Origin of the sequence: Palleronia sp., assembly GCF_042089775.1 — a bacterium.
Lineage (GTDB): Bacteria > Pseudomonadota > Alphaproteobacteria > Rhodobacterales > Rhodobacteraceae > Palleronia.
On sequence record NZ_JBELKF010000028.1, the window covers coordinates 1 to 42,787 of the forward strand.

Annotated in this window: 54 protein-coding genes, 1 pseudogene and 1 riboswitch; of the genes and pseudogenes, 41 read left to right on the forward strand and 14 right to left on the reverse strand. The window is 65.1% G+C overall.

What is annotated here, in order from left to right:
• Positions 1 to 171: 171 nt before the first annotated feature.
• From rpsJ to rpmD, 21 genes are all read left to right on the forward strand, one after another.
• Positions 172 to 492, forward strand: coding sequence for a 30S ribosomal protein S10 (gene rpsJ, locus ACFDS3_RS08970; RefSeq protein ID WP_085853270.1), 321 nt, complete (start codon positions 172 to 174; stop codon positions 490 to 492).
• Between the two features lie 2 nt (positions 493 to 494).
• Positions 495 to 1,367 (forward strand): 50S ribosomal protein L3, encoded by an 873-nt coding sequence (gene rplC, locus ACFDS3_RS08975; protein WP_375262015.1) that lies wholly within the window; start codon positions 495 to 497, stop codon positions 1,365 to 1,367.
• Entirely contained in the window at positions 1,364 to 1,984 is a 621-nt protein-coding gene (rplD, locus tag ACFDS3_RS08980; RefSeq protein ID WP_375262016.1) for a 50S ribosomal protein L4, read from the forward strand. The genes rplC and rplD overlap by 4 nt, the downstream gene beginning before the upstream one ends.
• Positions 1,981 to 2,277, forward strand: coding sequence for a 50S ribosomal protein L23 (locus ACFDS3_RS08985; protein WP_085853267.1), 297 nt, complete (start codon positions 1,981 to 1,983; stop codon positions 2,275 to 2,277). The genes rplD and ACFDS3_RS08985 overlap by 4 nt, the downstream gene beginning before the upstream one ends.
• 120 nt (positions 2,278 to 2,397) lie before the next feature.
• A complete protein-coding gene (gene rplB / locus ACFDS3_RS08990; protein WP_375262017.1) occupies positions 2,398 to 3,240 on the forward strand; it encodes a 50S ribosomal protein L2 in 843 nt (280 codons plus the stop codon).
• Positions 3,241 to 3,243: 3 nt separating this feature from the next.
• Positions 3,244 to 3,522, forward strand: a complete 279-nt coding sequence (rpsS, locus tag ACFDS3_RS08995; protein ID WP_375262018.1) for a 30S ribosomal protein S19 — start codon at positions 3,244 to 3,246, stop codon at positions 3,520 to 3,522.
• Positions 3,523 to 3,526: 4 nt separating this feature from the next.
• Positions 3,527 to 3,907, forward strand: coding sequence for a 50S ribosomal protein L22 (gene rplV / locus ACFDS3_RS09000; protein WP_375262019.1), 381 nt, complete (start codon positions 3,527 to 3,529; stop codon positions 3,905 to 3,907).
• Positions 3,907 to 4,614, forward strand: coding sequence for a 30S ribosomal protein S3 (gene rpsC / locus ACFDS3_RS09005; protein ID WP_375262020.1), 708 nt, complete (start codon positions 3,907 to 3,909; stop codon positions 4,612 to 4,614). Before rplV ends, rpsC begins: the two co-directional genes overlap by 1 nt.
• A gap of 13 nt (positions 4,615 to 4,627) precedes the next feature.
• Positions 4,628 to 5,041 carry a 50S ribosomal protein L16 gene (gene rplP / locus ACFDS3_RS09010; RefSeq protein ID WP_375262021.1) on the forward strand — a complete coding sequence of 138 codons (414 nt, stop codon included), beginning with the start codon at positions 4,628 to 4,630 and terminating at the stop codon, positions 5,039 to 5,041.
• 277 nt (positions 5,042 to 5,318) lie between these two features.
• Positions 5,319 to 5,939 (forward strand): 2OG-Fe(II) oxygenase family protein, encoded by a 621-nt coding sequence (locus ACFDS3_RS09015; protein ID WP_375262022.1) that lies wholly within the window; start codon positions 5,319 to 5,321, stop codon positions 5,937 to 5,939.
• Between the two features lie 250 nt (positions 5,940 to 6,189).
• The gene (gene rpmC / locus ACFDS3_RS09020) at positions 6,190 to 6,405 is read left to right on the forward strand and encodes a 50S ribosomal protein L29 (RefSeq protein ID WP_375262023.1); all 216 of its coding nucleotides are present in this window, start codon (positions 6,190 to 6,192) and stop codon (positions 6,403 to 6,405) included.
• Between the two features lie 4 nt (positions 6,406 to 6,409).
• Positions 6,410 to 6,739 carry a 30S ribosomal protein S17 gene (rpsQ, locus tag ACFDS3_RS09025; protein WP_375262024.1) on the forward strand — a complete coding sequence of 110 codons (330 nt, stop codon included), beginning with the start codon at positions 6,410 to 6,412 and terminating at the stop codon, positions 6,737 to 6,739.
• A gap of 87 nt (positions 6,740 to 6,826) precedes the next feature.
• Entirely contained in the window at positions 6,827 to 7,195 is a 369-nt protein-coding gene (gene rplN / locus ACFDS3_RS09030; protein ID WP_085853257.1) for a 50S ribosomal protein L14, read from the forward strand.
• Positions 7,195 to 7,500 (forward strand): 50S ribosomal protein L24, encoded by a 306-nt coding sequence (gene rplX, locus ACFDS3_RS09035; protein WP_375262025.1) that lies wholly within the window; start codon positions 7,195 to 7,197, stop codon positions 7,498 to 7,500. Before rplN ends, rplX begins: the two co-directional genes overlap by 1 nt.
• Positions 7,500 to 8,060 carry a 50S ribosomal protein L5 gene (gene rplE, locus ACFDS3_RS09040; RefSeq protein ID WP_375262026.1) on the forward strand — a complete coding sequence of 187 codons (561 nt, stop codon included), beginning with the start codon at positions 7,500 to 7,502 and terminating at the stop codon, positions 8,058 to 8,060. Before rplX ends, rplE begins: the two co-directional genes overlap by 1 nt.
• A 17-nt stretch (positions 8,061 to 8,077) precedes the next feature.
• Positions 8,078 to 8,383: a 30S ribosomal protein S14 gene (rpsN, locus tag ACFDS3_RS09045; protein ID WP_375262027.1), complete on the forward strand. Its 306-nt coding sequence runs from the start codon at positions 8,078 to 8,080 to the stop codon at positions 8,381 to 8,383.
• Positions 8,384 to 8,398: 15 nt separating this feature from the next.
• Positions 8,399 to 8,791, forward strand: coding sequence for a 30S ribosomal protein S8 (gene rpsH / locus ACFDS3_RS09050; RefSeq protein WP_375262061.1), 393 nt, complete (start codon positions 8,399 to 8,401; stop codon positions 8,789 to 8,791).
• Positions 8,792 to 8,801: 10 nt separating this feature from the next.
• On the forward strand, positions 8,802 to 9,335 hold the full coding sequence (gene rplF, locus ACFDS3_RS09055; RefSeq protein WP_375262028.1) for a 50S ribosomal protein L6: 534 nt from the start codon (positions 8,802 to 8,804) through the stop codon (positions 9,333 to 9,335).
• Between the two features lie 12 nt (positions 9,336 to 9,347).
• Positions 9,348 to 9,707, forward strand: a complete 360-nt coding sequence (gene rplR, locus ACFDS3_RS09060) for a 50S ribosomal protein L18 (RefSeq protein ID WP_375262029.1) — start codon at positions 9,348 to 9,350, stop codon at positions 9,705 to 9,707.
• Positions 9,708 to 9,808: 101 nt separating this feature from the next.
• Positions 9,809 to 10,384: a 30S ribosomal protein S5 gene (gene rpsE / locus ACFDS3_RS09065; RefSeq protein ID WP_375262030.1), complete on the forward strand. Its 576-nt coding sequence runs from the start codon at positions 9,809 to 9,811 to the stop codon at positions 10,382 to 10,384.
• Between the two features lie 3 nt (positions 10,385 to 10,387).
• Complete coding sequence (rpmD, locus tag ACFDS3_RS09070; RefSeq protein WP_085853250.1) at positions 10,388 to 10,576, forward strand: 50S ribosomal protein L30; 189 nt, start codon at positions 10,388 to 10,390, stop codon at positions 10,574 to 10,576.
• An 862-nt stretch (positions 10,577 to 11,438) separates the two neighbouring features.
• On the opposite strand, the pseudogene ACFDS3_RS09075 reads toward rpmD, so the two are convergent.
• The 3 genes and pseudogenes from ACFDS3_RS09075 to ACFDS3_RS09085 form a co-directional block, all read right to left on the reverse strand.
• A pseudogene (locus tag ACFDS3_RS09075) lies at positions 11,439 to 11,992 on the reverse strand (integrase core domain-containing protein); the annotation flags it as partial.
• 673 nt (positions 11,993 to 12,665) lie between these two features.
• Entirely contained in the window at positions 12,666 to 13,820 is a 1,155-nt protein-coding gene (gene argE / locus ACFDS3_RS09080) for an acetylornithine deacetylase (protein WP_375262031.1), read from the reverse strand.
• Positions 13,817 to 14,992 (reverse strand): M24 family metallopeptidase, encoded by a 1,176-nt coding sequence (locus ACFDS3_RS09085; RefSeq protein WP_375262032.1) that lies wholly within the window; start codon positions 14,990 to 14,992, stop codon positions 13,817 to 13,819. Before ACFDS3_RS09085 ends, argE begins: the two co-directional genes overlap by 4 nt.
• Before the next feature lie 115 nt (positions 14,993 to 15,107).
• Here ACFDS3_RS09085 and ACFDS3_RS09090 point away from each other — a divergent pair, with 115 nt between their 5' ends.
• A complete protein-coding gene (locus ACFDS3_RS09090) occupies positions 15,108 to 16,487 on the forward strand; it encodes an aspartate aminotransferase family protein (protein WP_375262033.1) in 1,380 nt (459 codons plus the stop codon).
• Positions 16,488 to 16,491: 4 nt separating this feature from the next.
• On the opposite strand, the gene ACFDS3_RS09095 is transcribed toward ACFDS3_RS09090, so the two are convergent.
• The 4 genes from ACFDS3_RS09095 to ACFDS3_RS09110 form a co-directional block, all read right to left on the reverse strand.
• Entirely contained in the window at positions 16,492 to 17,697 is a 1,206-nt protein-coding gene (locus tag ACFDS3_RS09095) for a TCR/Tet family MFS transporter (RefSeq protein ID WP_375262034.1), read from the reverse strand.
• Between the two features lie 101 nt (positions 17,698 to 17,798).
• Positions 17,799 to 18,542, reverse strand: a complete 744-nt coding sequence (locus tag ACFDS3_RS09100; RefSeq protein WP_375262035.1) for an alpha/beta fold hydrolase — start codon at positions 18,540 to 18,542, stop codon at positions 17,799 to 17,801.
• Positions 18,539 to 19,507 carry a threonine/serine dehydratase gene (locus ACFDS3_RS09105; RefSeq protein ID WP_375262036.1) on the reverse strand — a complete coding sequence of 323 codons (969 nt, stop codon included), beginning with the start codon at positions 19,505 to 19,507 and terminating at the stop codon, positions 18,539 to 18,541. Before ACFDS3_RS09105 ends, ACFDS3_RS09100 begins: the two co-directional genes overlap by 4 nt.
• Entirely contained in the window at positions 19,489 to 20,301 is an 813-nt protein-coding gene (locus tag ACFDS3_RS09110) for an alpha/beta fold hydrolase (RefSeq protein WP_375262037.1), read from the reverse strand. Before ACFDS3_RS09110 ends, ACFDS3_RS09105 begins: the two co-directional genes overlap by 19 nt.
• A gap of 252 nt (positions 20,302 to 20,553) precedes the next feature.
• On the opposite strand from ACFDS3_RS09110, the gene ACFDS3_RS09115 reads away from it, so the two are divergent.
• Positions 20,554 to 20,991 (forward strand): peptidylprolyl isomerase, encoded by a 438-nt coding sequence (locus tag ACFDS3_RS09115; protein WP_375262038.1) that lies wholly within the window; start codon positions 20,554 to 20,556, stop codon positions 20,989 to 20,991.
• 93 nt (positions 20,992 to 21,084) lie between these two features.
• A complete protein-coding gene (locus ACFDS3_RS09120; protein ID WP_375262039.1) occupies positions 21,085 to 21,225 on the forward strand; it encodes a hypothetical protein in 141 nt (46 codons plus the stop codon).
• On the opposite strand, the gene ACFDS3_RS09125 is transcribed toward ACFDS3_RS09120, so the two are convergent.
• From ACFDS3_RS09125 to fabA, 4 genes are read right to left on the reverse strand one after another with little or no spacing between them, the layout of a single operon-like run.
• Positions 21,203 to 21,679 carry a YdcF family protein gene (locus tag ACFDS3_RS09125; RefSeq protein ID WP_375262040.1) on the reverse strand — a complete coding sequence of 159 codons (477 nt, stop codon included), beginning with the start codon at positions 21,677 to 21,679 and terminating at the stop codon, positions 21,203 to 21,205. The genes ACFDS3_RS09120 and ACFDS3_RS09125 overlap by 23 nt on opposite strands.
• Before the next feature lie 10 nt (positions 21,680 to 21,689).
• Positions 21,690 to 22,481, reverse strand: coding sequence for an enoyl-ACP reductase (locus ACFDS3_RS09130; RefSeq protein ID WP_375262041.1), 792 nt, complete (start codon positions 22,479 to 22,481; stop codon positions 21,690 to 21,692).
• Between the two features lie 2 nt (positions 22,482 to 22,483).
• Complete coding sequence (gene fabB, locus ACFDS3_RS09135; RefSeq protein ID WP_375262042.1) at positions 22,484 to 23,710, reverse strand: beta-ketoacyl-ACP synthase I; 1,227 nt, start codon at positions 23,708 to 23,710, stop codon at positions 22,484 to 22,486.
• Positions 23,711 to 23,735: 25 nt separating this feature from the next.
• Positions 23,736 to 24,245: a bifunctional 3-hydroxydecanoyl-ACP dehydratase/trans-2-decenoyl-ACP isomerase gene (fabA, locus tag ACFDS3_RS09140; protein WP_375262043.1), complete on the reverse strand. Its 510-nt coding sequence runs from the start codon at positions 24,243 to 24,245 to the stop codon at positions 23,736 to 23,738.
• 119 nt (positions 24,246 to 24,364) lie between these two features.
• Between fabA and irrA the strand changes: the two genes are divergently transcribed.
• Entirely contained in the window at positions 24,365 to 24,802 is a 438-nt protein-coding gene (gene irrA, locus ACFDS3_RS09145) for an iron response transcriptional regulator IrrA (RefSeq protein WP_375262044.1), read from the forward strand.
• A 3-nt stretch (positions 24,803 to 24,805) separates the two neighbouring features.
• On the opposite strand, the gene ACFDS3_RS09150 is transcribed toward irrA, so the two are convergent.
• Positions 24,806 to 25,678, reverse strand: coding sequence for a hypothetical protein (locus ACFDS3_RS09150; protein ID WP_375262045.1), 873 nt, complete (start codon positions 25,676 to 25,678; stop codon positions 24,806 to 24,808).
• 108 nt (positions 25,679 to 25,786) lie between these two features.
• Here ACFDS3_RS09150 and miaB point away from each other — a divergent pair, with 108 nt between their 5' ends.
• A complete protein-coding gene (gene miaB, locus ACFDS3_RS09155) occupies positions 25,787 to 27,106 on the forward strand; it encodes a tRNA (N6-isopentenyl adenosine(37)-C2)-methylthiotransferase MiaB (protein WP_375262046.1) in 1,320 nt (439 codons plus the stop codon).
• A 12-nt stretch (positions 27,107 to 27,118) separates the two neighbouring features.
• Here miaB and ACFDS3_RS09160 read toward each other — a convergent pair whose 3' ends face one another.
• A complete protein-coding gene (locus ACFDS3_RS09160) occupies positions 27,119 to 27,436 on the reverse strand; it encodes a hypothetical protein (protein WP_375262047.1) in 318 nt (105 codons plus the stop codon).
• A 264-nt stretch (positions 27,437 to 27,700) separates the two neighbouring features.
• On the opposite strand from ACFDS3_RS09160, the gene ACFDS3_RS09165 reads away from it, so the two are divergent.
• From ACFDS3_RS09165 to ACFDS3_RS09235, 15 genes are all read left to right on the forward strand, one after another.
• The gene (locus tag ACFDS3_RS09165; protein WP_375262062.1) at positions 27,701 to 28,222 is read left to right on the forward strand and encodes an OmpA family protein; all 522 of its coding nucleotides are present in this window, start codon (positions 27,701 to 27,703) and stop codon (positions 28,220 to 28,222) included.
• Positions 28,223 to 28,227: 5 nt separating this feature from the next.
• Positions 28,228 to 28,524: a hypothetical protein gene (locus ACFDS3_RS09170; RefSeq protein WP_375262048.1), complete on the forward strand. Its 297-nt coding sequence runs from the start codon at positions 28,228 to 28,230 to the stop codon at positions 28,522 to 28,524.
• Between the two features lie 158 nt (positions 28,525 to 28,682).
• Positions 28,683 to 29,681, forward strand: coding sequence for a PhoH family protein (locus ACFDS3_RS09175; RefSeq protein WP_375262063.1), 999 nt, complete (start codon positions 28,683 to 28,685; stop codon positions 29,679 to 29,681).
• A 34-nt stretch (positions 29,682 to 29,715) separates the two neighbouring features.
• A complete protein-coding gene (ybeY, locus tag ACFDS3_RS09180) occupies positions 29,716 to 30,195 on the forward strand; it encodes an rRNA maturation RNase YbeY (protein ID WP_375262064.1) in 480 nt (159 codons plus the stop codon).
• Positions 30,196 to 30,227: 32 nt separating this feature from the next.
• Positions 30,228 to 31,082: a CBS domain-containing protein gene (locus tag ACFDS3_RS09185; RefSeq protein ID WP_375262049.1), complete on the forward strand. Its 855-nt coding sequence runs from the start codon at positions 30,228 to 30,230 to the stop codon at positions 31,080 to 31,082.
• Positions 31,083 to 31,151: 69 nt separating this feature from the next.
• Positions 31,152 to 32,663: an apolipoprotein N-acyltransferase gene (gene lnt / locus ACFDS3_RS09190; protein ID WP_375262050.1), complete on the forward strand. Its 1,512-nt coding sequence runs from the start codon at positions 31,152 to 31,154 to the stop codon at positions 32,661 to 32,663.
• A 31-nt stretch (positions 32,664 to 32,694) separates the two neighbouring features.
• A riboswitch (SAM-SAH riboswitch) is annotated at positions 32,695 to 32,743 on the forward strand.
• 7 nt (positions 32,744 to 32,750) lie between these two features.
• The gene (gene metK, locus ACFDS3_RS09195) at positions 32,751 to 33,932 is read left to right on the forward strand and encodes a methionine adenosyltransferase (RefSeq protein ID WP_375262065.1); all 1,182 of its coding nucleotides are present in this window, start codon (positions 32,751 to 32,753) and stop codon (positions 33,930 to 33,932) included.
• A gap of 89 nt (positions 33,933 to 34,021) precedes the next feature.
• Positions 34,022 to 34,729 (forward strand): tRNA (guanine(46)-N(7))-methyltransferase TrmB, encoded by a 708-nt coding sequence (locus ACFDS3_RS09200; protein ID WP_375262051.1) that lies wholly within the window; start codon positions 34,022 to 34,024, stop codon positions 34,727 to 34,729.
• Between the two features lie 101 nt (positions 34,730 to 34,830).
• On the forward strand, positions 34,831 to 36,183 hold the full coding sequence (gene aroA, locus ACFDS3_RS09205) for a 3-phosphoshikimate 1-carboxyvinyltransferase (protein ID WP_375262052.1): 1,353 nt from the start codon (positions 34,831 to 34,833) through the stop codon (positions 36,181 to 36,183).
• 42 nt (positions 36,184 to 36,225) lie between these two features.
• A complete protein-coding gene (locus ACFDS3_RS09210; RefSeq protein ID WP_375262053.1) occupies positions 36,226 to 36,663 on the forward strand; it encodes a GFA family protein in 438 nt (145 codons plus the stop codon).
• Entirely contained in the window at positions 36,663 to 37,265 is a 603-nt protein-coding gene (locus ACFDS3_RS09215; RefSeq protein ID WP_375262054.1) for a (d)CMP kinase, read from the forward strand. The genes ACFDS3_RS09210 and ACFDS3_RS09215 overlap by 1 nt, the downstream gene beginning before the upstream one ends.
• A 179-nt stretch (positions 37,266 to 37,444) precedes the next feature.
• On the forward strand, positions 37,445 to 38,224 hold the full coding sequence (locus ACFDS3_RS09220) for an ABC transporter ATP-binding protein (RefSeq protein ID WP_375262056.1): 780 nt from the start codon (positions 37,445 to 37,447) through the stop codon (positions 38,222 to 38,224).
• Positions 38,221 to 39,222 (forward strand): ABC transporter permease, encoded by a 1,002-nt coding sequence (locus tag ACFDS3_RS09225; RefSeq protein ID WP_375262057.1) that lies wholly within the window; start codon positions 38,221 to 38,223, stop codon positions 39,220 to 39,222. The genes ACFDS3_RS09220 and ACFDS3_RS09225 overlap by 4 nt, the downstream gene beginning before the upstream one ends.
• An 8-nt stretch (positions 39,223 to 39,230) precedes the next feature.
• Positions 39,231 to 40,118, forward strand: a complete 888-nt coding sequence (locus ACFDS3_RS09230; protein ID WP_375262058.1) for an ABC transporter permease — start codon at positions 39,231 to 39,233, stop codon at positions 40,116 to 40,118.
• Between the two features lie 30 nt (positions 40,119 to 40,148).
• Positions 40,149 to 41,147 (forward strand): ABC transporter substrate-binding protein, encoded by a 999-nt coding sequence (locus ACFDS3_RS09235; protein ID WP_375262059.1) that lies wholly within the window; start codon positions 40,149 to 40,151, stop codon positions 41,145 to 41,147.
• Positions 41,148 to 41,202: 55 nt separating this feature from the next.
• On the opposite strand, the gene ACFDS3_RS09240 is transcribed toward ACFDS3_RS09235, so the two are convergent.
• Positions 41,203 to 42,414 carry a zinc-dependent alcohol dehydrogenase gene (locus ACFDS3_RS09240; RefSeq protein WP_375262060.1) on the reverse strand — a complete coding sequence of 404 codons (1,212 nt, stop codon included), beginning with the start codon at positions 42,412 to 42,414 and terminating at the stop codon, positions 41,203 to 41,205.
• Between the last annotated feature and the right edge of the window lie 373 nt (positions 42,415 to 42,787).

Sequence of the window (42,787 nt, forward strand, 5' to 3'; positions counted from 1 at the left end):
GGCGGCCGCACCGTCGGCGCCGGCGTCGTCTCGAAAATCATCGAGTAAGACGCGCAAAAGCGTGTCGCGGGGTGCGCCGTCAAGGCGCACCTTTTCCAATTCGGTCCGACGTGGGCGGGGAATGAGCCCGGTCCACCTCTCGACCGCCACCCTGCCCAGGGAATGAGAACAATGGCCGCAAGCCAGAATATTCGTATCCGCCTCAAGGCGTTCGACTACCGGGTGCTCGACAGCTCCACCCAGGAAATCGTCTCGACCGCCAAGCGCACCGGGGCGTCCGTACGCGGACCGATCCCGATGCCGAACAAGATCGAGAAGTTCACCGTCCTGCGTGGTCCGCACGTGGACAAGAAGTCGCGCGATCAGTTCGAGATCCGCACTCACAAGCGGATGCTCGACATCGTCGATCCGACGCCTCAGACCGTGGACGCGCTGATGAAGCTCGACCTCGCGGCCGGCGTCGCCGTTGACATCAAGGTTATGGGGGCCTGAACATGCTGCGCTCTGGTGTTATAGCCAAGAAGGTCGGCATGACGCGGATCTTCCAGGAAGATGGCCGGCAAGTACCCGTCACCGTCCTGCAACTCGACAAACTTCAGGTTGTTGCACAGCGCACGGCCGAGAGCCACGGCTACACGGCCGTCCAGCTCGGCGCGGGCAATGCGAAGCCGAAGAACGTATCCAAGGCCATGCGCGGTCATTTCTCGATCGCCAAGGTCGAGCCCAAGCGCAAGATCGCCGAGTTCCGGGTCGCCCCCGAGAACATGATCGACGTGGGCGAAGAGATCACCGCGAACCACTACTTCGAGGGCCAGTTCGTCGACGTATCCGGCACCTCGATCGGTAAGGGCTTCCAAGGTGCCATGAAGCGGCACAACTTCGGTGGTCTGCGCGCGTCGCACGGCGTGTCGATCTCGCACCGATCGCATGGTTCGACCGGTCAGTGTCAGGACCCCGGCAAGGTGTTCAAGGGCAAGAAGATGGCCGGCCACATGGGCGCCGCCCGCGTGACTACGCAGAACCTGCAGGTCGTGCGCACCGATGCCGACCGTGGCCTGATCATGGTCAAGGGCGCGGTCCCGGGGTCGAAGGGTGGCTGGGTCACGATCAAGGACGCGGTCAAGAAGGCCACGCCCGAAGGCGTGATCTATCCCGCCGCGCTGAAGTCGGCTGCCGAGGAAGCCGAGCGCGCCGCGCAGGCCGCCGCCGAGGAAGCCGCCGCCGCCGAGGCTGCGGAGCAGGAGCGTCTTGCCGCTGAGCAGGCTGCGCAGGAAGAAGCCGCCCTCGAAGAGGCTCAGGCCGACCTCGCGAACGAGCAGTCGGATGCCGACAACTCGGATGCCGAGAAGAAGGAAGGTGACCAATGAAAACGGATATCCTGACGCTCGACGGCGGCACGAACGGGTCGGTCGATCTCGATGACGAGATCTTCGGCCTTGAGCCGCGGGCCGACATCCTGCACCGCGTGGTCCGCTGGCAGCGGAACAACGCGCAGCAGGGCACGCACAAGGTGAAGACCCGGTCCGAGACCAGCTATTCGACCAAGAAGATCTACCGGCAGAAGGGTACCGGTGGCGCACGCCATGGTGACCGAAACGCGCCGATCTTCCGGAAGGGTGGCGTCTACAAGGGCCCGACTCCGCGGTCGCACGGCCACGAGCTGACCAAGAAGTTCCGCCAGCTGGGGCTCAAGCATGCGCTGTCTTCGAAGGCGCGTGAGGGCAACCTCATCGTCATCGAGTCGGCCGACTTGGCCGAAGCAAAGACCAAGGCGCTTGCGTCGAAGGTCAAGGAACTCGGCTGGAAGCGCGCCCTCGTCATCGATGGCCAATCGGTGAACGAGAACTTCGCCAAGGCTGCCCGGAACCTCGAAGGCGTTGACGTGCTGCCGTCGATGGGCGCCAACGTGTACGACATCCTCAAGCGTGATACCCTCGTGATCACCAAGGCGGGGATCGAAGCTCTGGAGGCTCGTCTGAAATGAGCGATAAGATCAAGCACTACGACGTGATCCGGAAGCCCGTGATCACTGAAAAGGCGACGATGGCGTCCGAGCATGGTGCCGTGGTGTTCGAAGTGTCGAAGGATGCATCGAAGCCCGAGATCAAGGCCGCTGTCGAAGACCTGTTCAACGTCAAGGTGAAGGCCGTGAACACGACCATCACCAAGGGCAAGGCTAAGCGGTTCCGCGGCATCATGGGGCGCCGGAACACGGTCAAGAAGGCGTATGTCACGCTCGAAGAGGGCAATACCATTGACGTGACCACGGGCCTGTAATAGCAGGCCACATCTTGGCGGCCCTGGGGTAACTCGGGGCCGCTTCGTTTGGGGACCTTCGGGGCCCTTCACCATCCGCGGCCCATCTTCGGGTCGCCACAGAAACGGAAGACAGAAAGCATGGCACTCAAGTCGTACAAGCCGACGACGCCGGGCCAGCGCGGGCTGGTTCTGATCGACCGTTCGGAGCTGTGGAAAGGTCGCCCTGTCAAGGCCCTCACCGAGGGTCTGAAAAAGCACGGCGGCCGGAACAACACCGGACGTATCACGATGCGCCGCATCGGTGGCGGAGCCAAGCGGCTCTATCGCGTGGTCGATTTCAAGCGGAACAAGCACGACGTCGAGGCTGTCGTCGTTCGGATCGAATATGACCCGAATCGGACCGCCTTCATCGCGCTGATCCAATACACCGATGGCGAGCAACGCTACATCTTGGCGCCGCAGCGCCTGGGCGTTGGCGACAAAATCATCTCCGGCGCCAAGGTCGATGTGAAGCCCGGCAACGCGATGCCGTTCCAGGGCATGCCGATCGGCACGATCGTTCACAACATCGAGCTCAAGCCCGGCAAGGGCGGCCAGATCGCACGCGCCGCGGGCACCTATGCCCAGTTCGTCGGCCGTGACGGCGGCTACGCGCAGATCCGCCTGTCCTCGGGCGAGCTTCGCCTGGTGCGCCAGGAATGCATGGCGACGGTTGGCGCGGTCTCGAACCCCGACAACTCGAACCAGAACTTCGGCAAGGCCGGCCGGTCGCGCCACCAGGGCAAGCGTCCCTCGGTTCGTGGTGTCGTCATGAACCCGATCGACCACCCGCATGGTGGTGGTGAGGGTCGGACCTCGGGCGGTCGTCACCCGGTGACGCCGTGGGGCAAGCCCACCAAGGGCGCGCGCACCCGTAACAAGAACAAGGCGTCGCAGAAGCTCATCGTGCGCTCGCGTCACGCCCGCAAGAAAGGCCGGTAATCGATGTCTCGTTCCGTCTGGAAGGGGCCTTTTGTCGACAGCTATGTCCTCAAGAAGGCCGAAAAAACCCGCGAGTCGGGCCGCAACGAGGTCATCAAGATCTGGTCGCGCCGCTCCACCATCCTGCCGCAATTCGTCGGCCTTACCTTCGGTGTCTACAACGGCAAAAAGCATGTGCCGGTGAACGTGACCGAAGAGATGATCGGCCAGAAGTTCGGCGAATACTCTCCGACGCGGACTTATTACGGTCACGCTGCGGACAAGAAAGCCAAGAGGAAGTAAGCCAATGGCGCAGGAAAAGAATCCCCGCCGCGTGGCCGAAAACGAGGCGATGGCGAAAACGCGGATGCTCCGCACTTCGCCGCAGAAGCTGAACCTCGTGGCCGGTCTCATCCGCGGCAAGAAGGTCGAAAAGGCCCTGCAGGACCTTACCTTCTCGAAGAAGCGCATCGCGCTCGACGTGAAGAAGTGCCTTCAGTCGGCCATCGCGAATGCCGAGAACAACCATAACCTTGACGTTGACGAACTCGTCGTCGCCGAGGCTTATGTGGGCAAGAACCTGGTGATGAAGCGCGGCCGTCCGCGTGCTCGTGGGCGTTTCGGTCGCATCGTCAAGCCATTCTCGGAAATCACGATCAAGGTCCGCCAAGTCGAGGAGCAAGCCTGATGGGTAACAAGGTCAACCCGATCGGCATGCGGCTTCAGGTCAACCGGACCTGGGACAGCCGCTGGTATGCCGACACGAAGAACTACGGCGATCTCCTCCTTGAGGACGTTGCAATCCGCGAGTTCATCAAGACGGAGTGCAAGGCCGCCGGCATCAGCCGTGTGATCATCGAGCGTCCGCACCGAAAGTGCCGCGTCACGATCCACACCGCACGTCCCGGTGTCATCATCGGCAAGAAGGGCGCGGACATCGAGACGCTGCGCCGCAAGCTGTCGAAGATGACCGATAGCGAGCTGCACCTGAACGTCGTCGAGGTTCGCAAGCCGGAACTCGACGCCACGCTTGTGGGCGAGTCGATCGCTCAGCAGCTCGAGCGGCGCGTGTCTTTCCGTCGTGCCATGAAGCGTTCGGTCCAGAACGCCATGCGCATGGGTGCGCTTGGCATCCGCGTGAACCTCGCCGGCCGTCTTGGCGGCGCCGAGATTGCGCGGACCGAGTGGTATCGCGAGGGCCGGGTGCCGCTGCACACGCTCCGCGCCGATATCGACTTTGCGAATGTCGAGGCGAAGACGGCTTACGGGATCATCGGGATCAAGGTCTGGATCTTCAAAGGCGAGATCCTTGAGCATGATCCGCAAGCCCGCGACCGCCGCGCCCAGGAACTGCAAGACGGCCCGACGCCCCGTGGCGCCGGCGGCCGTCGCTAAGGAGGGCTAAGCCATGCTTCAGCCGAAGCGCACAAAATTCCGTAAGATGCACAAGGGCCGGATTCACGGCGAAGCGAAGGGCGGGTCTGACCTGAACTTCGGGTCGTTCGGTCTGAAGGCGGTCGAGCCGGAGCGCATCACCGCGCGGCAGATCGAGGCCGCTCGTCGTGCCATGACGCGCCACATGAAGCGTCAGGGCCGTGTCTGGATCCGCATCTTCCCGGACGTCCCTGTGACGGCGAAGCCGATCGAGGTTCGCATGGGTAAAGGTAAAGGCTCCGTCGACCGCTGGACGGCCAAGGTGAAGCCGGGTCGCGTGATGTTCGAGCTCGACGGTGTAACGGATAACGTTGCTCGCGAGGCGTTGCGCCTCGCGGCGATGAAGCTGCCGATCAAGACGCGGGTTGTTGCTCGGGAAGACTGGTAAGCCAGTCGACCTGCAAGAGACGCGAGAGGCACCCTCTGCTGCGACGGCGGCAGGGGGTGTTTCTTTTCCATCGCGACGGATATCTGCGGCGCAGGATGTGGAGAGGAACCGCGCCTCTACCTGGGCCTGCGGCGCGACGCCTGGAATGTCCGGCTCCGCGACCTGTGCGACGAACGCGGAGGCCGATAACACGCTGCGCATCCCAGCTGGCAGCTTTGCTTCCGGACTTCTCAATGCCGCTCTCGCCAACGCGCAGGCGGCGGGGTAGAGGAGCGCTATGACCCAGATTTCATCGCTCTTCGTGACCCGCCTCTACCGCGCTCCCCTCGGGGCGCACGGCCCCGCAATCGATCCGCGCGAGATGGAAGCGACGTGCTTCTCCGTCGCAGAGGATGATGAGGCGGGCCAGGAATGGTGCGAGGAGAACGGATATCCTGGCTATACCTCCTACGCCTCGCTCACCGACCTTCCGTGGCGTATGCCGATCTTCGGGGACCTGGTGAAGTCGCTGAATGCCCATGTTGCGACTTTTGCAGAGGAACTTGAGTTCGACCTAGGGGAGGGGCGGCTGGAACTCGAGGATCTCTGGATCAACATCCTCCCGGAAGGCGGAAGCCATTCCGGCCACCTTCATCCGCACTCGGTGATCTCGGGCACGACCTATGTTGCCATGCCGGAAGGGACGAGCGCGATTCGCTTCGAGGACCCGCGGTTCCCGATGATGATGGCCGCGCCGCCGCGCCGGAAGGATGCAGCGCAAGAGTTGAAGAACTTCCACTACGTGGCGCCAGAGGTTGGCGAGGTCCTTCTTTGGGAGAGCTGGCTGCGCCATGAAGTGCCGATGAACATGGCCGAAGAAGAACGAGTCAGCGTCAGCTTCAATTATAAGTGGGTCTGAGCGCTTCAACGGCTGGTCAGTAATCATCGAAGGCTGGCGGGATCATCGACTTGAACGCGGCGTCGCTGAACCCGAAACCACTGAAGTAGCGGCGCTTTCGGCGTATGGCCAGCGGGTCGGAAATGGATGGTTGCATCGCAGCTGAGATGCGCCTATACGGCCCGCTCATCTACCTCCACCGGGAAACAGGGTGACCCCGACGCGGTATCGGACAGGGGCCTGCCGGTGATGTTGACGAAGGAGACCGCGAATGGCGCTCGACGCCCAAGACCTTCGGGGCAAGACCCCGGACGAGCTGCGTGATCAGCTTGCCCAGCTCAAGAAAGAGCAATTCAACCTGCGCTTCCAGCAGGCAACGAACCAGCTTGAGAACACCGCCCGCATGCGCCTCGTCCGCCGTGACGTCGCGCGGGTGCAGACGATCCTGAACGAAAAGGCGCGCGACGCCGCCAAGTCGGAGGCCTGAGACCATGCCGAAGCGTATCCTCAGTGGCGTCGTGACCTCGAACCAGAACGCCCAGACCGTGACCGTCTCCGTCGAGCGTCGCCTGACGCACCCGATCTACAAGAAGACGATCCGGAAGTCGAAAAAGTACCGTGCGCACGACGAGAACAATCAGTTCAACGTTGGTGACAAGGTCAGCATCCGGGAATGCGCCCCCAAGTCGAAGACGAAGCGGTGGGAAGTCATGACGGATGAGATGATGCAGGCCTATCTCTCCGAGAAGGCCGAAGCTGCCAAGGCACAGCAGGTGTCCGACGAGCAGCGCCATGAAGAGAGGGAAGCGGCCGAACACTGATCGGTCGTTCATCCGGGGCCCTCGCGGCCCCGGTTCCATTGAGCGAAACCCCAGGGCGAGAGTCCCTGAAGGTCGGGAGACACATCCATGATCCAGATGCAGACCAATCTGGATGTCGCTGACAATTCCGGTGCTCGGAAGGTTCAGTGCATCAAGGTCCTCGGCGGGTCGAAGCGGAAATATGCCTCTGTGGGCGACGTCATTGTCGTCTCGGTGAAAGAGGCGATTCCTCGCGGCCGCGTCAAGAAAGGCGACGTGCGCAAGGCCGTCGTCGTGCGCACCGCCAAGGAAGTGCGCCGCGAAGACGGCACCGCGATCCGCTTCGATCGCAACGCCGCCGTAATCCTCAACAACAATGGCGAGCCCGTCGGCACCCGTATCTTCGGGCCGGTGGTGCGTGAGCTTCGTGCCAAGAACTACATGAAGATCATCTCGCTTGCCCCGGAGGTGCTGTAATGGCTGCCAAACTCCGCAAAGGTGACAAAGTCGTCGTCCTTGCCGGCAAGGACAAGGGCAAGCAGGGCGAGATCCAGCAGGTTATGCCCGCCAAGGGCAAGGCCGTGGTCGAAGGCGTGAACGTCGCCATCCGCCACGTGCGCCAGAGCCAGACGAGTCAGGGCGGTCGCACGCCCAAGGCAATGCCTATCGACCTGTCGAACCTCGCGCTCATCGACACCAACGGCAAGGCCACCCGCGTCGGCTTCCGCGAGGAAGACGGCAAGAAGGTCCGCTTTGCCAAGACCACGGGAGACGCGATCTGATGCTCGACCAAGCAAATTATACCCCGCGTCTCAAGGCGAAGTTCCGCGACGAGATCCGCCCCGCTCTGAAGGAGGAATTCTCCTACAAGAACGACATGCAGATTCCGCGTCTCGAGAAGATCGTGCTGAATATCGGTGCGGGCTCAGAGGCGGTTCGCGACTCGAAAAAGGCCAAGACTGCCGCCGACGACCTGACCCGCATCGCCGGTCAGCAGGCCGTCATCACCAAAGCCAAGAAGTCCATCGCGGGCTTTCGGGTGCGTGAGGACATGCCGATCGGTGCGAAGGTAACCCTTCGTGGCGACCGGATGTACGATTTCCTCGATCGCTTCGTCACCATCGCGCTGCCGCGCGTCCGTGACTTCCGTGGCGTGAAGCCGGCCTTCGACGGCCGGGGCAACTTCGCCATGGGCATCAAGGAGCACATCGTCTTCCCCGAGATCAACTTTGACCAAGTGGACGAAGTTTGGGGCATGGACGTCATCATCGTCACCACCGCCGAAACCGACGCGGAAGCCAAGGCGCTGTTGAAGCATTTCAACATGCCCTTCAGCAGCTGAGCCTGGGAAGGAATATCATGGCCAAGAAAGCAATGATCGAACGCGAGAAGAAGCGTCAGGCTCTGGTGGACAAGTATGCCGCCAAGCGTGCCTCGCTGAAGGAAGTCGCTCGCGACGAAGAGCGGCCGATGGAAGAGCGGTTCAAGGCCCAGCTGAAGCTGGCCAAGCTGCCGCGGAACTCTTCGGCTACCCGTCTGCACAACCGTTGTCAGCTTACGGGCCGTCCCCACGGCTACTATCGTAAGCTAAGAATGAGCCGGATCGCGCTCCGGGACCTAGGCTCTTCGGGCCAGATCCCCGGCATGGTCAAGTCGAGCTGGTAAGGAGGATTACACATGATGAACGATCCTCTCGGCGATATGCTGACCCGTATCCGCAACGCGCAAATGCGCGGCAAGTCCACTGTCCGCACGCCGGCCTCCAAGCTTCGCGGCTGGGTGCTCGATGTGCTCCAGGCCGAGGGCTACATCCGCAGCTATGAACATGCGACCGACGAACGGGGCCACCCCGTCATCGAGATCTCCCTCAAGTACTACGAGGGGACGCCTGTCATCAAAGAGATCAAGCGCGTCTCGAAGCCCGGCCGCCGCGTCTATATGGGCGTGTCGGATATTCCGTCGGTCCGCCAGGGCCTTGGGGTGTCCATCGTCTCGACCGCCAAGGGCGTGATGTCGGACCAGGCCGCGCGCTCCGCCAATGTCGGCGGCGAAGTACTCTGCACCGTATTCTAAGGAGGGAGAAATGTCTCGTATCGGAAAACGTCCCGTCGAGCTGCCCTCGGGTGTCGAGGCGAACATCGATGGTCAACGGATCGAAGTGAAGGGCCCGAAGGGCTCCCGCTCGTTCCAAGCCACGGACGACGTGACGCTGGCGGTTGAAGACAACGCCGTTACCGTCACGCCGCGCGGCAACTCGAAGCGTGCGCGCCAGCAATGGGGCATGGCCCGGACCAACATCGCGAACCTCGTGCAGGGCGTGACGTTGGGGTTCAAGAAAGAGCTTGAGATCACGGGCGTTGGTTACCGCGCTCAGTTGCAGGGCAACGTCCTGAAGCTGAACCTGGGCCTCAGCCACGATGTGGATTTCGAGGTGCCGGAAGGCGTAACCGTCACTGTTCCCAAGCCCACCGACATCATCGTCGAGGGCATCAACGAGCAGCATGTCGGCCAAGTCGCCGCGAACATTCGCGACTGGCGGCGTCCTGAGCCCTACAAGGGCAAGGGCATCCGCTATAAGGGCGAGTTCATCTTCCGTAAGGAAGGCAAGAAGAAGTAAGGAGCCGGACACATGGCAAACAGCAAACTCCAGCTGTTCCAGAAACGCCGCCTGCGCGTCCGGAACAAGCTTCGCAAGGTGAACACCGGGAAGCTTCGGCTCTCGGTTCACCGTTCGAACAAGAACATTCATGCCCAGCTGATCGACGACGATCAGGGCGTGACGCTCGCCCACGCCTCGACCCTTGAGAAGGATCTGGGCATGGTCGGCAAGAACAACGTGGATGCGGCGGCCAAGGTCGGCGCTGCCATCGCGGAACGTGCCAAGGCGAAAGGCGTCGAAGAGGCGTATTTCGATCGTGGTGGCTTCCTCTATCACGGCTCCATCAAAGCGCTCGCGGATGCGGCGCGCGAAGGTGGTCTGAAGCTGTGACCGCGCAGGCCGGGGGCTGCCCCCGGCCTCGATGATCCGGGCCTTCGGGCACCAGGATTGGAATATAAAGGGCCGAACGGCCCGAACCGGAAGGAGCTGGCATGGCCAGAGAAGAGCGCCGGAACAATCGTCGCGACCGCGACGAAACGCCGGAATTTGCTGATCGCCTCGTCGCGATCAATCGTGTGTCCAAGACCGTCAAAGGCGGCAAGCGCTTCGGTTTCGCCGCGCTCGTCGTCGTGGGCGACCAGCGGGGCCGCGTCGGCTTCGGCAAGGGCAAGGCCAAGGAGGTTCCCGAGGCCATCCGCAAGGCTACCGAGTCTGCCAAGCGCAACATGATCCGCGTCCCGCTGCGCGACGGCCGTACGCTGCACCATGACGGCCTCGGCCGCCACGGCGCTGGCAAGGTCGTGATGCGGACCGCGCCGCAGGGTACCGGCATCATCGCCGGTGGTCCGATGCGTGCGGTGTTCGAGATGCTGGGCGTCCAGGACGTCGTCGCGAAGTCGAACGGTTCGCAGAACCCCTACAACATGATCCGTGCCACGCTGGACGGCCTGCGGAACCAGGCATCGCCGCGTTCTGTGGCACAGCGCCGCGGCAAGAAGGTCGCCGACATCCTGCCCAAGCGCGACGAGCAGCCGGACGCCTCGACCCAAGTCGCGGAGGAGGCGTAAGCCATGGCCAAGACCATCGTCGTCAAGCAGATCGGATCGCCGATCCGCCGCCCTGCAGTTCAGCGCCAGATCCTCGTGGGCTTGGGGCTGAACAAGATGCACCGCACCCGCGAACTCGAGGATACGCCCTCGATCCGGGGCATGGTGAACAAGGTCCCGCATCTCGTGCAGATCGTCGAAGAGCGTGGCTGAGAGTGCCTCTTCGCTGTGACATGGAATGTCACAGTCAGCGGAGTCATTTTGCAATGTGGGGTATGCGTCCTGCCGGCCTGCCGACTGAAAAGTCGGCAGGCCCATTTCTTTCCGCATTGCTCCCGTCTGAATCTCCCGCCGGCGGGGGACTGGCGGAGAGTTCGATGTGCCGTTCGTCCTCATCGTTAGCGATGGTGCCCGGTCTTGAAGGCACGAAAGCTCTTGATCCAGAGACGGATAAACCCGTCGAAAATTGTGAGAGCTTGAATAGCTTCAAGCATGCGCGTGGGCCCCGGCGTCTCAGGCGACGCGGATTTCACCTGCTGCGTTTCTCCCGACGAGGTTAATTGCGGGATAGAACGGGCTCGGCGAATCACGCCCTTCGTGAGGCGTGGCGCGGCCGAGAGGAGGCGACGTCCGCCCATGGCCGATCCGGCGGTCGCGCGGAGCGTCGCTCACTACAAGAGGAAGGCTGAGAGCGGCGACAACCTCCGTTGATAGAGTGACGCGCTCGAGTTTGCAGGTGATCCGACTGCATGGAAAGATGGTCGTGTCCTCATCTGTCAGCACCTCCGGAGCAACTCGGCCGGGGGGCAGACAAGCTTGCTGTGGAACAAAGCCTCCGAGGACGGAGCGCTTCGGCAAGCTCCACGCAGTAGCGCGAGATGTCTCCAGCTTGATGCCGCTGGCTGTGCTGCAGAGCATGAATTTCCGCGAAGCTGAGGCCTTTCCTCCGTAGCAAGCCGAACCGTCAGCCGAAAAGCGCGTGGATGGGCCATGCTTTGCTCCTGTCGTGTAGCCGCTGATCTGAGACCTGGCTCTCCTCCGGATTTCCGGAGAGTCCGCAGGTTGATCTCCGGGGCTACGCGGCGCGCGTTTCCAGTCCCTTCCTTGCCATCAACTCGGCTGGTGGGATGTTCCCGAGGCCAGAAGGCGGGCTGTGGTGGTTGTAGTCGTGCTGCCAGGCGCGGATCTGCTGCCCGACCTCGCCGAGGGTCGAGAAGTGGGTCTCGTTCAACAGCTCGTCCCGGAAGCGCCGTTGAAGCTCTCGACGAAGCCGTTCTGCATCGGCTTGCCGGGCGCGATGTGGTGCCGCTCGACGCTGGTGCGCTGGCACCAGGACAGGATCGCCACCGAGATCAGCTCCGTGCTATTGTCGCTGACCACGATGGCCGGGCGCCCTCGCTCGGCGATCACGGCGTCGAGTTCCCGTGCGACGCGATGGCCCGACAGCGAGGTGTCCGCCACCAGCACCGGGCATTCGCGGCTGTAGTCGTCGACCACGGCCAGAACCCGGAACCGGCGCCCGTCTGTCAGCGCGTCGCTGACGAAATCGAGGCTCCAGCGGATGTTGGGCGCGTCTGGCAGCAGCATCGGCCGACGCGTGCCGAGGGCCCGCTTCCGGCCACGCCTGCGGGGCAGCCACGTCGCAATTCAGCCGACCTCCACTTTCATGACGGCTTTCCACGAGCGCGTCAGTATTGACCAGCGGGGTGGCCGCAGCTTTCGCGAAGGCGTTACGTACATCAATGGCGCCGCTCCGATTGCGAGCCGCGTACCCTGATGAACATATGGCGCGTGCATACAGTGTCTTCGACTGGACGCCCTATAAGCTGCCTCTGGAGGGGGAGGCAGTCCCCGAGGCGGGCGCCGAGGTGGTGCTCCTGCACAGAGCCGCAGCAGCTCAGGCACATCGCGGTGTCGGGGGTGGTCAAAGGAATCCTTGTGCCGAAGAGGCGCGCTGGCCGGGTCGTTCGCAAAACCCCACGGATGCGGATGGTGTCCATCAGCCGTCGCAGCCGAAGGGCACGGGCCAAGAATCTGGCCGCATCAAACAGGCAGAGGCCTTGGGCGGGGCAATCCGGAAAGATGGAAACCGCCGGCGGGACGACGGTGCTCCCCTGCCTGACCTGTCAAGGGTTCTCCATCAAACGTGGCGGTTCCACGCCATGCCGATGTGAGCGAAGCTTCAGGGTCGCCGAGGGCCAAGAAGGGAAAAGGGAGCGACAGGCTCCTGCCGCCCGTGTCCTGCAACTCGAACTGACTCTCGGATTCGCGAGGGCGTTTTCTCACCTGCGCTAGGCGTCCGTCAACGCAGCTGGGCGTTCAGCTTTTCCAGCATCCCGAGGCAAGCGGCGAGCTGGTCCGTCTCGACAAATTCATTCGCCTTGTGCGCCTGCTCGATCGACCCCGGACCACAGACGACCGCTGAGCACCCGAGGGACTGGAACAGACCGGCTTCGGTTCCGAAAGACACGAGGGCTGCGCCGTCGTCTCCGGTCAGATGCGCCACGATCTCGCGCGCTTCGTTATCCGTCAGCGGTTCCAGGCCCGACACCTCGCCAATGGTTGTGGTCTCGATATCAGCCTCCGGTCGAATTTTCCGCATGGCCGGAAGCAGTATCTTGTTGCAGTAGTCGCGCATCGTGGCGGTGGCATGCTCCTTGTCGGCGGCGTTGATCGCTCGAAGCTCCCACTCGACTGTTGCGAGACCGGCGATGACGTTCCGGGCGGTGCCGCCCTCCATCCGGCCGACCTGCGCGGTAGAGTAGGGCGGTTCGAAGCGGCACCCTTCGGGAGCTCGATCCTTCAATTCCTGCCGCAGATCGAGAAGGCGCGCAGCGAAGCGGGTGGCGTATTCGATGGCCGAAACGCCGCGCTGAGGGTCGGAAGCATGGCCTTCGAGCCCGTGGAAAGTGGTCGTATATTCGCAGCACCCCTTGTGGCCTTCGATGATCCGCATCGACGTGGGCTCGCCGATGATTGCGGCGGCGGGGCGTAGAGCCTCGCGCTTCAGGAGCGCCACAAGATCCTGCGCACCAAGGCAGCCGATCTCTTCGTCATGGGTCAGTGCAAAGTGGACGGGGCGGCGGAGCGTTCCTTGTGCATAGAGCGGCGCGACAGCAAGGGCGCAGGCGAGGAATCCCTTCATGTCGCAGGCCCCGCGCGCATAGAGGCGGCCGTCAGCCTCGCGCAGCCTGAAGGGGTCGGAGGTCCAGGTCGCCTCTTCCGCGGGCACCACATCCGTGTGACCGGACAGGACAATGCCGTCGTCGCCCTCGGGGCCGATCGTTGCGAAGAGGTTGGCCTTGCCGTCTTCGGGCGCGGCCAGAACCCGCACACGCGCGCCGATGCTCTCCAGCTTTTCGGCATACCAGTCGATGAGGTCGCGATTCTGCAGGTGCGACACCGTGGGAAACGCCACAAGGCCGGCGAGGTGCTGCTTTGCGATCCCAAGGCTCATCGCTTGACGATCAGCTTGCGCGGATAGTCGCAGAGGCATTCGGCGGCGCCGTCTTCGCGGATCAGGATCGTCTCCGTGATCTCAAGGCCCCAGTCCTCCATCCAGAGGGCGGGCATGAAGTGGAGTGTCATGCCGGGGCGCAGGAAGGTATGGTCGGTCTCGCGGATCGAGACGGTGTGCTCGCCCCAGTCGGGCGGATAGGACAGGCCGACGGAATAGCCGACGCGCCCCTGCCGGTCGATGCCGTGCTTTGCCAGCGTCGACTTCAGCGCGATCGCAATGTCCATGGCGCGGTTGCCGGCGCGGGCAGCCTCAAGCCCCGCCTCGATCGCTTCGATCAGGGCCGCTTCGGTGTCAAGAACCTCCTGTGGCGGTGTTCCGAGGTAGACCGTGCGGCAGAAGGGGGCGTGGTAGCGGCGGTGGCATCCGGCAAGCTCGAAGAATGTCGCCTCGCCCTTCTGGAAGGGGCGGCCGTCCCAGGTCAGGTGTGCGGCGCTCGCGTCGGGGCCCGAGGGCAGCAGGGGGACGATGGACGGATAGTCGCCCCACGCGTCGTCGGTACCCATGATGGCGTCGCGGTAGATCTCGGCCACAAGCTCGTTCTTCGCCATCCCGGGTTCGACCCGCTCCATGATCCCGCGGATCACCTTCGAAGAGATCCCGGCGGCCTTGCGCATCACCGCCAGTTCCTCGTCGGACTTGACGATGCGCTGCCAGTTCACCGCGTTCGTGGCGTTGGTGAAAACGGCCTCGGGCATCTCTTCGAGCAGGACCTCGTGGGCGCGGGCGGTATAGTAGTAGTTCTCTTTCTCGACGCCGATCCGTGCGCGCTCCAGCCCCTTGTCGCGGAAAATTGCGGCGAGGGTCTGCATCGGGTGGCGCTCGTCCGACTGGATGTAATCGTCGGTGTAGTCCCAGATATGGGTCGGGGCCATCCAGACGGTTCGGCGCGCACCATAGGCGTTCATTCGGCGGCCCCACCAGATCGGGTCGTCGTCGTGCAGGATCAGCACGCCCTGGTGAACGTAGAAGGACCAGCCGTCATAGCCGGTCAGCCAATTCATGTTCGAGGGGTTCGTGACGAACAGCGCGTCCAGTCCCTCCTTCTCCATCGCGGCGCGGGTCAGCGCGAGGCGGCGGACAAATTCGGCGTCGGAGAAGCGGTCTTTCACAGAAGCCCCCATCGTGAACCACCCTCGAGGGGAGGACAAAGCGCCGTCCGGGTCAAGGGGTTGGAACACCACCTGCGCAGGCGTATGCCGGGATCAGACAACCAAGGAGGTCGCGATGGACGAGACGCTGCGCAACGATCAACTGGGACAGTGGGATCGTGAGAGCTTCATGCACCCCTCCACGCATCTGGCACAGCACGCGCGGGGCGAGGCCCAGGGCCGCATCATCCGCACCGGTGAGGGCGTCCATATCGAGGATCGGGACGGCCAGCGCTGGCTCGACGGGTTCGCCGGGCTCTATTGCGTGAACGTGGGCTACGGCCGCCAGGAGATCGCCGAGGCGATCGGAACGCAGGCGAAGGAGCTTGCCTATTACCACGCCTATGTCGGCCACGGCACAGAAGCGTCGATCACGCTGGCCAAGATGGTGATGGACCGCGCGCCCGATCACATGAGCAAGGTCTACTTCGGGCTCTCGGGGTCGGATGCCAACGAGACGAACCTCAAGCTGATCTGGTACTACAACAACATCCGCGGGCTGCCGCAGAAGAAGAAGATCATCTCACGCTGGCGGGGCTATCACGGGTCGGGCCTGATGACGGGCTCGCTGACCGGGCTGCCGCTGTTCCACGAAAAATTCGACCTGCCGCTCAGCCCGATCCTGCACACGACTGCGCCTTACTTCTATCGCCGCGACAATTTCGAGCAGAACGAGGCCGAGTTCGTCGCGCAATGTGTCGCCGACCTTGAAGAGATGATCGAGCGCGAGGGCGCCGATACCATCGCCGCATTCTGGGCCGAGCCGATGCTGGGCACGGGCGGGATCGTTCCCCCTCCGGCCGGATACTGGGACGCGATCCAGCCGATCCTGCGCAAGCACGACATCCTGCTGGTGGCGGACGAGGTCGTGACGGGGTTCGGGCGCCTGGGGACCATGTTCGGGTCCGAGCATTACGGGATGACGCCCGACTTCATCACCATCGCGAAGGGCCTGACGTCCGCCTATGCACCGCTGTCCGGTTCGATCATCAGCGATAAGGTGTGGAAGGTGCTCGAGCAGGGCACGGACGAGAACGGGCCAATTGGCCACGGCTGGACGTACTCGGCCCATCCGATCGGCGCAGCGGCCGGCGTGGCGAACCTGAAGCTGCTGGACGACCTGAAGCTGGTGCAGAATGCCGGCGAGGTTGGAAGCTACCTGAACCGCCGGATGAAGGAAGAACTGGCCGACCATCCCCATGTGGGCGAGGTTCGTGGCGAGGGGATGCTCTGTGCCGTCGAGTTCGTCGAGGACCGCGCGCGCCGCACCTTCTTCGACCCGTCGCGCAAGATCGGCGCCAAGGTCGCGGGCGAGCTGGCCAAGTCTCACGTAATCGGCCGCGCGATGCCGGGCGGCGACATCCTCGGTTTCGCGCCCCCGTTCAGCCTGACGCGGGAGGAGGCCGATCAGATCGTCGAGGCGACCGTGAAGGCCGTCGCAGGCGCGGGGCTGTAAGGCGCTAGGGCCGCATCCTCTTGCGGCCCAGGAAGACCACGACACAAACGATCATGAGCGCCATCGACAGCAAGAACGGCGCGCCGGGCATGTAGAACGGCGCGTTCTCTGCGGTCGAGAGCCAGAAGACCTGGCTCATCACGAGGGGCGAGACGATCATGGCCAGCGCACCGGCGCTGGTCAGCAGCCCCTGCAGCCCACCCTGTGCGTTATCGGGAATCGCGCGGCTCATCATCGCTTGCAGGGCGGGGATCACCACGGCACCGATTGCGGCCAGCGGCGTCAGCATCAGCGCGACACGGCCGGACTCCAGCAGGCCGAGCAGCAGAAACACGCTCGCGTTGAACAAGAGGCCCCACAGCACCGCACCCCGATCACCGAACCAGCGCAGGACGTAGCGGATCAGCCAGCCCTGCACGATGGCGAGCGAGATGCCGAAGAGGCCCAGTGACAGGCCGATGGTGCCGGGACCCCAGCCAAAGCGCTCCTTCGCGAAATAGGCCCAGATGGCGGGATAGACGAAGAAGGCCGTCTGGTAGAGGAAGAACAGGAACGTCAGCCGCCCAACTCTTTCGGTGCGGCCAAGGTCGAGCAGCGTGCTCCACGGATTCGCCCTCTTCCAGTGAAATGGACGGCGGATTGCATCGGTGACCGTTTCGGGCAGGATGAAGAGGCCCAGCAACATGTTGCCTAGAGCCAGTGCCGCAGCGGCCCAGAAAGGTGCGCGCGTGCCGTATTCTGCGAGGATGCCGCCCAGCAGCGGTCCCGCGACGAAGCCCAGCCCAAAGGCGGCCCCGACAAGACCAAAGCGCGCGGCCTTCTGCTCAGGGGTGGAGATGTCGGCGATAAAGGCGGTCGCGACCGACCGGGTGGAGGCGGCTATTCCTCCCATGACGCGCGCGCCCAGAAGCAGCCATACGTTCCCCGCCAACGCCACCACGACATAGTCGAGCGACATGACCGTCAGCGTGATGAGCAAGAGCGGCCTTCGCCCGTACCGATCCGACAGCGCACCCAGAAGCGGGCCGCACAGGAACTGCATCAGCGCATAGACGGTCGAGAAGATGCCCCCCCACACGGCGGCCGAGGCGACGGTGCCGCCCTCGATCTCCTGGATGAGCTGCGGCATGACCGGGATGACCACGCCGATCCCCATCGCGTCGATGGCGAGCGTCATGAAGATGAAGAAAAGGGGCAGGCGCTGGCGCATCGGGACTCCGTGGCTCGGGGGGGTATCGATGGGGTCCTTGCGCGGGTCAACGTGGAAATGGCCGGTATTTGCGGCAGTGCGGTCGTTTTGCCGCGGGCATATCAGACGAAATGCCCGATCCGCGAGAGGAAGTCCGAGATCCGTCGCGATAGATCATCGGGCGCGTCCAAAGCCGCGACGTGCCCCGCGCCACTCAGCAGCGCGATCTCGGCACCGGGGATCAGGCTCGCCGTCTCGCGGGCGAGATCGGGCGGCACCACGCGATCATCGGTGCCGGCGAGGACCAGCGCAGGTAGCCGAAGCGTCGCCGTCGCCGCCATAAGGTCGGTGCCTGCGATTGCAGTGCAAGCACCCCGGTAGCCGCGCGGGTCGCAGCGCAGAAGCCGATCTCGCAGCGGGGCAGGGTCGGCGCGTCGAGGTGCCCAGATCACGGCACGGTTCTTCGCTACGGCCTCCATTCCGCCTCGGGCGACCGCCTCGGCCTCTGCCTGCCACTGCGCGGCTGTCCCGCGCTTGGCCGCGCTGCCGGTCAGGACCAGCGCCCGGACGAGGTTCAGCCGCTTTACCGCCAGCGCCTGGGCGATCATGCCGCCAAGCCCGTGCCCGACGAGGACCGCGTCCTGCACGTCCCGACCGCCCAGCGCCGCCTCGACGTCGCGGACGAGGGCACCCATTGCGTATGGGGGATCTGTCACCTCCGAAGCGCCGTGGCCGCGCAGGTCCACGGCCAGAAGGCGACCGGGCAGGGCGAGGCCGTCCCAGATCGAGGCGTCGAGCCCCTCGCCATGCAGCAGAACGACCGGCGCACCGCGGCCCCGCTCGTGGATCTCCAGCGGGGTCGTCACAGGGTCAGGGCATGGGCCAGCGTTTCGGGATCGGCATTCCCGCCCGAGACGACGACGGTGACCGCGTCGCCCCTGATCTCGTCTCGCCGGAACAGCGCGGCGGCAAGCGATACCGCGCCGCCGGGTTCGGTGACGAGCTTCAGGCGGATCGCCGCAAGGGCCATGGCACGCAGGGCTTCCTCGTCGCTGACCACGAGGCCCGGTCCGGCGAGGCGGTGCAGGATGGGAAAAGTCAGCTCCCCGGGGGCGGGCGTCAGGATCGCGTCGCAGATCGAGCCGCTGACCCGAGGGTTCGTCTCGCGGTGGCCGGATCGCAGCGATCGCGCGGTGTCGTCGAAACCCTCCGGCTCGACCGGACGCACCCGCAAGTCCGGCCGCCGCGCCTCGAGCGCAAGCGCGATTCCCGAAGTCAGGCCGCCTCCGCCGCAGCACACGAGTACGTCGCCGCCGACATCGGCCGGTATTTGTTCGGCCAGCTCCAGCCCCACGGTGCCCTGTCCGGCAATCACTTCGGGATCATCGAAGGGTCTCACGAGGTGCAGGCCTCGTTCGGCCGCCAGCGCATCGCCGATCTCTTCGCGGCTCTCGCCGTTCGCCCGGTCGTAGAGCACCACCTCGGCCCCCAGCGCACGGGTGTTGGCGATCTTCAGCGCCGGCGCGTCGGCGGGCATGACGATCACCGCCTCGCGCCCCTGCAACCGGGCGGCCATGGCGACGCCCTGCGCGTGGTTGCCTGAGGAATAGGCGAGCACGCCTTCACCGGGCGCGAGGACCGACAGCGCCGACAGCGCGCCACGGAACTTGAAGCTGCCGGTGACCTGCAGCGGCTCGGCTTTCACGAAGACCCGCCGCCCGGCGATCTCGTCCAGGAACGGCGAGGTCAGCACCGGGGTGACACGCGCCAGCCCACGGATACGCTCTCGCGCGGCTTCGATCCGGTCGATGTTCACAGATGGTCTCTCCATTCTGCGACGGCGCGCAGGGCCTCGGGCTCGTCAAGGAACGGGACATGCCCGCGATCGGGCACTTCGGCGAAGATCATGTCGGGCCGCCGCGCCTGCATGGCCGCGACGGTCTCGGGCGCCAGAAGATCCGAATTCGCGCCGCGAATGCAGGCCAGCGGCAAGCCTGCCGTCGCGTCGAACAGCGGCCAGAGGTCGGGCGCGGCCCCGTCGCCCTCCAGCGTGCGGGCAAGTGCGGGGTCGTAGGTGATGACGAGGCCGTCGGGCGTTTCCTCGTAATGCTTCATCACCTCTTCGCGCCAACGACTCTCGGGCACGTTGGCAAAGCCAGGCAGCAGCGCGGCGCGACCCGCGAGCGCTTCTTCATGAGTGCGGGCCGCGGGATTGCGGCCGACGTAGCCGCGGATGGCCTTGAGGCCCGCGGGCGCGATTTCGGGGCCGATGTCGTTCAGGCAGATGCCGGTCAGTCGCTCCTGCGCGGTGGCGGCAAGGAGCATCGCGATGAGCCCGCCGCGGGAGGTGCCGATGATGGCGGCGCGCTCGATCCCGAGGTGATCGAGCAGTTCCAGCGCATCGCGCCCCTCGATCTGGATGTTGTAGGTCGCTGGGTCGGCCCAGTCGGACTTGCCCCGCCCACGGTAGTCGAGCGCGATCATCCGCGCGTCCGACAGGTGCGGCGCAAGGTAGTCAAAATCGCGGGCGGTGCGGGTCAGGCCCGACAGGCACAGGATCGGCTGGCCGGTCCCGCGCTCTTCGTAGTGCAGGCGCAGCCCATCGGAGGTGGTGAAGTCAGGCATCGGCGACCTCGAAACGGTGTGTGTGGCAGAGCGCTTCGCGGCTCCGCACGGGACCGTCGCATGAGGGCGAGGGGCGCACAAGATCAGTGTTTCACGGGGAAAACGGCCAGAAAATCGTGCGTTTCCCCAGAAAATCGCCCCGCTACGGTTGAGACATGGGGCTGGTTGCCCCATGTCGAAGAGGTCTCACCGAGCACCCGCCGAGACTGGCGGCCTCGACAAACTCGTATTTCCAACATGGAAGGATTCGACATGAGCCAGGCAAAGGCAGGCGACACCGTACGTATGCATTATTCCGGCAGCCTCGCTGACGGGACGCAATTCGACAGCTCCAAGGGCCGTGATCCGCTGGAGTTCCAGCTCGGCTCCGGCCAGATCATCCCCGGCCTCGACAACGCGCTTCAGGGCATGGCCGAGGGTGACACAAAGCAGGTCGTGGTCGAGCCGGCCGAAGCCTATGGCGACCGTGATCCGGCCCGCATCCAAGCTGTTCCGCGCGAGCAGATCCCGGACCACATCCCGGTCGATCCCGGCACGCAGCTGCAGATGCAGACGCCCGACGGCCAGACGCTGCCCGTCATGGTGACCGACGCAAACGACGCCGAAGTGACCCTTGACGCGAACCATCCGCTCGCTGGTCAGCAGCTGACCTTCGACGTGGAACTGGTCGAGATCAAGGAAGCCAGCTGAACCAGCTGCGCCTTATGAAAACATGGTGCATCGCCCCGGCGGTGCACCTTTTTCTTTCCCGGTGCCGGGACCATCCAAAGCGAAGGACAGAACGTGTCCGACCTGAAAGAGCGCCTCGCCGAAATCTGGGAGCGGCTGAACCCCTCTGAGCCGAGCCCCACCTATCTGATGAAGCTGATGGCGTTCATGATCGGCGCCTTCGTTTTCGGCCTCATCGTCGGAAATATCCGCTGAACCAGATCGCCGCGTAGGCGACGTTTCCCACGGCCTCGCGTGCCCATGCCCGCGCGGCGACCGAGCGACGGGGTGCCGGTCGTGCGCGATGCGCAGAGGCGAGGCTGACGACGGGCCCCTGGGACCGGAACGCGATCCAGACACGCGCGAGGTGGTAGCGATCCGAGACGGCAGTGATCCGTGCGTCGGGCGAAACCATGCCGGCGACGTGTTCTGCGGTTTCTATCGTGCGGGTGGCGCGGCGTTCCAGGTCGATCGCCGCTGGGGGCACACCGCTGGCGATCAGCAGTCCCGCCATTACGTCCGCCTCAGCAGGGGGATGCCGTCCCACGCCCCCGGACGGGATCACCCGGTCGAACCCGCCCGTCGCCCAGAGCTCTGCCGCAGCCGCGCAACGGCGCCGCAGGGTGGGGGAGGGGGCGCCGCCAGTCCAGACGGCGGCGCCGAGGATCACGAGGACCCGCTCAGGCCTGGATGTTGTCGACCTGTGGCATTCCGAGAACATGGAACCCTCCGTCCACGTGGAGGATCTCGCCGCTGGTGCAGGCCCCGCCGTCCGAGGCGAGGTAGACCGCCGTGGCGCCGATCGCCTCGAGCGTCGCGTTGGCACGCAGGGGGGCGTTCTTTTCGGTGAACTTGAAGGTCTTGCGCGCGCCGCCGATCGCCGCACCAGCCAGCGTCTTCATCGGGCCAGGCGAGATCGCGTTCACGCGAATGCCGTCGGGGCCGAGGTCGTTCGCTAGGTACCGCACCGCCGATTCGAGCGCGGCCTTGGCGACGCCCATGACATTGTAGAACGGCGTGACCTTGTTCGAGCCCTGGTAGGTCATCGTCAGGATCGTGCCGCCCTCGGTCATCATCTGCGAGGCGCGCTTCGACACATCTATCAGGCTGTAGCACGAGATCGACAGCGAGTTGCGGAAGTTCTCGCGCGTGGTGTCGATGATGCGGCCGGTAAGCTCGTTCTTGTCGGAATAGGCGATGGCGTGGATGACGCAGTCCAGCCGGTCCCACCGTTCCTGCAGGGCGGCGAAGGCGGCGTCCATGCTGGCGTCGTCGGAGACGTCGGCCGGGATCAGGATATCGCTGCCGACGCTTTCCGCCAGCGGCTGCACGCGCTTCAGCAGATGGTCGGACTGGTAAGTGAAGGCAAGCTCGGCCCCGGCTTCGGCCATGGCCTTGGCGCAGCCCCACGCAATGGAGCGCTCATTCGCAACGCCCATCACGAGCACGCGTTTGCCGTCTAATGCCCCCATGGTCAATCCTTCCACTTGGTCAGCAACATCGACCCGTTGGTCCCGCCGAAGCCGAACGAATTGGTCATCACCGTGTCGAGGCCCGCATTCTCGACCAAAGATGTTGCGATCTCGCCCTCGCGGATCGCGGGGTCGAGCGTTTCCACGTTGATCGAGGGGGCGATGAAGTCGTGCTGCAGCATCAGCAGGCAGTAGACGGCCTCCTGGGCGCCGGTCGCGCCCTGGCTGTGCCCCGTCATCGACTTGGTCGAGCTGATCGGCGGGGTCGAACCCTCGCCGAAGACGCGGCGCACCGCCTCGACCTCGCCCACGTCGCCAACCGGCGTCGAGGTGCCGTGTGCGTTGATGTAGCCGATGCGGGATGGATCCATGTCGCGCAGGGCGCGGCGCATGGCGCGCTCGCCGCCCTCGCCCGAGGGGGCGACCATGTCGTGACCGTCGCTGGTCGCGCCGAAGCCGGTGACCTCGGCATAGATCTTGGCGCCGCGGGCCTGTGCGTGTTCCAGCGACTCCAGCACGACAATGCCGCCGCCGCCCGCGATCACGAAGCCGTCGCGGTCCTTGTCGAAGGCCCGCGACGCCTTCTCGGGCGCGTCGTTGAACTTGGAGGACATCGCCCCCATCGCGTCGAAGAGGCAGGACAACGTCCAGTCGAGCTCTTCGCCGCCGCCGGCAAACATCACGTCCTGCTCGCCCAGCTGGATCTGCTGCGCGGCCATGCCGATGCAGTGCAGCGAGGTGGAGCAGGCGGAGGTGATCGAGAAGTTCATTCCCTTGATCTTGAACGCCGTCGAAAGGTTCGCGCTGACGGTCGAGGACATGGCCTTCGGCACCGCGAAGGGTCCGATCCGCTTGGGGCTGCCCTTCTCCTCGACGATCTTGTGCGCCTCGTAGAGCGCGCTCGTCGACGGCCCGCCCGATCCGGCGATCAGGCCGGTGGAAGGATTCGACACGACCTCGTCGGGCAGCCCGGCATCCGCGATGGCCTGTTGCATCGCGATATGCGCATAGGCCGACCCGGGCCCCATGAAGCGCAGGGTCCGCTTTTCCACGTGCTCGGACGGGTCGATCTTGAGCGTTCCGGCAACGCGGCTGCGAAAGCCGTGCTCGGCCATCTCTTCCGAGGCCTGGATGCCCGAACGGCCCGCTTTCAGGGCCTGTGCGACTTCCTCGGCCGAATTCCCGATGGGTGATACGATCCCGAGGCCTGTAACCACGACGCGGCGCATGGGTCTCTCCCTATTCCAGTTGCGGTCAGCTCTCGGAGAGAGCGACCTTCATGTCCTTGACCTGATAGATCAGCTCTCCATCGGCGTGAACTGTTCCATCGGCAACGCCCATCGTCAGGCGGCGCGTCTGCACGGCCTTCGTAAAATCGACGTTGTAGGTCAGCATCTTGCGGTCCGGACGGACCATGCCGGTCAGCTTTACCTCGCCCACGCCGAGCGCATAGCCGCGCCCCTGCCAGCCGCGCCAGCCAAGGTTGAAGCCGGTCAGCTGCCACAGCCCGTCTAGGCCGAGGCATCCTGGCATGATCGGGTTTCCGGGGAAGTGGCACTCGAAGAACCACAGGTCCGGCGAGATGTCGAACTCGGCCACGACGTGGCCTTTCCCGTGCGACCCGCCGTCGCCCGAGATCTCGGTGATGCGGTCCATCATCAGCATCGGCGGCATGGGAAGCTGGGCGTTTCCCTGGCCGAAGAGTTCGCCCTTCGCGCAGCGGATAAGGTCCTCGCGGTCAAAGGATGTCGGGTAGTCGGCCATGCGTTGCCCTCCTGGCGGCGTGCTCACATCTGGGCGAGGCCTCTATCAGAGCCGTCGCAAACGGTACAAGGCACGTGATAGATTGAAACGCCCCCGGGTTAAGGGCTATATAGGCGGAAATGGCTAATATCGACACGCACATAGACGACGCGAAGATCGCCCTTGGCCGCCAATGGCTGGCGACGGCGGAGCTTCGCCCGACGAAACAGCGCCTCTCGCTCGCCGCTCTGCTCGTGGGCGACGGAGAGGACCGGCACGTCACGGCCGAAGCGCTTTACGCCGCCAGCCGCGCAGCGGGCGAGGCGGTGTCGCTTGCGACCGTGTACAACACCCTGCGCGCCTTCTGCGGCGCGGGGCTGATGCAGGAAGTCCACGTCGAGGGCGCGAAAAGCTACTTCGACACCCGGATCGAGGACCACCCCCACTTCCTCTTCGAAGAGGACGGGCGGCTCGAGGATGCCTCTCCGCAGGAGTTGAAGATCGAACGTCTGCCGCAGGCCCCCGAGGGGCACGAAGTCGCCTCGGTGGACGTGATCATCCGCCTGCGCAAGGCCTGAGCCTCAGAACCACTGACCGGGCTCCATCAGCCCCAGGTCCAGAAGCTGCTGCGAGTGCCACTCGAACGGGACGGACCGATACCACATGAAGGTGTTGATGGCGTCCCGGGATCCGGCGTTGCGCATCATTGCCTTGGCTGCTCGGAACGAGCAGATCGTGGCGGTCAGGTTGTGGTGCCACGGGCAGGCGAAGGTGTTGTATTCCGGTTCGCTGAATGTGTGATCGTCGTGCAGGTCCACACCGGGCGCCGCACGGAACAGGCCGATCCGATCGATACGTCGCCGCTGAGGCGGGACGTGCTCTTCGAATCGCCAGCGCAATCCGCCGAAGAAATTGAGCTGCCGATCCAGCGGATGTTTGCGATTCGCGGGATCTAGCCGCGCCTCGGCGAAATAGCCCGACGCATCCAGGTGCGCCTGACTGCGGTCGGCTGCTCCGTCGCCCTTGGGATCGTCAGTGTATAGGTCGACCACGTAGGTCAGCATTGCCTGGCGCCGCTCCTCGGTGTGGAAGGCGAGCATTTCCCCCACGGTCCGCGTCTCGCAAAAGGGGAAGAATAGGTACTCCGCGTTGAAACAGTAGTGCATCCACAGGCCCGGCGCCTTCCGAGCGACCGCGTTGACGGCCGCGGGGGCGGCGCCGGGTGCGGCGTTGCGCCAGCCCACGCGAACCATCGTCACGCCTTGCGGAGGAGACAGCGGTACCGCTTCGGGCACCATCGCGACGATCGTGGCAAAGCCGATCCGCGCCATGTGGTCCAGCGAGGACTGTGCCTCAACCTCGTCCTCAACCAGAAGAATAGCGAGCGGTCCGTCGCTGAAGGTTATGGTTGATTTCTCGAGGGCCGCGAGGCTACTATAGGTGTCTGTGGTCATCGTCGACGCGGTTTGCCCTTTCGGAACGCTGCTTGGCAAGAGTTGCCCTTGGTTGCGACAGTCGTCGTGCCGCGTTAGATGCGTGGCTCGCACAGTGGGGGACCCGCCATGACCGCGCGCAAGAAGCTCTACATCAAGACTTATGGCTGTCAGATGAACGTCTACGACAGCGAGCGCATGGCCGAGGCGCTGGGCGGGTCAGGTTATGTCGAGACGGACACGCCCGACGACGCCGACATGATCCTGCTGAACACCTGCCACATCCGCGAGAAGGCCGCCGAAAAGGTCTATTCCGAGCTGGGGCGCTTTCGTGAGCTGAAGGATGCGCGCCCTGATCTGAAGATCGGCGTGGCGGGTTGCGTCGCCCAGGCCGAGGGGCAGGAGATCCTGCGCCGCCAGCCGATGGTCGACCTCGTGGTGGGGCCGCAGAGCTACCACCGCCTGCCCGAGATGGAGGCGAAGGCGGGCCGGGGGGTCAAGGCGCTCGACACCGACTTTCCCGAAGAGGACAAGTTCGAGCGGCTGAAGTCCCGCCCCAAGGCGAGCCGCGGCCCGACGGCCTTTCTGACGGTGCAGGAAGGCTGCGACAAGTTCTGCGCCTTCTGCGTGGTGCCCTATACCCGCGGGGCCGAGGTCTCGCGCCCTACGGACCGGGTTCTGGCCGAAGCGCGCGACTTGGTCGAGCGTGGCGTGCGCGAGATCACCTTGCTGGGCCAGAACGTGAACGCCTACCACGGCGACGGTGCGGGCGGCGAATGGACCCTTGCCCGGCTGATCCGCGAGCTCGCAAAGATCGACGGGCTCGAGCGCATCCGCTTTACCACCAGCCACCCCAACGACATGGACGACGACCTGATCGCCGCCCATGGCGAGGTGGACAAGCTGATGCCTTACCTGCACCTGCCGGTGCAATCCGGCAGCGACCGGGTCCTGAAGGCGATGAACCGCAAGCACACCGCCGAAAGCTATCTGCGCCTGATCGAGCGTATTCGCGCCACGCGGCCCGACATCCTGATCTCGGGCGATTTCATCGTCGGCTTCCCGGGCGAGACCGAAGAGGACTTCGCCCAGACCATGGCGCTGGTCGAGGCGGTCGAATACGGCCAGTGCTACTCGTTCAAGTATTCCACCCGCCCCGGCACGCCCGCGGCCGAGCGCGCGCAGGTGGACGAGGCCGCCAAGGATGACCGCCTTCAGCGGCTGCAGGGGCTTCTTCGGTCGCAACAGCAAATGGTGCAGGACCGGATGGTGGGCCGCGAGGTCCGGGTCCTGTTCGAAAAGCCCGGACGCGAGGTCGGACAGATGGTTGGAAAGTCCGACCACCTGCATTCTGTCTTTGTCGAGGCCGAAGGGATCGCTCCTGGCGACCTGCGCCGCGTGCGTATCACGCGCAGCGCGTCGAATTCGCTGGCGGGAACGTTGGTCTGAGCGGTCGTCGCCTCAGCGGCGCGGCGAATTGGCGATGATGGCCTCGGTCGTGGCTTTCAGGCCGTCGGCATTGTTCACGAGGCTCCCATCCTTGCAGACGCGATTGGCGATCGCGCTGGCCCTTTCGAACGAATAGCCGATGCCGACCAAGCTATCGACGAAGACGGCGTTCGGGTGGTCCCAGATGATCTGTTGCCACGGGCCGCGGAAGCAGCTCACAACCACGCGTGGGGCGTACTGGGTCGGGACGTAGCCATGAGTGCCGGCGCCAGCAACGGCAGGTGCGGCCAGTCCGGATGCGACCAGGGCGGCCGCGGCAAGGCGAATCATGTGTGTCCTCCTGATAATTCGTTAGCCTATACGCTAGGCAGAATGATTGGTGCGAGCATCATGGCGTTTCATAGAGTTCGGTAGCGCACCGTTTCCGGAGAGGCTCGAATAACCTCTGCTTCGTGGCCGGATCGGGAATGTCCTTCCTTTGTGCATCAATCTTGTTAACTATTTAATCCGTAAAAAGCGCAATGCCGGCGCATCAAGTCGGCAGATCTTTCGAAGGAGACAGTGGTGGCAGTCAGCATTTCCGGTCTGTTCCGCATGGTCCTTGCCACGGCACTTGTCGTCGGGGGAATGAGTTCCGTGCCAGACAACGCCCGCGCGCAAGAGCGCGCGGTCGGCACGATCTGGATCGATCCCGACGGGTGCGAACACTGGGTCCGTGACGACGGGTGGGAGGGCTATGGCTCGAACCGTCTGACGCGGCAGGGCACGCCCGTCTGCCACAAGGTCGAAACCTGCGGCGTGATGAGTGCCGACGTGCTCTTTGCGACCGACAGCTACCGCGTCAGCCCTCAGGGGCGGGATTATCTTGCGGACTTCTTCGGGCGGACCGACGCGCGGGCTTTCACCATCATCGGTCATACCGACAGCCGGGCGAGCGACGAGTACAACATCCGTCTCAGCCAAAACCGGGCCAACGCCGTTGCCCGTCTGGCCGCGGGCATGGGCAAATCGATCAACGATGTGCGCGGCTATGGCGAGCGCCGGCCCGTCGCCTCGAACCAGACCGCGGCCGGTATGCAGCGCAACCGCCGCGTCGAAATTATCTGCATCCGGTGAGCCTCATGAAAACGCTTCCTCTTATCTTCCTCGCCGGTGCTACGCTGCTGTCGGCCTGCGGCACCAAGACTGACCAGACCGTCGATCGGTTCGTCGACACCAAGAGCCTCAGCAACCTTACGAGGACGCCCGGGATCTGGGTGGATGGCGACGGGTGCGAGCATTGGGCCATCGATGACGGCATCGAGGGCTACCAGATGAACCGGCTCGATAAGTACGGAAAGCCGATCTGCGGTCGTCTGCAGCCCTTCACGCTTTACGGGCCCGACGGGGCCGGCTCGCCGGTGGCCGACCCGATCTGATCGCCAACGCGCACGAGGCTGCGCCGGGGGCGCCGACGCGGCCTTTTCCGGTTATCGCGGTGCGCCGCCCCTTGTCAGGGCGGGGTTGAGGGGCCACGATATGTCCATAGCCGCCGTGCACCAGGAGATAGATCCGCTTGGCCCAATCCCCCAGCTCGCTGCCCCCGCTGGACCATACGCAATCGCATCCCACCGAAACCTCGGTCGAGTTTCCCGACAACCGTCTGCTGATCGACCTTTGCGGCGTCGGCGACGCGCACCTCGTTCAGATCGAAAGCCATCTGGGCGTACAGATCTTCCGCCGTGGCAATCACCTGACGCTGATCGGCGATCCCGACACGCGGGATCGGGCGGCTGAGGTTCTGACGGCGCTTTACGGGCGGCTCGAGGCGGGGCGCGACGTGGAGCCAGCCGATATCGACGCCGAAATCCGCATGGGCGGCGCGGCCTCTTCTGACGAAGAGGCACGAGACGGCGACCAGATGGAGCTGTTCCAGGGCGGCAAGATCGAGATCCGCACCAAGAAGAAGCTGGTCGAGCCGCGGACCGACGCCCAGAAGGCCTATGTCGCCTCGCTGTTCCAGCATGAACTGGCGTTCGGGATCGGCCCGGCAGGCACCGGCAAGACCTATCTTGCCGTCGCCGTGGGCGTGAATCTGTTCATCCAGGGCGAGGTCGATCGAATCATCCTGTGCCGTCCCGCCGTCGAGGCGGGCGAACGGCTGGGTTTCCTGCCGGGCACGCAGGAAGAGAAGGTCGATCCCTACATGCAGCCGCTCTATGACGCGCTGAACGATTTTCTGCCTGCGAAGATGCAGCAGAAGCTGAAGGAAGAGAAGAAGATCGAGATCGCGCCGCTCGCCTTCATGCGTGGCCGGACGCTGGCCAATGCCTTCGTCGTGCTCGACGAAGCGCAGAACGCCACCGCGATGCAGATGAAGATGTTCCTGACCCGCCTTGGCGAAGGCAGCCGCATGGTGATCACCGGCGACCGCAGCCAAGTGGACCTGCCGCGGGGCCAGGTCTCGGGGCTGGCGGATGCCGAGCGGCTGCTGACCGGCATCGAAAAGATCTCGTTCAACTACTTCACCTCGCGCGACGTGGTCCGCCATCCGCTGGTCGCGAAGATCATCGAGGCCTACGAGGCCGACGAGTGACTGGCCGGGCTGCTCTTCCGGGATGAGCGCGGATCTGGATGTGGATGTAGTCGTCGAGGACGACCGGTGGGATGCGCTCGACCTCGAAACGCTGGCCGTGCGGGCTGTCGAGGCGACGCTCGCGCATCGCGGACTGTCGGGGGGCGAGGTCGTGATCCTTGCCTGCGACGACGCCCGGATTGCCGAGCTCAACGCGGATTTCCGGGGCAAGCCGAAGCCGACCAACGTGCTGTCTTGGCCCTCCGAAGAGCTTGGGGCGGAAGAAGACGGGGGCGAGCCGTTTTCGCCCGAGAACGACGCCTACGGCGACATTGCGATCGCATGGGAAACCTGCGAGGCCGAGGCCGCGGCCGCCGACATCCCAATGGCAGACCATGTCACCCACCTCATTGTCCATGCGGTGCTGCACCTTCTGGGCCATGATCACGAGCGCGACGGCGATGCGGCGCTTATGGAGGGTCGTGAGATCGAAATTCTTGCACAAATGGGGTTGGCGAACCCATATACTCGCTAAGCGGCCATCAAGGCCTGAAAATGGAAGGTGACATGTCGCACGCCGACACCGACGCCGGGGCAGACCGCGATCCCGGCGACATAGAAGACGACAGTAGCGAACGCGGGTTTTTCGGGCGTCTCTTCACGGCATTCTCTCCGCCGGAAGAGGCCGAGGGCGACAGCGGAGAGCGCCATGCGTCACGCATGCCGCCGGACCTTCTGAACCTGTCGCGGATGCGGGTGGCGGACGTGGCCATTCCCACGGTTGAGATCGTTTCGGTCCCCATCGACATCTCGTGGGAGGACCTCGTCGAGACGTTCCGCGAAAGCGGGCTTACCCGGCTTCCCGTCTATGACGGGACCCTCGACCATCCCAAGGGCATGATCCACCTCAAGGACTTTGCGCTGCGCCACGGTTTCGGACACGAAGCGACGTTCGACTTGGCTCGCATGTTGCGGCCGGTGATCTACGCGCCTCCGTCGATGCCGATCGGCGTGCTCTTGCAGCGGATGCAGAGCGAGCGGACCCACATGGCGCTGGTCATCGACGAATATGGCGGCGTGGATGGGCTGGTCACGATCGAGGATCTGATCGAGCAGGTGATTGGCCAGATTGAGGACGAGCACGACGAGGACGAGGACAAGCTCTTCCTCGAAGAGAAGTCCGGCGTCTGGCTCGCGCAGGCCCGCACACCGCTGGCCGAGTTCGAGGACGCCACCGGGACGAGTTTCACCGACGATGACGAGGACGAAGAGATCGACACGCTCGGCGGTCTGGTCGTTGTTCTGACGGGCCGGGTGCCTGCGCGGGGGGAGGTCGTCGCGCACCCCTCGGGGGCCGAGATCGAGGTCGTCGACGCCGATCCGCGCCGGCTGAAACGCCTGCGCGTCCACCTTCCGGCCTAAGCGAACGGACCCTTGTTCCGCGCCGGGCGGCGCAGTAAGCGGCGCGCAACTGATCCGGTGGAGATCGCGATGACGGCTGTTTCGCTCGACAGCGGGCGGGGGGATGCCCTTGCCCGGCCGAAGGTTCGGCTGGCGCTCGCCGCCCTAGCCGGAATTGGCACGGCGTTGGGACAGGCGCCGTTCCACCTCGCACCTCTCGCGTTGCTTGCTCTGGGGATGGCTGGCTGGCTCTGCCGGTCGGCGCCTGACGCTCGAAGGGCCGCCTGGATCGGCTTTGCTGCCGGCACGGGGTATTTCGCCGTCACGCTCCACTGGATCGTCGAGCCGTTCCTCGTCGACGTCGCCCGACATGGGTGGATGGCGCCCTTCGCGCTGGTCTTCTCGGCCACGGGGTTTGCGCTGTTCTGGGCGCTGGCCTTCTGGGTCGCGCGCCGTCTTGCGGTCGGCGGGTGGCGCTTTGCGTTGGCTTTTGGCGCGGCGCTGGCCGGAGGAGAGGCTCTGCGGTCGCTGATCCTGACCGGCTTTCCGTGGGTCCTGATCGGGTACATCTGGTCCGAGGGGCCCGTCGCGCAGGCCGCGGCGTTCGTGGGGCCGTTCGGACTGACGCTCGCGACCACGCTTGTTGCGGGCCTTCTCGCGTCGATCGGGCCGCGGCCGTTGGCGGTGCTGATGGGCGCGGCGATCTGGGGTGGAGCAGTGCTGACCTTTGGGATGCGACCAGCCGCGCCGGCGCCGCAGCCGGACGCGCCAGTCCTGCGCCTCGTCCAGCCGAACGCACCGCAGCACCTGAAGTGGGACCCCGAATACACGCAGATGTTCTTCGAGCGCGCTCTGGACCTGACGGCCGCGCCCGGTTCGCCGGATCTGGTCCTGTGGCCGGAAACGTCGGTGCCCTACCTGATCGAGCCGGGCCATCCCGTGCTGGACATACTCGCACAGGCAGCCGGCGGCGTGCCGTTGGCCGTGGGCGGGCAAAGGGCCGAGGGCAGTCACTACTTCAACAGCCTGATCTCGATCACCGCTGACGGTGAGATCCGGGACATCTACGACAAGCACCACCTTGTCCCCTTCGGTGAGTACGTGCCCTTCGGCGACCTTGTCGGCCGAGTCGGCATCCGCGGACTGGCGCAGGGGGAGTTCGGTTATTCTCCGGGACCGGGGCAGCGGCTCGTCGATCTGGGGCCGCTGGGGCAGGTTCTGCCGCTGATTTGCTACGAGGCGATTTTTCCCGAAGAGGTCGGGGCAGTAGAGCCGCGGGCCGACTGGATGCTGCAGATCACCAACGACGCCTGGTTCGGCACATTTGCCGGACCGCAGCAGCATCTTGCGATCACCCGGATGCGTGCGATCGAGCAGGGGCTGCCGCTGGTTCGCGTGGCCAACACGGGAATTTCAGCCGTCATTACCGCGACCGGGCAAATCACGGCCGAACTGGGACTGGGCGAGGCAGGATATCTCGACGCGGCGCTGCCACCGGCCCTGGCGCCGACGCCCTACGCAAGGATCGGAGACTGGCCAGCCTTCGTGCTGATCTTGCTGCTTTTGTCGGGAACGTTCGCATTGCGTGTAAAATCGCCTTGATCGCACGCGCGCCGCTCGCTACGGCGCATAGGATCGCGCACAACGGCTTCCTGGCGTGCGCGGAGAAATCCAATGGAGCACTCCCCCATGCCGCGTCAGAACTACATCTTCACCTCGGAATCCGTTTCCGAGGGTCACCCCGACAAGGTCTGTGACCGCATCTCGGACGCCGTCCTCGACGCCTTCCTGACGGAGGAAGCCGAAGCGCGCGTCGCCTGCGAAACCTTCGCGACCACGAACCGCGTCGTGATAGGCGGCGAAGTCGGGCTTTCGGACAAGTCCAAGCTGGCCGAGTATCTTGACCGGGTCGAGGGGATTGCCCGCGAGTGCATCCGCGACATCGGCTACGAGCAGGACAAGTTCCACTGGAACACCGTCGAGGTGACGAACCTTCTGCACGCCCAGTCCGCCCACATCGCGCAGGGCGTTGATGAATCCGACGGCAAGGACGAGGGCGCCGGCGACCAGGGCATCATGTTCGGCTACGCGGTCGAGGACACGCCCGAACTCATGCCTGCGCCGATCCACTACGCGCACCAGATCCTCAAGCGCCTGGCCGAGGTCCGCAAATCGGGTCAGGAGCCGACGCTGCGCCCGGACGCCAAGAGCCAGATCAGCTTGCGCTACGAGGACGGCAAGCCGGTCGAGGTGACCTCGATCGTCCTGTCGACCCAGCACGAGCGCGAGGATCAGACCAGCGCCGACATCCGGGCCATCGTCGAGCCCTATATCCGCGAAGTTCTGCCCGACGGCTGGATCACCGACGCGACCGAATGGTGGGTGAACCCGACGGGCGTTTTCGTGATCGGCGGACCCGACGGCGACGCTGGCCTGACCGGGCGCAAGATCATCGTGGACACCTATGGCGGTTCGGCCCCGCACGGCGGCGGCGCGTTCTCGGGCAAGGACCCGACCAAGGTCGACCGCTCGGCCGCCTATGCCGCGCGCTACCTGGCGAAGAACGTGGTAGCGGCCGGAATGGCGAAGCGCTGCACGATCCAGCTGTCCTATGCGATCGGCATCTCTAAGCCGCTGTCGATATACGCCGACACCTACGGCACCGGCGAGGTTCACGAGGAGAAGATCGAGAACGCGATCCGCGAGGCCATGGACCTGACCCCGCGCGGCATCCGCACGCATCTGGGCCTCAATCGCCCGATCTACGAGCGCACGGCTGCCTATGGGCATTTCGGTCGAGCGCCCGAAGCAGACGGCGGCTTCTCGTGGGAGAAGACGGACCTCGCCGACGCTCTGCGGCGCGCGGTCTGAGGCAGACCCAGAAGGCGCGTCCCGAGGGGTCGCGCCCGTTCAGGCCAGCCGTGGTTGCGCGGTGCCTGCGCCTCGAATAGATCGGCGCCATGTCGGAAAAACCCCAGGGCGCCCCGTGGCGCAACTTCTACGGCCGCCGCAAGGGCCATACGCTGCGTCCCGCGCAAGAGCGGTATCTGCAGGAGGACCTCGACCGTCTTTCGCCAGGCCCTGTCGAGTGGGTGGCCAACCCCGACCGCAATCCGCTCGATCTGGACGCGATCTTCGGCGGGCGTGACGTCTGGCTCGAGATCGGCTTCGGGGGCGGCGAACACCTCGTTCACCAGGCGGCGCGGAATCCGCAGGTCGGGATCATCGGTGCCGAACCGTATATCAACGGGGTGGCAATGCTCTTGGGGAAGATCCGGGAGGCGGGTGTTTCTAATCTGCGCATCCATCCCGGCGACGTGCGCGACCTCTTCGACGTGCTGCCCAAGGAGTCGATCTCGGGCGCTTTCCTCCTCTATCCCGACCCGTGGCCCAAGGCGCGGCACCACCGCCGGCGCTTCGTCACGCCCGAGCATCTCGTACCGCTCGCCGAGCGGCTGAAGCCAGGCGCCAACTTTCGCGTCGCCACCGACATCCCCGACTACGTGCGCCAGACACTCGAAGAGGTGCCCAAGGCGGGGTTCGAATGGCTCGCCGAAGAACCGGCGGACTGGCGCGAGCCTTGGGATGACTGGCTGTCGACCCGGTACGAGCAGAAGGCCCTCCGCGAGGGCCGCACGCCACACTACCTGACCTTCCGGCGCCTCTGAGCTGTCGCCCTGGGGCGGCCAATCCGATTGCAGCTTGCGCCATACCCGTGCGCGTGCCACCCACTCGGACCGAGTTCGACCCGACGTTGAGGTGACACCCCATGTCCGCACACGGCACGCCCGCGCCCCTTCAGACCCGCAACGCGGGGCCGCTTACCGGAACGGCCGAGGTGCCGGGTGACAAGTCTATCTCGCACCGTGCGCTGATCTTCGGCGCGATGGCCGTTGGTGAAACCCGGATCACCGGGCTGCTCGAAGGGCAGGACGTGCTCGATACGGGGCGCGCGATGCAGGCGCTGGGCGCCGAGGTCGTGCATCACGAGGATGGCAGTTGGTCGGTTCATGGCGTGGGCGTGGGCGGTTTTTCTGAGCCCGACCACGTGATCGACTGCGGAAATTCGGGGACCGGCGTACGGCTGATCATGGGCGCGGTCGCGACCCACGGCTTCGCCACGACCTTCACCGGCGACGCGTCGCTCACCTCGCGCCCGATGGCGCGCGTGACCGATCCGCTGGCGTTGTTCGGAGCGCAGGCCTTCGGGCGCACGGGCGGCCGTCTGCCGCTGACACTCATCGGCGCGTCTGATCCGGTGCCGGTGCGCTACGCCACGCCGGTCCCCTCGGCGCAGGTGAAGTCGGCCGTGCTGCTGGCCGGGCTCAACGCGCCGGGCGAGACGGTGGTGATCGAACGCGAGGCCACCCGCGACCATTCCGAGCGCATGCTCGCCGGGTTCGGCGCGACCATCGCGACCGAGGAGAACGGGGAGGGCCGCGTCATCACGCTGAAGGGCCGCCCTGAGCTTCAGCCGCAGGAGATCGCCGTGCCGCGCGACCCGTCGTCCGCGGCCTTCCCCGTCTGTGCGGCGCTTATTACCGAAGGCTCCGACGTTCTGGTGCCGAACATTGGTCTCAACCCGACCCGCGCGGGACTGTTCGAGACGCTGCGCGAGATGGGGGCCGACCTGGCCTACGAGAACCCGCGCGAAGAGGGGGGCGAGCCGGTGGCCGACCTGCATGCGCGTTTCTCGCCCGAGATGAAGGGTATTTGCGTTCCGCCCGAGCGGGCGGCCTCGATGATCGACGAATACCCGGTGCTGTCGGTCGTGGCTGCCTTCGCCGAGGGCGTGACTGACATGCCGGGCGTGGCCGAGCTGCGCGTGAAGGAGAGCGACCGGATCGACGCAATGGCGCAGGGGCTGCGCGCCGCGGGCGTGACGGTCGACGAGGGCGATGACTGGTGGCGCGTCCATGGCCGCGGCCCCGGCGGTGTCGAAGGCGGCGTGACCGTTGCGGCACGGCTGGACCACCGCATCGCGATGTCGTTCCTCTGCCTCGGCATGGCGTCGATAAATCCTGTCACGGTGGACGACGCCAGCCCGATCTCTACGTCGTTCCCGATCTTCGAGCCGCTGATGACCTCGCTTGGCGCGGCGTTCTCGCGCCCCGAGGGCTGACGCTCGCAGGCGTCGCGCTAGATCGCGCCCGAAGGAGGGACCATGACCGACATTTTCGATGCCGACCCGAGCAGCCTGTCCGTGACGGGCGGATGCCTTTGTGCCGAAGTTTCGTTCCGCGTGACAGGGCCGCTCGCGCCGGTTGTCGCCTGCCATTGCAGCCAGTGTCGCCGGGCGTCTGGGCATTTCATCGCGGGCTCGTCGGTCGCGCGAGATGCGCTGGAAGTCGAGGGTGAGGTGCGCTGGTATCAGTCGTCGGAGAAGGCCAGACGGGGGTTCTGCCCGATCTGCGGCTCGAACCTGTTCTGGGACGGGGGCGGCGACAGGCTGTCGATCTTCGCGGGCAGCCTTGACGCGCCGACCGGGCTGTCGATGGCGGGGCATATCTTCTGCGCCGACAAAGGTGAATATTACGAGATTGCGGACGGCCTGCCGCAGTCCTCTGGCGCCGATCCCGACATGGAAAAGCGCGGGTCCTGATGGCCTTTACAGTAGCCATCGATGGGCCCGCGGCGGCCGGGAAAGGCACGATCGCCCGTGAGATCGCCGCCCGCTTCGGGTTCGCCTATCTCGACACCGGGCTTCTCTATCGTGCGACGGGGCGGCGGGTGCTTGATGGAATGGCACCGCTGGCGGCGGCCCAGGCCCTGCGGCCTGAGGATCTGGACGCGCCCGGCCTGCGTACAGCCGAGGTGGCCGAGGCAGCCAGCCACGTGGCTTCCGATAGCGAGGTGCGCCGTGCACTGGTGGAGTTTCAGCGCCGCTTTGCTCGCCGGGACGAGGGGGCGGTCCTTGACGGGCGCGACATCGGAACCGTCATCTGTCCCGCGGCCGAGGTGAAGCTGTTCGTTACCGCCAGTCCCGAGGTGCGCGCGCACCGCCGCCATCGCGAACTGGACGACGGGACGAGCTACGAGGCCGTGCTCGAGGATGTCCGCCGCCGCGACGAGCGTGACATGGGCCGTGTGGACGCACCGCTGCGGCCCGCCGATGATGCCCACCACATCGACACGACTGACCTGACCATCGATCAAGCGGTTGCGCGTTCAGCAGCCGTGGTCGAGGCGGCTCTCCCACACTGACGTTACGGAAGCCGTAGGGCGGTCTGACTTCAATATGAGCAGTATCGCGGCAGAAGACCGCCTGCGCCCATGCCGTGTGTGCAAAAATTGGGCGACTGCCTGATTTCCGCGCCTCGTCCTTGACCGGTCCCCCGCCGATGATAGCGTGTGATAAACGCCCGCAAGGACGAGACAGCAGCATGAACACCCGCGTCGTGAAGGCCAGCGCGCTGGACCTGACATTCAGCACCAATGACGGGCCGGTGCATGCGTTGAAAGATGTCGACCTGACCGTGAACGAGGGCGATTTCGTCTCGTTTATCGGCCCTTCTGGATGCGGCAAGACCACGTTCCTGCGCTGTGTCGCCGCTCTGGAACAGCCGACGGGCGGGACGCTCACGGTCAACGGCATTTCGCCGGACGAGGCCCGCCGCGCCCGGGCCTATGGCTACGTCTTTCAGGCGGCGGGGCTTTACCCGTGGCGGACCATTGGCGGCAACATTCGCCTCCCGCTCGAGATCATGGAATTTCCCGAGGCGGAGCGGAAGCGGCGGGTGGCGCAGACGCTGGCGCTGGTCGACCTTGAGGGGTTTGAGCACAAATACCCGTGGCAGTTGTCGGGCGGCATGCAGCAGCGCGCCTCGATCGCGCGGGCGCTGTCCTTCGATGCTGACCTGTTGCTGATGGACGAACCCTTCGGCGCACTGGACGAGATCGTGCGTGACCGCCTGAACGAAGAGTTGCTGTCGCTGTGGGATCGGACGGGCAAGACGATGCTCTTCGTCACCCATTCGATCCCCGAGGCCGTGTATCTCTCCACACGCATCGTGGTGATGTCGCCACGGCCGGGGCGGATCACGGACGTGATCGAAAGCCCGCTGCCGCGCGAACGCCCCCTGGAGATCCGGGACAGCCCCGAGTTCATTGCGATCGCGCACCGAGTCCGCGAGGGCCTGCGCGCCGGGATGGAGGCGGCATGAACAGCAACGCCGCGCCGATATCGGGGCAGGGGGCCGGCGTAGGGCGCTCGGCCCGCGTGGCCCTGTGGGTCCGGCCGCTCGGGCACAAGGCGCTGCCGGTGCTGACGGTCGTCGTTGCACTCCTCGCCCTTTGGTACGCGGCCTGCATCCCGATGAACGCCGCTCAGTCTGTGCTGGCGGCGTCTCGCGCAGGGATCGCGGTCAGCCCGGAAAGCCCGCGCGACCGGCGCGAGATGTCGGGCGTGGCCCTTGCGCTCGCCAACCCCGGCCTTGCCGTGACGGGAGCCTTCGAGCAGGATCGCCCACGCCTGCCGGCGCCGCACCAGGTGGCGGTCGAGCTTTGGAATACCACCGCCGTGGTCTCGCCCCTATCGAACCGAAGCCTGATCTACCACGGCTGGGTCACGATGAGCGCGACCTTGACCGGGTTCGTCATCGGCACGGTGCTGGGCATCCTGCTGGCGGTCGGCATCGTTCATTCCCGCGTGATGGACATGAGCGTGATGCCCTGGGCCATCGTCAGCCAGACCGTTCCGATCATCGCGATCGCGCCGATGATCATCGTGGTGCTCTATTCCGTGGGCGTCGAGGGGTTGCTGCCCAAGGCCGTGATCTCGGCCTACCTGTCCTTCTTTCCTGTCGTCGTAGGCATGGTGAAGGGGCTGCGGGCACCGGATGCGATGCAGTTGGACCTGCTCCGGACCTATGCCGCCAGCCGGGCGGGGACGTTCTTCAAGCTGCGGCTGCCGTCCTCGGCGCCGTATCTGTTTGCGTCGCTCAAGATCGGGATCGCCGCCAGCCTTGTCGGGGCCATCGTCGGAGAGCTGCCGACCGGCGCCGTGGCGGGCCTTGGCGCGCGCCTGCTGGCGGGCAGCTACTACGGGCAGACGGTGCAGATCTGGGCGGCGCTGTTCGGCGCCGCGATCCTTGCCGCGCTGGCGGTGGGCGTGATCGAGCTGATCGAGCGGGTCGTGCTACGCCGGATGGGCCGTCGATGAGAGGCGGTGTGCAGCGCGGTATCGTGGTGGTTGCGGCCGTAACGCTGGCCGCGATCCTCGACCCTCGCCAAGGCGCGGTTCTGGCAATCTGGTTCGCCGGGTGGGGTCTGAATACCCTGATCGCGCAGCGGGGCGGACGGGTGGCCGCGATGGCCGTCCCGGCGATCTTCGGCCTGACCGTCCTGATCCTGTGGGAGGTCGCGGTCCGCCTGTTCAACGTGCCCGGCGTGATCCTGCCCGCGCCAAGCGCCATCGCCGCGGCCTTTGCGGCGAACGCGCCGACCCTGTGGACCGACTTCGTGCAGACGGTCGTGAAGGGTGCTCTGTCGGGCTACGTGATCGGTTGCGCCGCGGCCTTCGGGGTGGCGCTGCTGGCGGATCGCTTCGACTTCCTGAGGCGCGGTTTGCTGCCGGTCGGCAACTTCATGGCCGCGCTGCCCATCGTCGGAACCGCCCCGATCCTGGTGATGTGGTTCGGGTTCGACTGGCAGTCGAAGGCGGCGGTGGTGGTGGCGATGGTGTTCTTCCCTGTGCTGGTGAACACGGTCGCGGGACTGGCCGACACGCAGGCCATGCAGCGCGACCTGATGCGCACCTATGGCGCGAGCTACTGGCGCAGCCTGATGAAATTGCGCGTGCCGTCCGCGATGCCGTTCATCTTCAACGGTTTGAAGATCTCGACGACGCTGGCGCTCGTCGGTGCCATCGTTGCCGAATTTTTCGGCTCTCCCGTGCAGGGCGTGGGCTTTCGCATCTCGGTTTCGGTCGGTCAGCTCGCGCTCGACATGGTCTGGGCCGAGATCGTGGTCGCCGCCCTTGCGGGAAGCGCCTTCTACGGCATCATCGCGTTCGTCGAGAAACGGGTGACGTTCTGGCACCCGTCGAACCGGGGATAAACCCGGAGGCACCACAGGAGAGGGCACTTCATGAGACACACGATCTTCGCGGCCGTGGCCGCATTCGGGGCGGCCGCATCACCCGTCCTCGCGCAAGAGACGGACGAGGTCACGCTGCAGCTGAAATGGGTCACGCAAGCCCAGTTCGCGGGCTACTACGTGGCGCAGGAGCAGGGGTTCTACGAGGAAGAGAACCTCGACGTCACCATCAAGCCTGGCGGCCCGGACATCGCGCCCGAACAGGTGATCGCGGGCGGCGGGGCCGACGTGATCGTCACGTGGATGGCCGCCGCGCTGGCCGCGCGGGAACGGGGAGTGCCGCTCGTCAACATCGCGCAGCCGTTCTCGTCCGGAGGGCTGCAGTTGACCTGCCTTTCCGAAACCGGTGTCGAGACTCCCGAGGATTTCCCCGGCCGCACGCTGGGCGTCTGGTTCTTCGGCAACGAGTATCCGTTCTATGCCTACATGGCGTCGCTGGGCATCCCGACGGATGGCAGCGAAGAGGGGGTGGAGGTCCTGAAGCAGGCGTTCAACGTCGATCCGCTGTTGCAGGGTCAGGCGGACTGCATCTCGACCATGACCTACAACGAGTACGGCCAGATCCTCGACGCCGGCTATATCGAGGACGAGTTGGTCAACTTCAACTACCTTGAGGAAGGCGTGGGGATGCTCGAGGACGGGCTCTACGTCCTTGAGAGCGATCTTGAGGATCCGGAGTTCGTGGACAAGATGTCACGCTTCGTCCGCGCCTCGATGAAGGGTTGGAAATGGGCCGAGGAGAATCCGGAGGAGGCGGCCCAGATCGTCGTCGACAACGACACGAGCGGCGCGCAGACGCTGGATCACCAAGTCTACATGATGGGCGAGGTCGCCAAGCTGACTGAAGGGTCGGACGGTGCTCTGGACCCGGCCGCCTACGAGCAGACGGTCCAGACGCTGCTATCGGCCATTTCGGAAGAGAATCCGGCGATCACGAAAGAACCCGAGGGCGCCTATACGACCAAGGTCACGGACCAGGCACTGAACTGAGGGGCCGGCGCTGCCGAACGAATTGGGGCGGGCTTGCGGGCCCGCCCTTCGCGTCTCAGGATGGTTCGAGTTCGACCTTGACCCAGCCCGGTTTGCGCTTGTCGAAGGTCTTGAACGCGTCGATCGCGTTCTCCACTGGCTCGACCTGCGTCAGGACGGTCACGGGATCGACTGCGCCCGATTGCACCAGATCAACGAGCATCGGCACGTAACGGCGGTGCGGGCAGTTCCCCATCTTCATCGTCAGGTTCTTGTTCATCGCTTCACCGATGGGAAAGCTCTGCATGGTCGGCGGATAGACCCCGATGATCGACAGGGTGCCCGCCTTGGCCAAAGCCTGCACCGACCATTCCAGCGCCTGGCTCGGCGCATCGCCGGGCTTCCATTGGCCCCGCTGAACGTTTTGCTCGGGCGCTATGCGGTCGACCTGGGCCTCGAAGGTCTGGGCCTTCTCCTGCGCCTCATCTTCGGCCGGTCCGCCATGCGCGTGCTGCGCGTCGACGCCGACCGCGTCAATCACCCGGTCGACACCGATGCCGCCGGTCATCTCGACGATGGTGTTGACCGGGTGCTCCTTCGAGAAGTTGACCGTTTCGGCACCAAGCCGCCGCGCCATGTCCAGGCGGTCTTCCCGCTCATCGACGGCAATCACACGTCCGGCGCCGAGGAGTTTCGCCGAGATGATCGAGAAGAGGCCGACGGGTCCGGCGCCAAATACGGCGACGCTGTCGCCCGGCTCGATCTCGGCGTTCTCGGCCCCGAAATAGGCTGTGGGGAAGATGTCCGAAATCAGGATGGCTTGATCGTCAGTGACCTCGTCGGGCAGCTTGACCATGGTGGTGTGGGCGAAAGGTATGCGCGCCTTTTCGGCCTGCAAGCCGTTGAACGGACCCGTCGGCTCGGGGCCGCCGAAGAACGAGGTGCCGGCCCGCTTGCCGTTCGGATTGGCGTTGTCACACTGCGAATGGTAGCCGGCCCGGCAGTAGGAGCAAGAGCCGCAGGCGATGGTCGAGCAGATCACCACGCGGTCGCCCTTTTCAAAGTTGCGGACCATGGGTCCAAGTTCCTCGACGATCCCCACCGCTTCGTGCCCGAGGATCGTGCCGGGCTTCATGCCGGCGAACGTGCCCCGGACCATGTGCAGATCTGTGCCGCAGATAGCCGAAGAAGTGATGCGGATGACCGCGTCGGTGGGTTCTTCGATCCGTGGATCAGGGACGTCGTCGAGGCGGATGTCGCCAACGTCGTGAAAGACAACGGCTTTCATACGATGCTTCCTTATCGCGAGTTCAGGTGAAGCGGGCGTCGCTCCTACCTGCAATTCCCGCACCCGGGCCTGAGTTCCGTCGAACACCAGAACGTCTGCCTACGCCGGGCGCTCAACGGCGAGCCGGGGTAGCGGTCAGCTGACGGTCTGCAGGCTGTTGGCGCGCGCAGATCCGGGCTTCCGCCATATCCTGCTGGTGCGAACGCGACCTTCTATGCCGGCATCTTCGGTGTTCAGCGGATCGTCTTCAAATCGGTGTCGCGCTACCTGGAGGTGTCTCAGGGAACTCTCGCATATCACTCGAGACGCACACCCGAGCTAGGCCCTGTTGACAAAAGGGGATTCACGTAGGGCACCGGCCATGATTCAAGCC

What these genes read in the sequence shown, in the direction of transcription:
- rplX (WP_375262025.1), top strand. Translation starts at nt 7,195, where the DNA reads ATGGCTGCCAAACTCCGCAAAGGTGACAAAGTCGTCGTCCTTGCCGGC.
- ACFDS3_RS09200 (WP_375262051.1), top strand. Translation starts at nt 34,022, where the DNA reads ATGTCGGAAAAACCCCAGGGCGCCCCGTGGCGCAACTTCTACGGCCGC.
- fabB (WP_375262042.1), bottom strand. Translation starts at nt 23,710, where the DNA reads ATGCGCCGCGTCGTGGTTACAGGCCTCGGGATCGTATCACCCATCGGG.
- argE (WP_375262031.1), bottom strand. Translation starts at nt 13,820, where the DNA reads ATGAGCCTTGGGATCGCAAAGCAGCACCTCGCCGGCCTTGTGGCGTTT.
- ACFDS3_RS09170 (WP_375262048.1), top strand. Translation starts at nt 28,228, where the DNA reads ATGAAAACGCTTCCTCTTATCTTCCTCGCCGGTGCTACGCTGCTGTCG.
- rplD (WP_375262016.1), top strand. Translation starts at nt 1,364, where the DNA reads ATGAAAACGGATATCCTGACGCTCGACGGCGGCACGAACGGGTCGGTC.
- ACFDS3_RS09235 (WP_375262059.1), top strand. Translation starts at nt 40,149, where the DNA reads ATGAGACACACGATCTTCGCGGCCGTGGCCGCATTCGGGGCGGCCGCA.
- rpsE (WP_375262030.1), top strand. Translation starts at nt 9,809, where the DNA reads ATGGCCAGAGAAGAGCGCCGGAACAATCGTCGCGACCGCGACGAAACG.
- ACFDS3_RS09090 (WP_375262033.1), top strand. Translation starts at nt 15,108, where the DNA reads ATGGACGAGACGCTGCGCAACGATCAACTGGGACAGTGGGATCGTGAG.
- rplE (WP_375262026.1), top strand. Translation starts at nt 7,500, where the DNA reads ATGCTCGACCAAGCAAATTATACCCCGCGTCTCAAGGCGAAGTTCCGC.
- rpsJ (WP_085853270.1), top strand. Translation starts at nt 172, where the DNA reads ATGGCCGCAAGCCAGAATATTCGTATCCGCCTCAAGGCGTTCGACTAC.
- ACFDS3_RS09095 (WP_375262034.1), bottom strand. Translation starts at nt 17,697, where the DNA reads ATGCGCCAGCGCCTGCCCCTTTTCTTCATCTTCATGACGCTCGCCATC.
- ACFDS3_RS09015 (WP_375262022.1), top strand. Translation starts at nt 5,319, where the DNA reads ATGACCCAGATTTCATCGCTCTTCGTGACCCGCCTCTACCGCGCTCCC.
- ACFDS3_RS09130 (WP_375262041.1), bottom strand. Translation starts at nt 22,481, where the DNA reads ATGGGGGCATTAGACGGCAAACGCGTGCTCGTGATGGGCGTTGCGAAT.
- ACFDS3_RS09150 (WP_375262045.1), bottom strand. Translation starts at nt 25,678, where the DNA reads ATGACCACAGACACCTATAGTAGCCTCGCGGCCCTCGAGAAATCAACC.
- aroA (WP_375262052.1), top strand. Translation starts at nt 34,831, where the DNA reads ATGTCCGCACACGGCACGCCCGCGCCCCTTCAGACCCGCAACGCGGGG.
- lnt (WP_375262050.1), top strand. Translation starts at nt 31,152, where the DNA reads ATGACGGCTGTTTCGCTCGACAGCGGGCGGGGGGATGCCCTTGCCCGG.
- ACFDS3_RS09160 (WP_375262047.1), bottom strand. Translation starts at nt 27,436, where the DNA reads ATGATTCGCCTTGCCGCGGCCGCCCTGGTCGCATCCGGACTGGCCGCA.
- rplP (WP_375262021.1), top strand. Translation starts at nt 4,628, where the DNA reads ATGCTTCAGCCGAAGCGCACAAAATTCCGTAAGATGCACAAGGGCCGG.
- rplN (WP_085853257.1), top strand. Translation starts at nt 6,827, where the DNA reads ATGATCCAGATGCAGACCAATCTGGATGTCGCTGACAATTCCGGTGCT.
- ACFDS3_RS09165 (WP_375262062.1), top strand. Translation starts at nt 27,701, where the DNA reads ATGGTCCTTGCCACGGCACTTGTCGTCGGGGGAATGAGTTCCGTGCCA.
- ACFDS3_RS09185 (WP_375262049.1), top strand. Translation starts at nt 30,228, where the DNA reads ATGTCGCACGCCGACACCGACGCCGGGGCAGACCGCGATCCCGGCGAC.
- ACFDS3_RS09220 (WP_375262056.1), top strand. Translation starts at nt 37,445, where the DNA reads ATGAACACCCGCGTCGTGAAGGCCAGCGCGCTGGACCTGACATTCAGC.
- irrA (WP_375262044.1), top strand. Translation starts at nt 24,365, where the DNA reads ATGGCTAATATCGACACGCACATAGACGACGCGAAGATCGCCCTTGGC.
- ACFDS3_RS08985 (WP_085853267.1), top strand. Translation starts at nt 1,981, where the DNA reads ATGAGCGATAAGATCAAGCACTACGACGTGATCCGGAAGCCCGTGATC.
- rpsC (WP_375262020.1), top strand. Translation starts at nt 3,907, where the DNA reads ATGGGTAACAAGGTCAACCCGATCGGCATGCGGCTTCAGGTCAACCGG.
- ACFDS3_RS09240 (WP_375262060.1), bottom strand. Translation starts at nt 42,414, where the DNA reads ATGAAAGCCGTTGTCTTTCACGACGTTGGCGACATCCGCCTCGACGAC.
- rplR (WP_375262029.1), top strand. Translation starts at nt 9,348, where the DNA reads ATGGCAAACAGCAAACTCCAGCTGTTCCAGAAACGCCGCCTGCGCGTC.
- rpmD (WP_085853250.1), top strand. Translation starts at nt 10,388, where the DNA reads ATGGCCAAGACCATCGTCGTCAAGCAGATCGGATCGCCGATCCGCCGC.
- ACFDS3_RS09115 (WP_375262038.1), top strand. Translation starts at nt 20,554, where the DNA reads ATGAGCCAGGCAAAGGCAGGCGACACCGTACGTATGCATTATTCCGGC.
- ACFDS3_RS09210 (WP_375262053.1), top strand. Translation starts at nt 36,226, where the DNA reads ATGACCGACATTTTCGATGCCGACCCGAGCAGCCTGTCCGTGACGGGC.
- rpsS (WP_375262018.1), top strand. Translation starts at nt 3,244, where the DNA reads ATGTCTCGTTCCGTCTGGAAGGGGCCTTTTGTCGACAGCTATGTCCTC.
- fabA (WP_375262043.1), bottom strand. Translation starts at nt 24,245, where the DNA reads ATGGCCGACTACCCGACATCCTTTGACCGCGAGGACCTTATCCGCTGC.
- rplV (WP_375262019.1), top strand. Translation starts at nt 3,527, where the DNA reads ATGGCGCAGGAAAAGAATCCCCGCCGCGTGGCCGAAAACGAGGCGATG.
- rplF (WP_375262028.1), top strand. Translation starts at nt 8,802, where the DNA reads ATGTCTCGTATCGGAAAACGTCCCGTCGAGCTGCCCTCGGGTGTCGAG.
- ACFDS3_RS09105 (WP_375262036.1), bottom strand. Translation starts at nt 19,507, where the DNA reads ATGGAGAGACCATCTGTGAACATCGACCGGATCGAAGCCGCGCGAGAG.
- rpsN (WP_375262027.1), top strand. Translation starts at nt 8,078, where the DNA reads ATGGCCAAGAAAGCAATGATCGAACGCGAGAAGAAGCGTCAGGCTCTG.
- rpsQ (WP_375262024.1), top strand. Translation starts at nt 6,410, where the DNA reads ATGCCGAAGCGTATCCTCAGTGGCGTCGTGACCTCGAACCAGAACGCC.
- rplB (WP_375262017.1), top strand. Translation starts at nt 2,398, where the DNA reads ATGGCACTCAAGTCGTACAAGCCGACGACGCCGGGCCAGCGCGGGCTG.
- ACFDS3_RS09215 (WP_375262054.1), top strand. Translation starts at nt 36,663, where the DNA reads ATGGCCTTTACAGTAGCCATCGATGGGCCCGCGGCGGCCGGGAAAGGC.
- metK (WP_375262065.1), top strand. Translation starts at nt 32,751, where the DNA reads ATGCCGCGTCAGAACTACATCTTCACCTCGGAATCCGTTTCCGAGGGT.
- rpmC (WP_375262023.1), top strand. Translation starts at nt 6,190, where the DNA reads ATGGCGCTCGACGCCCAAGACCTTCGGGGCAAGACCCCGGACGAGCTG.
- miaB (WP_375262046.1), top strand. Translation starts at nt 25,787, where the DNA reads ATGACCGCGCGCAAGAAGCTCTACATCAAGACTTATGGCTGTCAGATG.
- rpsH (WP_375262061.1), top strand. Translation starts at nt 8,399, where the DNA reads ATGAACGATCCTCTCGGCGATATGCTGACCCGTATCCGCAACGCGCAA.
- rplC (WP_375262015.1), top strand. Translation starts at nt 495, where the DNA reads ATGCTGCGCTCTGGTGTTATAGCCAAGAAGGTCGGCATGACGCGGATC.
- ACFDS3_RS09225 (WP_375262057.1), top strand. Translation starts at nt 38,221, where the DNA reads ATGAACAGCAACGCCGCGCCGATATCGGGGCAGGGGGCCGGCGTAGGG.
- ACFDS3_RS09110 (WP_375262037.1), bottom strand. Translation starts at nt 20,301, where the DNA reads ATGCCTGACTTCACCACCTCCGATGGGCTGCGCCTGCACTACGAAGAG.